Source organism: Stenotrophomonas sp. STEN020, assembly GCF_056760195.1.
In genome coordinates this window covers 1-57671 of record NZ_JBRREI010000023.1, presented here as the reverse complement: position 1 = coordinate 57671, position 57671 = coordinate 1, and the positions used below count along the sequence as shown (strand labels likewise).

Here is a 57671-nt window from a genome sequence, read left to right as displayed (position 1 = left end):
TCGACCTTCCAGAACGGTCCGATCCGCGGCAAGGACGTGTTCATCCCGATGAGCCAGCTGATCGGCGGCGCCGAGAAGCGCGGACTGGGCTGGAACATGCTCAACGAGTGCCTGGCCGTTGGTCGCTCCATCACCCTGCCCTCCACCGCTTCGGGCGGCGTCAAGGCTGGCGCAGTGGTTACCGGTGCCTATGCGCGCATCCGCAAGCAGTTCGGCCTGTCGGTCGGCCGCTTCGAAGGCGTGGAAGAAGCACTGGCCCGCATCGGTGGCAAGGCTTACAAGATCAGCGCGCTATCGCAGGCAACCGCAGCTGCGGTTGACCGTGGCGATGTACCGTCGGTGCCGTCGGCGATCGCCAAGTACCACTGCACCAACATGAGCCGCGAAGTCATTTCCGATGTGATGGACGTGATCGGCGGCAAGGGCATCATCCTCGGGCCGCGCAACTTTGCCGGCCGCAGCTGGCAGGCCGCGCCGATCGCCATCACGGTGGAAGGTGCCAACATCATGACCCGCTCGCTGCTGATCTTCGGCCAGGGCGCCATCCTCTGCCACCCGTGGGTGCTGAAGGAAATGAAGGCCGCGCAGGACGAGGACCGCAAGGCTGGCCTGCGTGAGTTCGACCAGGCGCTGTTCGGCCATGTGCGGTTCGGCATCTCCAACGCCGTTCGCTCGCTGTGGTTCGGCCTGACCGGTGCGCGCTTCGGCGCCGCCCCGGGCGATGCCTACACCCGCCGTTACTTCCGCAAGCTGGACCGTTACTCGGCCAACCTGGCGCTGATGGCCGACATCTCGATGATGACGCTCGGCGGCAAGCTCAAGTTCAAGGAATCGCTGTCCGGTCGCCTCGGTGATGTGCTCAGCCACATCTACATGACCAGCGCCATGCTCAAGCGTTACCACGACGAAGGCGCACCGAGCGCCGACCAGCCGCTGCTGGCCTGGGCCTTCCACGACAGCGTGCACAAGATCGAGGAATCGCTGTCGGCTGCACTGCGCAACTTCCCGATCCGTCCGATCGGCTGGCTGATGTGGGCACTGATCTTCCCGTTCGGCCGTCGTGCCGAGGCCCCGGGCGATCGCCTGAGCCGCCGCGTTGCCGCTACGCTGATGGCACCGGGCGAAGCGCGTGACCGTCTGGCCCAGGGCGTGTTCCTGACCCCCTGCGAGAACAACCCGGGCGGCCGTATCAACAGCTACCTGTCCAAGGCGATCATGGCCGAGCCGGTCGAGCGCAAGTTCATCAAGGCACTGAAGACCAAGGGCATCGAAGCGCTGACCTTCGCCAGCCAGCTGGACGAAGCCGTGGCCGAAGGCGTGATCACCCAGGACGAGCGCAAGCTGCTGGAAGAGCTGCGCGAGCTGACCATGGACACCATCACCGTGGACGACTTCGAACCGCACGAACTGCGTTCGGCCGGCTACTACGACCTGCCGGGCAAGCAGCGCCCGCAGCCGCAGCAGGCGGCGTAAGCCAGCCCACAAGTAATACCGACGGCGGGCCTTGTGCCCGCCGTTTTTCTTTCAGGAAGCCACGTCATGACTGCTCCGCTGCTTTCGCTGTATCACCGCTTCACCCGCTGGCCGGCAGGAAACTGGTTGTTCTCGCGTGCGGTGTGCTTCAAGGCACCCTACTTCGCCAGCATCTCGCCGCTGATCACTGCATTGGAACCGGGTCGCTGCGAAGGCGTGATCCGCCAGCGCCGCCGCATCAGCAACCATATCGGCACCGTACACGCGATAGCGATGTGCAATCTGGCCGAGCTGGTCGGAGGTGTGATGGTGGATGCCAGCCTGCCGGGCGACATGCGCTGGATTCCGAAGGGCATGGAAGTAAAGTACCAGGCCAAGGCGCTGGGCGTGCTGACTGCGGTAGCGACGCCGGAATCATCCATCGTCAGCGCGAGCGAGGGCTATGACCTGCCGGTGCTCGTACGGGTAACCGATACCAAGGGCATCGAAGTATTCCAAGCCCGCATAGCGATGTGGGTATCGCCAAAGAAAACCTGACCGGTAGTGCCGAGCCATGCTCGGCAGGCCTTACAAACAAACCAACCTGTAGTGCCGAGCCATGCTCGGCAGAGGCCTTGCCTGTACAGCCCCTGCCGAGCATGGCTCGGCACTACATGTGGATCTATCGGTAACGCCCCTTGCCGAGCATGGCTCGGCACTACAGCGCGCGTAGCAGCAACGCGACGATTGCCGGCACGGCCTGAACGTAGAAGATGCGCGGGCTGACGCTATATGCACCGTACGCACCGGCCACCACCACGCAGACCAGCGAGAACGTCACCAGCACCGGCTGTGCCAGCGCCAGCCCGGCGACGATGCCTGCCGCAAGGAAGCCGTTGTACAACCCCTGGTTTGCCGCCAGCACCCGCGTCGCCTGCGCCTTCTCCGGCGTATTGCGGAAGGTCTTCAAACCCTGTGGTTTGGTCCACAGGAACATTTCCAGCACCAGGAAGTACACATGCAACACCGCTACCAGCAGTGTCACCGCCATCGCACTCACGCCCAATACGCTCATCGCCATCTCATCCTCGCAGCACAGCGGCAACCCGCCGCAGGGTAATCACTCAGCGATCCTGCGGCAGCTTTTTCTCTTCGCGCAAGACGCCCAGCGCCGACAGCGTCATGAACACGGCCACAGCGGCACCCCCAACGAATACCGCCTGCGAACCAAACAGAGACAAGCCCTTGTGTACCCAGGCGAAGGTCAGGTCGGCACCACGGTAAACAACTGTATCGATGGCCGCACCGGCCTTGTAGCGCCATTGCCGGTCCACCCGCGTATAGATCGTCTCGCGTGCGGGTTTGCCCAATGAGAATTCGCTTGCGCGGGTCAGCACCTGGATCACCGCCACCATCACCGGCAACGGTGAGGCTGCGGCGATCGAGAAGCCGACGATGATCGCGAAACCCGGAATCAACAGCGCCGGCGCCACGCCATAACGTGACAGCAACCAACGGGTCAGGCCCAGCTGGATGATCAGGGTCAAGGCATTCACCGCCAGGTCGATGCGCGAATAGAACGCGGTGCTGGCCGCCGGATCGATGATCATGCGCCGTACGATCGAAGCCTGCTCGTTGTACAACATGGTGCCCACGCCGACCCCGAACACCACCATCAACGCCAGCCAGCGCAGCAACGGCTCGCGTGCGATCAGTTTGAGCCCGTCAAACACGCTGCCACCCATCGGTTGTTCACCGTCGGCCAGCTGCTGCTCGCGTTCACGCTGCACCGCCCAGGGTCGCAACTTCCAGATGCAGAACAGGCAGATCGACAGGAAACCGGCCGAGACCAGCATCAGGTTGGCGATGCCAACGCGCTGCACCAGCGAGCTGGTGATGATTGGCCCCAGGAATGCCCCCACCGTGCCGGCCGCGCCGATGTAACCGTAAAACGCACGCGCCTGCACGTTGGAGAACACGTCGGCCATGAAGCTCCAGAACACCGCCACCGCAAACAGGTTGAAGACGGTGATCCAGAAGAAGAACGCCATGCCCCGCCCCGGGATGTTGGCGCTGAACATCGCGTAGAAAACGAACAGAGTGAAGATGAAGAAACCATACACCAGCGGCAGGAACACCCGGCGCGGATAGCGGCTGACCAGCCAACCGTACAGTGGCTGCAGCACCAGCATGATCAGGAACACGCAGGAGAACAGGAACTGCAGGGTGAAATCCTTCAGCGGCATGCCATGGCCAGCAAACCACGCGATCAACCCTGTCGGGAACAAGGCTTCCATGTCCGCCGAGGCCGCCATTGCCTCACGCACCGGGCGCAGCACGTAGTAGCCGCTGAGTAGGCAGAAGAAGTACAGGAACGACCACCACAGCGGCGGTGAGCCGCGCAGCGCCTGCAGCAGGCGCGACACCGCGCCGGTTCCGCGCGAAACGGTCATGCGGCACCCCGGCGCAGCGGGTGGCGAGAGGACGGCGGCATCGGGGAACTCCGGTGGGACTCGACAGAGCGCGTACGTTATCTAATGCACTGCAACATCGCCAGTGCGACAGGGCTTACTCCGGCACAACGCGCCGTTCTATCCTGAGTGACTGGGGACGGAGAAGGCTGTGAAGGAATTCGACTACATCATCGTAGGCGCCGGCTCGGCCGGCTGCGTATTGGCCAACCGGCTCAGCGCCGATCCGCAGCTGCGGGTGCTGCTGATCGAGGCCGGGCCACGCGATTGGCACCCCTTCATCCATATGCCGGCCGGCATCGCACGGCTGGTCAACAACCGCCAGGTCAACTGGAGCTACGACACCGAGCCGGAACCCGCGCTGGGCAACCGCCGCCTGTGGTGGCCGCGCGGCAAGGTGCTGGGCGGCTCCAGCTCGATCAATGCCATGTGCTATGTGCGCGGCGTACCGGGCGACTACGACCGCTGGGCAGCCGCCGGTGCCAGCGGTTGGAACTGGGACAGCGTGCTGCCGTGGTTCCGCCACAGTGAGGGCAATGCGCGTGGCGCCGATGCGCTGCATGGTGCCGATGGTCCGCTGCAGGTGGCCGACCTGCGCTACGTCAATCCGCTCAGCCAGGCCTTCATCGCCGCCGGGCAGCAGGCTGGCCATACACACAACAACGACTTCAACGGTCCTCGCCACGAAGGCGTCGGCCTCTATCAGGTAACGCAGAAGGATGGCGCTCGTTGCTCCTCAGCGGCCGCCTATCTCACCCCAGTGCGTTCGCGCAGCAATCTGCAGGTGATCACCGGCGCGTTGGTGGAACGGCTGCAGATCGACGCAGGTCGCGTTACCGGCGTGCACCTGCGTGTGGGCAGCCAGCGTCAGCAGTATCACGCGGCCGCGGAAGTGCTGCTCAGCGCCGGGGCGATCAACTCACCGCAGCTGCTGATGCTGTCCGGCATCGGCCCGGCCGATGCGCTGCATGCGCAGGGCATCGAAGTGCAGTTGGACCAACCCAGCGTTGGCGCCAACCTGCAGGACCATCTGGATATCTGCACGCTATACCGCAGCGTGCCCGGCGTCAGCTACGACCGCGCCAGCGAGATCATGATCGGGCTCAACTACTTCCTGCGCGGCCATCAGGGTGCGGGCACCAGCAATGTGGCCGAAGCCGGTGGCTTCGTTCGTTCGCGTTTCGCACCTGACGAACGTGCCGACATCCAGTTCCACTTCGTCCCGGCGATGCTGGACAACCACGGCCGCAATCGCCTGCCCGGCGACGGCTACACCCTGCACGCCTGCTACCTGCATCCGCGCAGCCGCGGTCGCATCGGTCTGGCCAGCGCCGACCCGGCTGCGCCAGCGCGCATCCAGGCCAACTACCTGAGCGATGCCGAAGGCTTCGACTTGAAGATGATGATCGAAGCTGCGCGCCTGAGCCGCGACATCCTGCAGCAGGCCGCGTTCGCGCCATGGCGGAGGTCACCACTGTTCCCCGCCGATGAGCATCTGGACGATGCTGGGCTGGAAGCTTTCATCCGCGCCAAGGCCGAGACCATCTACCACCCGATCGGCACCTGCCGCATGGGCAGCGATGACGCGGCCGTGGTCGACCCGCAGCTGCGAGTGCGCGGCATTGAGGGGCTGCGGGTGATCGACGCCTCGGTGATGCCGACGCTGGTCAGCGGCAACACCAATGCGCCGACCATCATGATTGCGGAGCGGGCGGCGAGTTTGATGCTGGGGTGAGGCCCAATCCTTTAAAGCTTGGAACTAAATCAATCATCCCAAGGAGCATTGGTGCCGGCTTGTCGGACAGAAGCAAGCAAAGGCCAAAGCACACCCCTCCCCAGCCCTCCCCTTCGCTATGCGAAAGGGAGGGAGACAAGCGGCTCACGCCAACTGCAGCATGGCTGGTAGGGGGCAATGCAAGGTGGCGCAGATGGTCCGCAGCAACTCGGCTTCGGCCACGTTGACGCGCTGGTTGTGGCTGACGGTCGCAGTCACCGCTTCCACCAGCAACTGCTTGGCCAGCGGGTCCATCGAATCCAGCGGAGCCCATACCGCATCCAGGGCCAGCACCCCGTTTGCCGGAGGTGCATACGGCAGATGATCCTGCGGCAGGATGCGCTGCAGGCCGGCCAGGTAGGCACGCCGCGCTGCGGCTTCGTCGCCGGGGTTGCCGGCGCGCGCCACCACCGACAACAAGATGGCGAACTCGCGCTGCACGCCGCTGGCCTTGCGGCGTCCGAAATGCAGGTGACGCGATGGGTCCAAGGCCGCCTGCACCTGTACCAACAACAAGCGCGACAGGCAGTATTCGAACAAGGAGATGCGCCCGTCCGCATGGGTCAGCGCATCGATGCAACGCATGAAGGCCGTCAACTGCGGGCGCGGCAGGCTGCGCAGGGTCGGGAACGCCAAGGCCGCCAACGGCAACCGTAGCGCCGCGTGCAGGTCGCGCAAAGGGCCTGCCGCAATGCTCAATACGCTATCGGCCATCGGCTCGCCCAGTTGCTCGCTCACTGCTTTGCGCTGGCGCGCGGCGACCGAGGCATCCACGTCCAGCAACATCGCCAGCAACAAAGGCTGCGCCGCGCCACGATCGCCAGCCAATGCCCGCAATGGCGGCGGCAGACTGCCCGCCAGCCGTACCGCCTGCTGGTAATCGTCATCGGCTGGCGTAGCCACCTGCGCAGCCACCAACACTGGATCAACGGACATCTGCTGCATGCCCGGCAACGGCGGCAGCAGCGCATCCACGCTGGGCGCATCGCGCCCCGCCAGACCCAAGGTGCGATCTTCGGCCAATCCATCGGGCGGCGCGCTGAACCAGCTGCCACGCAGCTCCTGCAGCTGCTCGGCCCGGAATGACGGCTCCAAGCGCTGGATGCGTTCAACCAGCGGCGGATGCGTGGCGAACCAGCTGGACAGACGCAAACCTTCGCCAAACAGCATATGGCTGACTTCCTCGGCACCGGCGCGGTCGGCAAGATGCGAGCCGTCGTCGAGCCCACCGATCTTTTTCAGTGCGCCCGCCAGGCCCTGGGTCTGGCGGGTGAACTGAACCGCCGAGGCATCGGCAAGTATCTCGCGCTGGCGCGATACCGCCGCCTTGATCAAGCGCCCGAACAATACGCCGATGCTGCCGATGGCTATGCCAGCCAAGCCAATCAGCATCAGCAGGAACACCGGTCCGACACTGCGGCCGAAGCGCACGCGGCTGCCGCCGCCCATATGCATCAGCACTCGCTTGCCGATCACACTGAGCATCAGGATGCCGAACAGCACGCCCATCAGGCGGATATTCAAGCGCATATCGCCGTTGAGGATGTGGCTGAACTCATGCGCGATCACGCCTTGCAGCTCATCGCGGTTGAGCCGCTGCAAAGTGCCGCGGGTAACGGCAATGGCCGCATCGGCGGGCGAATAGCCGGCAGCGAATGCATTGATGCCCGCCTCCTGCTCCAACACATACAGGCGCGGCACCGGCACGCCGGAGGCAATGGCGATCTCTTCCACCACATTGCGCAGCCGCCGCAATGCCGGATCGCGGGTATCGGCGGGCACTTCGCTGCCGCCCATCTGCACGGCCACCACCTCGCCGCCACCGCGTAGCGAGCTGATCCGGTACAGCGAGGCCAGGCCGATCACCGCGAGCGTCAGCACGCTGCTCCACAGCACGCCGCGCACGCTGCCGGTACCAGCCCACACCAGCACATCGACCATCAGCACGATGGCCAGCACAGCCAGCGCAAACAGCAGCACCAGCCGCCCGGAGTTACGCCGCGCCTGGGCCTGGTGTTCGAAGAAATTCATCCCGCGCCCCTGTTACGCCTGCGCCAGGCTCAGAACTGCACCTTGGGCGCCTCGCGCACCTGCTCGCGCTTCTCCAGCGGAATATCCAGCAGCGCGGCGGTGGCGAAATTGAACATGTCGGCAAATACATTGGCGGGGAACGTCTCGCGCCGATTGTTGTAGCCCATCACCGCATCGTTGTACGCCTGCCGCGCGAAGGCGACCTTGTTCTCGGTGCTGGAGAGCTCTTCGCTGAGCTGCATCATGTTCTGGTTGGCCTTCAGCTCCGGGTAGGCCTCGGCCACTGCCATCAACCTGCCCAGCACGCCATTCAATTGCCCCTGCGAGGCCGCCAGCTGCGCCATCGCCGCCGGATCGCCCGGATCGGCCTTGGCCGCAGCCAAACCTGACTGCGCCGCGCTGCGCGCTGCGATCACTGCTTCCAGGGTCTGCCGTTCGTGGCCCATATAGGCCTTGGCGGTCTCCACCAGGTTCGGAATCAGGTCAAACCGCCGCTGCAACTGCACGTCGATCTGCGCAAATGCATTCTTATAGGCGTTACGTGAACGCACCAGCCCGTTATAGATCCCAACACCTACTGCCACAACTGCGACAACCACCACAAGAAAGACCAGCAATATCAACGCGATGCCCATTCATTCTCTCCCCGTTTGTGCATTGGTGAAAAGCGGCGCTAGAATCGCCCACAGCAGTAGCTTACAGGCACCGATCACGATGAAAGACAAGAGCAAGCGCCGGCACATTCGTCCGGTGGCATCGGGATTGCTGGGGGTGTTGATGCCCTTTGCATTGTCGTCTACCGCGCAGACTCCCACTCCCACCGCCCTGCCCGCCGAAGCATTGGCTGCCACTGCGTTGCCGGTGAACCTGGAGAACGCGCCGAACCAATCACCGACGCAGCCGATGCCTTACCGCACCGCGCTGCGCCCGGACCAGGTGCAACCGCTGCCGGCCGACTTCAATGTCGCCGCCATCGAATCACTGGCCGAGCAGCTGACCTACGGCAACCGCGTTCCCGGCATGGCCATGGCCATCGTCCAGAACGGTCGCGTGCTGTCGGCACGCGGCTATGGTGTTACCGATATCAGCAACCCGCAGGAAGTGGACGCGCACACCGTGTTCCGCCTGGCATCGCTGTCCAAGGCCTTCGCCGGCACCATGGCCGGCCTGCTGGTCAACGACGGCACCCTGCGCTGGGACAGCAAGGTCACCGATTACGTGCCCGGCTTCCGCCTGGCTACGCCTGAAGCAACCGACAAGCTGACCGTGGCCGACGTGCTGAGCCAACGCGTCGGCTTGACCAGCAATGCCTATGACCGCGATGTCGAGGCCAATGCCGACTACTACTCGCTGACCCAGAAGCTGGCTACCGCGCCGCTCAAGTGCGCGCCGGGTGAATGCTATTCCTACCAGAACGTCGCCTTCAGCCTGGTCGGCGATGTGGTGTTTGCGGCCTCGGGCAGCTTCTACGAGCAGGCCGTTGAAAAGCGCATCCTCAAGCCGTTGGGCATGAACGATGCCAGCCTCGGACTGGCCGGTATCCAGGCCAGCTCACGCTGGGCGCGTCCGCACGTGCGCAGCCGCAACGGCTGGGTGTCGCTGACGCCCAAGCCCACCTACTATCGCGTGGCACCGGCTGCTGGCGTCAACGCCAGTGCCAGCGACATGGCGCAGTGGCTATTGGCTCATACCGGCCACCGTCCGGATGTATTGCCGGCTCCGTTGCTGGCAACACTGCATGCGCCGCTGGTGAACACACCGGGTGAAATGCGCTCCGGCTGGCGCCACCAGCGTCTGGACTCGGCGGGCTATGCACTGGGTTGGCGCGTATTCGATTACTCCGGTCACCAGGTGGTCTTCCACGCCGGCGCGGTGCAGGGCTATCGCGGCCTGGTCGCGCTGCTGCCGGAACGTGACCTTGGCATTGCCATCATGTGGAACGGCGAGAGCAGCCTGCCCAGCGGCATGATGCCGACCATCCTCGATCGCGCCATCGGCCTGCCGACGCAGCGCTGGCTGGACGTGGACACCGACTTCGGCAGCGACAACCTGATGGCCGAGGATGCGGCACCGGCACGCGGCGGCAAGAAGGGCGCGTCTTCCGATCGCGCGGTGGCTTCGCCGCGCTGAGTGGCTTGCTGGTTTCCCGTAGTACGAGAAAGGCGGCCGATGGCCGCCTTTCTTTTTGGACCGCTGACGCCACTCCTGTTTTGTAGGAGCGGCGTCAGCCGCGAAGCTGGTGGTGTTTGAACACCTCGGGGCAGTCGGCTTGCATGGAACCAAAATCGAAGGAACCAGATCTTCCAAGAGAACACAGAGCCCGCCTGGTCGGATATAGGATCGGCTTCGCGGCTAACGCCGCTTCTACACACCGGTGTGCGCTATCCCGCCTGCTTTTGTGGGAGCGGCGTCAGCCATGAAGCTGATGGTGCTCGAACAACCCGGGCAGTCAGGTTGCACGGAACCAAGATCGAAGAAACCAGATCTTCCAAGAGGGCGCGAAGCCCGCCCGATCGGATGCTTACCCGGCCTCGCGGCTTACGCCGCTCCCACAAACGGGGTGCGGGATTTCGCCTGGTCGAGCCCCTTGCCGAGCATGGCTCGGCACTACCGCAACGGCTGACCTGATCGGTAACCGCTGCTCCGGTCGGCCCATAAAAAAACTCCCTCCCCGCTGGGCAGTCGGGGAAGGAGTTTCAGGTCTTGCTAGTGAAGCTGGATCAGATCAGCGGCGCCGGGGTAGCCGGCAGCGCTACCGGAGCGGCCTTCTTCTTGCGAGCGGCCGGCTTCTTCTTCGCAGCAACCTTCTTGGCGGCCGGCTTCTTGGCGGCAACCTTCTTTGCAGTCTTCTTTACGACCTTCTTGGCAGCTGCCTTCTTGGCAACCTTCTTTGCGGCCTTCTTGACTACTTTCTTGGCAGCTGCCTTCTTGGCAACCTTCTTTACGGCCTTCTTGGCAACCTTCTTTACGGCTTTCTTGGCAGTTGCCTTCTTGGCAACCTTCTTTACGGCCTTCTTGACGGTCTTCTTGGCTGCTGCCTTTTTGACGGTCTTCTTGGCTGCTGCCTTCTTGACGGTCTTCTTGGCTGCTGCCTTCTTCACGGTCTTCTTGGCTGCTGCCTTCTTCACGGTCTTCTTGGCAACGGCCTTCTTGGCGACCTTCTTCACTGCCTTCTTGGCGGTTGCCTTCTTGGCAACCTTCTTCACGGCAGCCTTCTTGGCGACTTTCTTTACCGCCTTCTTGGCGGCCGGCTTTTTAGCTGCTTTCTTCGTAGCCATGGTTTGTTCCTCGTCAGTGATCTATGGAATTGAAATGCCCAGTTGAAGCAAATCCGCGGTGTTCGGCGGAGGACCGACGACGCGTCTAGCGCATCGTTACGGATACAGAAACACCCACAACGGGTCCCGCTGCAGGTGCCAGATAAAAATAAGGGGGGTGTTTCGCCGAAGGAAGCGAGTCCTGCTCCACCATCAAAAGGATCCTGGCGGACGTCCAAGTTGTGCTTCGCGTCTGAATGTTGATTCGGCTCACTCGCTTCCGCAGGAAAGGTCTGCTGGGCGAAACCTAATCACGGTTTTTTTTACTGTCAACTATCTTTGCAAATTATTTTTCGGAAGCCTTCAGTCTTCCGCGCCCGGTCGCGTGCCGCCACAGCCCGTCGTGCGCACCCACCGACACCGCACCTGCAAGCTTCAAAAAAAACACAAAGTAAAAAAACATCGGTAAAAGTGCACTATTCGTTTCAACGTTGGCGACGCGCAGCTACGTTGGCGCTACACCTACGGCATCTCAAGACATGCGACCAGCGGTCGCCACGGGCCAGTTCCGGCACCCAAAAAAAAGTTTGTCGAAGGCAAGGCTTTACCTGTGCGACGGATGATTTTGCGCAAACTTTTTGGACCACTTCGTAGTCTGCGACGACACCGATCGGAACCACTTCGCGTCCGTTGACCTACGCTTCGACGCGTCATCGCCAGCCACTCATCACCGGCGATCATCACGTGATGCTGACACCGGCATAAAAAAAAACGGCCGCTGATAGCGGCCGCTTTCCGGATCACGACAGGACTCAGTGGTCCTCGTTTTCCAACATCTCGGCATAGTCGTCCGGGCCGAGCAGGTCATTCAACTGATCCGGATCGGACAGCTCGACCACGTACAGCCAGCCGTCGCCGTAAGCGTCTTCGTTGATGGTTTCCGGCTTGTCGGTCACCGCTTCGTTGACTTCGACAACGGTGCCGGACACCGGGCTGTAGACGTCGGATGCAGCCTTCACCGACTCGACCACCGCTGCGCCAACGCCAGCCTGCACGCTGTCACCGACAGCCGGCAGTTCGACGTAGACCAGATCACCCAACAGGCCTTGGGCGTGATCGGAAATACCTACGGTGACGCGGCCATTGCCTTCGACACGGGCCCATTCGTGGGACTTGAGGAACTTGAGGTCGCCAGGGATCTCGCTCATGGAACTACTCCGGAAAAACGGTGGTCGGGATGAATCGCTAGTTTAACGAACCGGAAGCAAGGTCGCTTCCGGTTCGGTCCTACAGGTCAAAGATTGATGCCGGCCTGTGCCTGGCCGTCACGCACGAACGGGAACTTGACGATACGCACCGGCACTTCCTTGCCGCGGATGTCCACCCGCACATCACCCGGCGCGCCGGCCGGCACGCGTGCGAAGGCGATCGCCTTGCCCAGCGTGGGTGAGAAGGTGCCGGACAGGATCTCGCCTTCGCCATTGGCGGTGAGCACCTTCTGGCCGTGGCGCAGCACGCCCTTCTCGTCCATCACCAGCCCGATCATCTGCCGCGCATTGCCTGCGGCCTTCTGCGCTTCCAGCACCGCACGACCGGTGAAGGCGCGCGGCGTGCCATCAGCCAGATCATCCAGCGCCACGGTCCATGCCAGCGCCGCCTCGTACGGGGTGATGGTCTCATCCATGTCCTGGCCGTAGAGATTCATGCCGGCTTCCAGGCGCAGCGTGTCACGCGCACCCAGACCAGCCGGCTTCACGCCAGCAGCCAGCAATGCATTCCAGAACGCGACGACCGCGCTCTGCGGCAGCAGCACTTCGTAGCCGTCTTCGCCGGTGTAACCGGTACGTGCGACGAACAGTTCAACGCCATCGGTGGAAGTGACTTCCAGCGCGGCGAAGCGAGCCAGCTTGTCCAGCGCGGCACGATCAGACTCGGCCACCAGGCCGGCGACCAGCGCACGCGCCTGCGGACCCTGCACGGCGATGATGGCCAGGTCTTCGCGCTCGACCACCTCGACGCCGAACGCTTCGGCGTGCTGACGGATCCAGGCCAGGTCCTTCTCGCGGGTGGATGCGTTGACCACCATGCGGAACATGTCTTCGGCCAGGACGTAGACGATCAGGTCGTCGATCACCCCACCCTGCGCATTGAGCATGCACGAGTACAGGGCCTTGCCGCTGACCTTGACCTTGTCGATGGAGTTGGCCAGCAACTGGCGCAGGAACTCACGGGTGCGTGCACCCTTCAGGTCGACCACAGTCATGTGGCTGACGTCGAACATGCCGGCGGCGGTGCGGACCAGGTTGTGCTCGTCGATCTGCGAGCCGTAGTGGATCGGCATGTCCCAACCACCGAAGTCGACCATCTTGGCGCCGAGTGAGCGGTGGGTTTCGTTGAGCAAAGTCTTCTGGGTCATGGCCGTTCCACACTAAGGGGACCGCCATTATCCCAGATGGTTACTTTTAAAACCTGCGGCACTGCCACAACGGCAGCACCGCGTCAGTATTCAGACCGCCTGCACCTTCAGCGTCATGCCATCCACGGCTACCACCCGCACCGTACTGCCCTGCGGCAGATCGGGGCCGGCGACCACCCAGAACGCATCGTCCACCTTGGCCCGGCCGACGCCGGCGCTGATGGCTTGATCCAGCGTCACCACCCGCCCGATCAGTTGTTCGGCGCGGCGATTGAGCAAGGGCTGGTCGCTGGGCCGGGCCCGCTGCCGGAACCAGGTGCGGTAAACCTGGATCGAGACAAAGCTCAGCACCACGAACAGGATCACCTGCAGCAGCACACTCATGCCGTCGATCGCCCAGACGGTGAGGAACACCGCCGCTGCGGCGATGCCCATCCACAGCATGAAAGCGCCTGGCGCCAACGCCTCGGCGGCGAACAGGGTCACCGCCAGCGCCGCCCAGATCACCACTTCCCAGCGCATGACTCAGCGCCCCAACGGCGGCGGGTTGCCGCGTGCGGGCTGTTTGGTTTCGCCCTGCTTGGCGAAAGCCTCCTTGGCCAGTTCCGAGATACCGGCAATGGAGCTGATCACACCGGTCGCCTCCATCGGCATCAGCACCAGCTTCTGGTTGGGTGAGTTGGCCAGTTCACTGAAGGCTTCCACATACTTCTGTGCGATGAAGTAGTTGATTGCCTGCACGCTGCCGTTGGCGATCGCATCGGACACCATCGTGGTGGCCTTGGCTTCGGCCTCGGCCAGACGCTCGCGTGCCTCGGCGTCGCGGAATGCGGCCTCCCTGCGCCCTTCTGCTTCCAGCACGGCGGATTGCTTCTGGCCTTCGGCGCGCAGGATCTCCGATTGGCGGATACCTTCGGATTCCAGAATGGCAGCGCGCTTGTTCTGCTCGGCCATCTTCTGCTGCTGCATCGACTGCACCAGGTTGGCCGGTGGCTGGATGTCCTTGATCTCGATGCGGGTGACTTTGACACCCCACGGATTGGTGGCGTGGTCGACCACGTTGAGCAGCTTGGCGTTGATGGTTTCGCGCTGGCTCAGCGATTCGTCCAGGTCCATCGAACCGATCACGGTACGGATATTGGTCTGTACCAAGGCGATCATTGCCACTTCCAGGTTGGCCACTTCATAGGCTGCCTTGGCCGCGTCCAGCACCTGGAAGAACACCACGCCATCCACCCGCACCACCGCATTGTCCCGGGTGATCACGTCCTGGCTGGGTACTTCCAGCACCTGCTCCATCATGTTCACCTTGCGACCTACGCCGTAAACAATTGGAATCAGGAAGTGCAGACCGGGGGTCATCGTGTGCGTGTACTTGCCGAAGCGCTCCACCGTCCACTCGTAGCCCTGCGGCACCATCCGCACCGTCTTGAACAGCACGATGATGCCGGCCACCACGACCACCAACGCCAACAACCCTGCTCCGCTGCCCATGAGATCGCTCCTTGTGCTGATTGATGGGCCGAGTATAGCGACAGCCCCGGAAACAACTGGGTATGCGCTTACAGGCGCACCCGCCCGCGCAGGATGTCGACGAACATCACCCAGTCACCGGCAAATGAATAGAAGGGATGGCGAAAGGTCGCCGGCCGGTTCTTCTCGAAGAAGAAGTGCCCCACCCAGGCAAACCCATAGCCGCATAGCAGTGCAAACCACAGCCAACGCAGCTGGCCGCTCCACAGCAGCATCGCCACACACAGCAGCACACCGCAGCTGCCGATGAAGTGCAGGCGACGGCTGATGACGTTGCTGTGCTCACCCAGGTAGAACGGATAGAACTCGCGGAAGCTGCTGAAACGCGACATGGCCGGCATCCAGGTAGGGATGCGGCCAGCATAGGCGCTTCAGTTGCTGCGCGGGGCAAACATGATCACCGCCATACCGAGCAGGCAGAGCCCGCCGCCGAGCAGGTCCCAGCGGGTGGGTTTGACTGAATCCACCAGCCATAGCCACAGCAGCGCCATGCAGACATAGACGCCGCCGTAAGCGGCATAGACGCGCCCGCTGGCGGCTGGATGCAGGGTCAGCAGCCAAGCAAACAGGGCCAGGCTGGCGGCGGCCGGCAGCAGCAACCACGGGCTGCCTTGCTGCCGCAGCCATAGCCACGGCAGATAGCAGCCGACGATCTCAGCCAATGCGGTGAGCAGGAACAACGCCAGGGTTTTCACTTCGCCGCGTCCTTTTCCTGCAGTTTCACCTGCTGCCAGAGTGCCTCCTGCTGCTGCAGATCAAGCTGAGACATTGCTTTTCCCTGCTCAGCCGCAAGTGCTTCCATCGCGCGGAAACGGCGCTCGAACTTGTGGTTGGCATGACGCAGGGCGGTGCCGCTATCGACCTTGGCGTGGCGGGCAAGATTGGCGCAGACAAACAACACGTCGCCCAGTTCTTCCTGCAGGCGGGCCTTGTTGTCCACGCCGGTTGCGGCAAGCTCGAACTCGGCCTGCACTTCGTCGATTTCCTCGCGCAACTTGTCCAGCACCGGCACTGCATCCGGCCAGTCGAAGCCGGTGCGGGCGGCACGCGACTGCAGCTTGGTGGCGCGCAGCCACTCCGGCAGTCCACGCGAAATACCGGCCAATGCAGACCCATCCTGCTCGCCTTTGGCGGCGCGCTCGCTACGCTTGATCTCATCCCAATTGGCGAGCACTTCATCGGCGTCACTGACCTCGGTGTTGCCGAAGATATGCGGGTGACGGCGGATCATCTTGTTGCTGATCGAGGCCACCACATCGCCGAAATTGAACGCGCCCTGCTCGCTGGCCATCTGTGCGTGGAATACCACCTGCAGCAGCAGATCGCCGAGCTCGTCCTTCAGATCCGGCAGGTCGTTGCGGTCGATGGCGTCGGCCACTTCGTAGGCCTCCTCCACCGTATACGGCGCGATGCTGGCGAAGTCCTGTTCCAGGTCCCACGGGCATCCGCCCTGGGGATCGCGCAGACGCGCCATGATCTGCAGCAGGGTCTGGATATCGGTCAATTCGGACATGGTTGCATCACCTTTCATTACGAGTACGCCGGCAATTGCCGGCGTTTGAAGTTCACTGCAGGCAGCCAGTAGCTGGGCATCAAAGCCCGGCCACCCACTCCTGCCATGGCAGCGAGGCATCACCCATGGCAACGAAGTCACCGTTGAGCAGACGCGGGCGTTGGTTGTAGGCGAACGGCACGCCGTCATCGGCGGCCAATACCACTCCACCTGCCGCTTCCAGCACACACTGGCCGGCGGCGGTATCCCACTCACTGGTTGGCCCCAGCCGCGGGTACACGTCCAGTGTGCCCTCGGCGATGCGGCAGAACTTCAGCGAGGAACCCTGCGCGATCAGCTCGATCTCCCCCATCCGCGCCAACAAAGTCGCGGTGCGCGCACTGGCATGTGAGCGGCTGGCGGCGACCCGCAACGGCGACGCCGGTGGCACACGGGTGTTGATCGCGTCCTGCTGTTCACCGCTGCGGCGCCAGGCCTGGCCTCCGCGCTGCGCGTGCCAGATGACCCCGGTCACCGGTGCCTGCACGACGCCAAACACCGATACGCCCTGATCGATCAGCGCGATGTTGACGCTGAACTCGCCATTGCGCTTGATGAACTCGCGGGTGCCGTCCAGCGGATCCACCAGCCAATAACGCTGCCACTGCCGGCGCGTCTCCCATGGCAGCTGCGCCGACTCTTCGGACAGCACCGGGATATCCGGGGTCAGCTGCGACAGGCCCGCAACGATCAACCGGTGCGCGGCCAGATCAGCAGTAGTGACCGGACTGTCGTCGGCTTTCTGCTCGATATCAAAACCACTGGCATAGACCTGCATGATCGCCGCACCTGCGCGCTGGGCGATATCCAGCACGCCTTCGCGCAGGGCTTCATCTACTACTGCGCTCATGCGCCACCTCGCAGCCACTCACGGGCAATGAACAGGGCCGCCAGCGAGCGTCCCTCGGAGAAATCTTCGCGCAGCATGAGCTGGTCCAGCTCGGCCAGCTTCCATGGCACCACTTCCAGCTCTTCCGGCTCGTCACCGGGCAGGCGCTGCGGATACAGGTCGCGCGCCACCACCAGCGTGGATTGATGACTCATATAAGTAGGTGCCAAGGTCAGGCTGCGCAGCGCATCCAGCTTGCGCGCGCCATAACCGGCCTCTTCCTTGAGTTCGCGATCGGCCGCTTCGATCGGCGTTTCGCCTTCATCGATGCGGCCTTTGACCAGGCCCAGTTCGTAGCGGTGCAGGCCGGCTGCGTATTCACGCACCAGCAGCACGGTCTCCTCATCGAGCATCGGCACCACCACAACAGCACCGTGACCGCCGCTGACCAGGCGCTGGAAATGGCGCCGTTCGCCGTTGGAGAACTCCAGATCCAGCTGCTGCTGACGGAATGGACCGATGTGTTCTTCGACCACGTTGTGGATCTGTGGCAGGCGGCGACTCATGCGCCACTCCGGGCAAAACGACGGTAGACCGATAGAATGCGCATTGGCAGATACGTTTTCATGACGTTGAAATGCTAGCAGACCCAGCCGCTCCGCACGCGGCACCGCCTTTGCGAGAACTCCCATGCGCCTTACCCGTAGCCCGATTGAACTGCCGCTTGCCACCGGCCAGACCCTGTCACTGCCAGAGGATGTGGCCAACCATCTGGTCCGGGTGATGCGCCTGCGCGAGGGCGAAGGCTGCATCCTGTTCAATGGCGATGGCTACGACTATGCGGCCACGATCAGCGCGATCAGCAAGCGCGAGGTACAGGTGCACATCGACCGTGCCCAGGCCATCGACAACGAGTCGCCACTGGCCATCACCTTGCTGCAGGGCATCGCGCGTGGCGAGAAGATGGACCTGATCCTGCAGAAGGCCACCGAACTTGGGGTCAGCCGCATCATTCCGGTCAACGCCGAACGGACCGAGGTAAAGCTGGACGCGGCCCGTGCGGAGAAGCGTATCGCGCATTGGCGCAACGTGGTGGGCTCAGCCTGCGGTCAGTCCGGGCGTGCGCGGATTCCTTCCATCGGCAGCCCACTGGCGCTGGCGGCAGCCACGGCAGCGCTACCCGAACAGACCCTGCGACTGACCCTGGACCCGCTTGGGGAGCATCGCCTGGCCTCGCTACCCGCAGCACCCGCCAACGGCGTGGTGATCGCGATCGGGCCGGAAGGCGGCTGGTCACCGCGTGACCGTCAGCAGCTGAGCGAGGCCGGCTTCCAGGGCCTGCAGCTGGGCCCGCGCATCCTGCGCACCGAGACCGCAGGCCTTGCCGCGATCGCGGCGCTGCAGGCGCGCTTGGGCGATCTGTAGAGCCGAGCCATGCTCGGCTGGGGCATTACAGACAAACCCGATGTCGGTTTGTAGGAGCGGCGTAAGCCGCGAAGCCGACACTGCTGGAATCACCAACCGGTCTGCAATCCGATGGAGTGCGGACCTCGCGGCGGACGCCGCGCACACAAAGATGAGGATTGCCGGGAAGGCTTCTGCCTAGCATGGCTCGGCACTACGGTGATCCATGCAGTTACCTGCCCTGTCTGTAGAGCCGAGCCATGCTCGGCTGGGGCATTACCGACAAACCCGGCATCGATTTGTGGGAGCGGCATCAGCCGCGAAGCCGACGCCGCTGGAATCACCAACCGGTCGACAATCTGATGGAGTGCGGGCTTCGCGGCTGACGCTGCTCCCACAATACTGAGGATTGCCGGGAAGGCTTCTGCCGAGCATGGCTCGGCACCATGCGGTTGCCTGCCCTGCCTGTAGAGCCGAGCCATGCTCGGCTGGGGCATTGCCGACAAACCCGGCATCGGCTTGTAGAAGCGGTGTCAGCCGCGAAGCTGGCGCCGCTGAAATCACCAAGCGGACGGCAATCTGATGGAGTGCGAGCTTCGCGGCTGACGCCGTTCCCACAATGCCGAGGATCGCCGGGAAAGCCTCTGCCGAGCATGGCTCGGCACTACCGCCGGTCAGGCTACGGCTTCTGCCAGGGCGAGGATGACGGCGCTTTCAACCGCGTCCAGATCCGGCAGCAGCGCGCTTTGCTCGCCCAGCAGCACGCGCATGTGCACGCCGACCGGCAGGCTCTCTTCCGATGCGTCGGCCAGCAGGCCGTCGCGCGGCACTGCGATCAGTTGCGGGAAGGACTGGGTCAGCAGGGCGAAATATGGCAGGTCCGGGTTGCCACCCAAGGCCTTCAACACCACCACCTTGTTGTTGCTGGTCACCATTTCATTGCCATGGCCACTGAGCCCGGCATAGGACAGCAACGGCACACTCCAGCCATGCCATGCGATCTGCCCGACCAACCACCCGGGGGTGTTGGCAATCGGCTCGACCGCCACGCGGGACATCATTTCCGCCACCGTCGCATTGGGCAGCAATACGCGCTCGGTACCGGCCTGTATCAGTACCCCACGGACTTCATCGTTGTTTGCGTAGCTCATCGTCAGTTCCTGGGTCGCGCTGCGGTCACGCCGCGCAATGCACAGCCAATTCGGCGGCGAGATATTCCGGATCACCGGCATTCATGCCAGCGACAGCCAGCTGACTGGCAGCGGCCGGGTCATAGCACCCTTCGCCGATCTGCCCCGCCACCCAGCCACCCTTGCCGGCAAATTCCAGCACCGGCTCGACCATTGCGACATCGGCACCGCTGAGCAACAGCACCGCACTGCGGTCCGGTTGCAGGGCTCCGAGCAGATCATTGGCTTGTGCACAGAAGCGCAGGCCTTCAGTCGTCGCCTCGACGCCGATGACATCGGGAAGAATGTAGACATCGCCGGCGACCAGGCTCTGACCTGGGTCGGCCAAGGTGACTGGCAGCGGCGTCGCCCGCGCCATCTGCTTGACCAGATTGGCATAGCGACCGCCATCCAGACGCAGCTGCACCAGCACCGGGCGGGCGAAGTCTTCAGGTAGGCCGGCCAGTACGCGACGCACCGCATCCGGACCGCCGATACCGGCAACCAACAGCACCGCGCCATTGCCTTCGGCTGCACCTTCATCTATTTCGACCAACGACAGCTCGCTGTTGAGCAGGCTGGCCAGGGCTGGCGGCGGCACTGGCGAGCTGCTGGTGACGGCAGGCGTCGTCTCGTAACCGTCGTCTTCCAGCAATGACCAACTGCTGAAGTCGCCAACCGGCGTCTTTTTGCTTTCAGCTTCAACCGGCGCGACAACCAGCTCCGGTGGCAGTGGCGGTGGCGTGCTCGGTGACTGCGGCTGCGACGGCTGCGCCGCCCCTGCGATCAGTTCCTCGAACGACAGCACTTCCGGTCGCGGTTCCAACGCGCTCGCCGGTGCCACATAGATTTCATCGGCGGGCAGGTCGTAGGCCTGCACCTGCGCCTCATCCAGATGGAACTGCAGCGGTGCATCCAGGTGCCCGTCAGCCGGACGCGGTGGAAGACCCGGCTCCAAGGTGATTGCCGGCTCCGCCTCTTCATGTTCCAGGCCCGGCGGCAGCACGTTGTCGTGGCCCTGCAGCTTGGCCGCCAGATGGCGGATCCAACGCTGTGCTTCCCAGCCTTCGCGGCGTGCGGCCAGCTCGGCTTCCTCGAACAACAGAGAGAGCTCTGGTGTCTCCAGCACCGACTCCAACCGTTCCAGCGCGTCCTCGACTGCCGGCTCCAAGGCCACCAGTACTACCTGCGGCGCGGCCGAGGTGAGCGCCGCCGGCTCCAGTTGGTTGGGGTCTTCTTCCAGCACGATGCGACCACCGGCGGCCACCAGCGCTTCGCGCAGGCGATCGCGGGCGGCACCGGCACGGGCCAACAGTGCAACCGGCTTGGCAGTGTCGTCAGTCGCGTGCACGGGCGATCCCCAGCAGGTCATAGACATTGCGCATCAAATCCAGCTCCTGGTACGGCTTGCCGAGATAGCGTTGCACGCCGATCTCGAATGCGCGCTGGCGATGTTTGTCGCCACTGCGCGAGGTGATCATCACGATCGGAATGTTCTTGTAGCGCGGATCGGCACGCATCGCGGTGGCCAGCTCGTAGCCGTCCATACGCGGCATTTCGATATCCAGAAGCATCAAGTCCGGAATGCGCTCCTCCAACTGCTCCAGCGCTTCCACGCCGTCGCGGGCGACCGCCACTTCCAGATTGTGACGCTCCAGCACGCGGCCGGTGACCTTGCGCATGGTCAGCGAATCGTCGACCACCATCACCAGCGGCACATGGCGCTGGCTGTTGGTTTCGACCAGTTCCACCAACTGCTGCGGCTGGGTGAGATGACGACGCACCAGCGGTGCCACGTCCAGGATCACCACCACATTGCCTTCGCCGGTGATCGTGGCGCCGTAGATACCCGGCACCGAGGCGATCTGCAGGCCCACCGGCTTGACCACGACTTCGCGGTTGCCCAGCACCTGGTCGATCGCCACCGCTGCGCGCAGGTCGCCGGAGCGCACCAGCAGCAGCGGGATCTCGGTCTGGCCTTCGGCCTTGGCCGCAACCTGGCCCACCAGGGTACCGAGGTTGTACAGGCTGAAGTCTTCGCCGTTGTAGTGGTAACCGCCCTGCCCGGACTCAAAACGTTCGCGGGAAATGCGGCCGATACCACTGACCGATGCCACCGGCACCGCATAGGTGGTTTCGCCGATGCGGACAAATACCGCCTGGGTGACCGCCAGCGTCTGCGGCAGGCGCAGGGTGAAGGTCGCGCCCTGGCCACGCACCGAGTGGATGTCCACCGAGCCGCCGAGCTGGCGCACTTCGTTGCGCACCACGTCCATGCCCACACCGCGTCCAGCCAGCTGGCTGACCTGCTCGCTGGTGCTGAAGCCGGAGGCAAAGATCATCTGGTCCAGCTGGGTATCGTCGATCTGCTCGTCGCTGCCCAGCAGACCACGCTGCTCGGCGCGGCGACGGATCGCCTCGCGGTCCAGGCCGGCACCGTCATCGCCCACTTCCAGCACGATTTCCGAACCTTCGCGGCGCAGACGCAGGGCGATTTCGCCTTCTTCCGGCTTGCCTGCGGCGGCACGCGCGGCCGGCTGTTCCAGACCATGGGCAACCGAGTTGCGCAGCATGTGCTCCAACGGCGCGACCATGCGATCCAGCACGTTGCGATCGAGTTCGCCGTGGGTGCCTTCCAGCTTCAGATGTACCTGCTTGTCGGTTTCCTGCGCGGCCTGACGCACCACGCGGCGCAAACGCGGTACCAGGCCGTCGAACGGCACCATGCGCGCGCGCATCAGGCCATCCTGCAGTTCCGAGCTGACACGCGACTGCTGCTGCAGCAAGGTGTCGTAGTTGCGCGACAGGTCGTCCAGCACACCTTGCAGACCGCCCAAGTCGGCCGCCGACTCGTTCAGTGCACGGCTGAGCTGCTGCAGGGTGGAGAAACGGTCCAGTTCCAGCGGATCGAAGGTCTGGTCGGCCTGCTCATGCTCGCGACGGTAACGCGCCACGATCTGTGCTTCGGTCTCCAGATCCAGACGACGCAACTGGTCGCGCAGACGTGCGTTGGTGCGATCCAACTCGGCCATGGCGCCACGGAACGCGCCCAACTGCTGCTCCAGACGCGAGCGGTAGATCGCCACTTCACCGGCGTGGTTGACCAGGCTATCGAGCAGGTCGGCGCGTACACGCACCTGCTCCTGTCCGCGCGGGGTGCCTTCTTCTTCGTTGCCGGCCTGCTCTTCGCGCAGCGGTGCAGACAGCGGTTCGATCGCGGCCAACGGCTGCGGCTGCACGTCGACGGCGGCAACACTTTCCGGCGCCGATTCGAGCGCGGTGACAGCTGCTTCAACCGGTGCCTGCGCGGCTTCGGCGCGACCATCGGTACGCGCTTCGAAGGCCTCGATCAGATCGGTCGGCATCACTACCGCGCGATGCTCACCGGTGCGGATCAACAACTGGTGCAGACGGTCGAAACCGCGCTCCAGCAGCTGTACGTCAGCGCGGGTGATTTCGGTGCGATTGGCTGCAACAGCCTCGAGCAGCGATTCGATGCCATGACCAAGGTCGCCGATGGCATTGATGCCAGCCATGCGTGCGCCACCCTTGAGGGTGTGCAGGTCACGCTGCAGGCCGGCCAGCGCTTCGCGGTCTTCCGGCGCAGCACGCATGTCGTTGACCAGACCATCGCAATGGTCGAGCAGGTCCTTGCCTTCCTCGACAAAGATATCGACCAGCTCGCGATCCAGGTCGGCGAAGTTCAGCGGCCCGGCGTCCAGCTCGTGCGCCACAGGCGCAGCGACCGGCGCGTCAATCTGTTCCGGCAACGCGGCGGTCAGCGGTGCCAGTACCGCCTTTGCGACGACGAGGGTTTCAACGGCGGCTGGCTCAACAACGTCGCTCGCAGCCACATCATCAAGCTGTGCGGCTTGTTCAAGCTGCTCGGCTTCTTCAGTCGCCAGCGCGTCCTCGACCGAAGCATCTTCTTCGTTCGAAGCGGCGTCTTCGACCGCGACGATCTCTTCGACAGCGACTTCTGCTTCCGCCCCTGCTTCGACTTCAGCTTCGTCAGCAGATCCCAGCTCCAACACTGCGTCCACAACCGACGCATCGCCAATCGCAGCTACATCATCGGCCTGGGCCACGTCGATCGATGTCTGTACGGCAGTGTCATCGATGACTTCGTCGTGCTCCGCAGCAACGTCAGCCTGTTCTTCGGCCACGGCCTGTCCAACGGCTTCCGTTACCGGCAGCTCGCCTTCTTCAGCCAGCTCAGCCGGGCTTGATGCCTCGGTTTCGGCATCAGTCGAGCCCAGCTGCGCTGCGCCGACGGCAACTGCAGCCGCGCCGGTAGCGATGGCCAGGGCGCGTGCGATCACACTGTCACGATCATCCAGATCACTGGACGCTTCCGCAGCGGCCGACTGGTTCGGCTGACTGTCCTGGACCTGCGCGTGGACTGCTTCAGTTGCAAATGCGGCATCCGCATCAATGCCGACAGCCGGCTCGGATTCGATCTCGTCAGCTTCGACAGCCAACTGCGAATCGGTCGCTTCTGCGGCCTGCTCCGGCGCCTCTGCCTCGTCTGCAACACCCCAGGTCGATGCCCGCACGGCGTCATAGTGGTCCTCGGCTTCGACAGCCTGCTGCGAAACAGCTGGTTCGATGGCCTCAGCCGATTCGGCGATGTCGATCTGCCCGGTCACCTCGTCAACCGCAACCACAGTTGCCGACTCGCTTTCGGCAGCGGCTTCGACCGGCTCCGACAGCGATTCAGCAGCAACGAAATCAGCAGTCTCGGCTACTCCAAGCGCGCCGTGCTCGTTGACGTCAGCAACAGACGGCAGGAATTCGGGTTCTGCTGCAGTCAGCGGTTCGGTGGTTTCCCCCGATGCCACGCTGCCAGGCGTTTCATCCAGCAAGCCGGAGTCGAAGTACGCGGACAGGTCTTCCGTGCCAACCGACTCGGAGCTGATGCTGCTGTCCAGCGAACCTGCCGACTGCTCAGCCACTACATCGTCAGCAACAAGGTCATCTTCGGCCTGCATCGGCGGCCACTTGCCGTCCGGCAAGGCATCAACCAACGCCTGCAGGCGCTCGGCCACACCCGGGAACGCCGGGATGCGCGGCGAAGGCGCCCGCAAAGCAGTAATCGTGGTGTGCACCGCCGCCGCCATCTGCGCCAGCGCATCCACGCCTGCGGCAGTCGGCGTAACCGCCGCCGCCAGCGAACGCTTGACGAAGGTTTCCGCCGGGCTGGTGATCTGGGTGATCACCGGCACGTCGGTCATGGCAAATGCACCGCTCATGGTGTGTACGGCGCGCAACAGGTCTTCGGAGACCGGCTGCGGCTGCGCAACCGAGCCAGCCAGCCAGGTATTGACCGTGACCAGATGAGCGCCGATCTCGGCTTCGAGAATCTCGCGCAGCACCTCGTCCACCGATGCTGGAGTGCCCTCTGCATCGTCGATTTCAATGGCTGCTGCAACCTCGATTTCCGCTGCAGCCGCAACGATCCCGGCTTCCGGCACCACTTCGTCAACCGGCGCGGCGGCTGCAACGGCGCTGACACCAGTCACGTAGAACGCTTCTTCGCCTGCGGCAACGCGGTCTGCCACATCCTGCATGCCCAATAGATCGGACTGGATGCTGCCAACACCGCGCAGCGCGGCGTTCAATTCCGGCAATACGTCGTAGGCCTGCGTCACCGCGGCCATGACCGCGGGGCTGGCAGGACGGCTGCCGTCGAGCACGCGGTTGAGCATGCTCTCAATCTTCCAGCTGAACTCACCCAAGGTGCGTGCACCCACCAAGCGGCCACTGCCCTTCAGCGTATGGAACACACGGCGCACTGGTCGCAGTCGTTCCATATTTGCAGGCGCAGCGCGCCATGCGGGCAGCAGATTGCCCAGATTCTCGAGTTCTTCGTCGAATTCCTCGATGAAGACTTCGCGGATGTCCTGATCGATTACATCGCCGCCATCAATGAAGCCGCCATCAAGCTGCTGTGCCGGCGCCAACGTGCGCGTCGGCGCGGCTGCGCTGGCAGCAGTTGCCGCGATCTCGGCAGTAGCCGGCTCCGGTTGCAGCGATTCAGGCATTGCGAACGGATCGAAGGACTCGGCAGCCGCATCCAGCTGTGCCATGAACGCAGCGGTTTCCATATCCAGCTTGGACACCGCTTCGGTCGGCATGGATACCGGTTCAATCGATGCGGATACCTGCTCGATCGGCGCCGTCGCAAGCTCCCAATCGTTGCCGACAGCGGCCGGCGCTTGGCTTGCGTCATCGATGGTCGGGTTGACGGTTTCCAGCTCCGGGCTGAAGAACACATCAGCGTCGGCGAACTCGATGTTGACCAGCTCGGCATCCGCCAAACCGTTGCTGGCAGGCTCGGCCGCGTGCGCGGCTTCTGTATCGGTATCGTCCAGTGTCAGCAGCGATGCATCGAAACGATAGCTGTCGTTCGCGCCGGCGACCGTCAGGTCCTCGGCGGCGACCGGATCAAAGCTGGCGGCGAACGACGCCGGCGCTTCAACTTCATTCGAATCCGCCAACTCATGGCCTTCCAGCACCATCGGCGCCAAGCTAAAGCTGCTCTCGGCGGCTTCCGATGTCTCGGCGGCAACTGGATCAAACGCGGATATCTCCGCTGCGACTTCTGTTACCTGCGCTGCAAACGCTGCAGGCGCGTCCACGCTCTGGACCGGAGTTGCCACGGCATTGATCGCCGCGCCAAACACCAGCGGGTAATCAGCGGCAGCGGCCTGCGGCTTTGCTTCCACTTCCAGTGGCGGCAACGGCGGCGGCAACGGCGGCGGCAATACCGGTGCGGCGATGACCGGCGCTTGCTCAACAACCGGCGATTCTTCGGCCGCTGCTTCAACAATTTCAGTCCGTACTTCGACCGCATCGGCCGCTACCATTTCGACTGCAGCGACGCTTGCGCCATCAGCAACAGGCGCCGCGGCAACCTCAGCTGCAACCGCCCCGACTGCAATACCATCGGCCACGGCCTGCAGCGGAGGAATCGGCCAGTAGCGCAGGGTTTCCAGACTGGTACGGGTGATGTCGAGGATTTCCTCGCGGCCCGGGCGACGATCGCGCAGGGCTTCCAGGAAGTATTCCAGGCTGGCCATGGCGTCGGCCAGGGTGTCGAGCTGACGCCCGCTGGGAATACGCTGACGTGCGATCAGCTCCACGTCGATGTACTGACGCACGGCCTGCAGGTAGTCAGCCGGCACCGGCATTTCCAGCATGCGCAACGCGCCGGAGACCTCACCGAGCAGACGCGGCACTTCGGCGAGGCGTGCGTGGTCCCAATTGGTCTCGATGAAGGCGACAAACGATTCGCGCGCAGCGGTGAAGTTGGCGATGGCTTCATGTGCCAGCACTTCAACGGTACGGCGGGTTTCCACCGAACCGGCATCATCGTCACCGCCGACATTGGCGCCCAGGTGGGCGACCTGGTCGTCCAGCGACGCATCTACGTAAAGCAGCGCTCCGGCAATATCCAGCAGCAGGTTGTCGTCGATCTGACGCGTGCCGCTGACGACTTCGCGCAGCGAATCGCGCTGCTGGGCGACGATGCCACGGGCAACGCCCAAGCCCATCACGCCCAGAGTATCGGAGACGGCACCCAACTCATTGACCTGCACCTGCAGATCGGCCGGATTGCCATCCATACGCATATGCAGATCGAGCGCATCCTTGATGCGCATCAGTTCTTCCTTGACCGCACTACCGACGGTGTCGAGCAGTTCGCGGTTGCGTCCGCTCAAGCTGCCGCGGGCGTGCTCCAGCTCATCCGGGCTGGCATCGCTGGCATCTGGATTGAACGCGAACAACACGCTCTCGTTGATGCCTTCAGCGCCGCGTGCGGCACGGATGTCATTGAGCAGAGGCAGCAACACGATCGGAATATCACGGTGGCCGTTCTGCAGGCGCTCCAGATAATCGGGCAGCAGCACGGTGCCGCGCATCAGCGTGGCACAGGCTTCATCGCGATCAGGAATGCCGCCATCACGCACCGCGTTGGCCAGCAGCTCCAGTTCCTCGGCAACCATCGCCGGGGCATACAGCTCGACCATCCGCAACGTGCCCTGCACCTGGTGCAGGTAGCCTGCGCAGAAGCGCATGCGGCTGGTATCGCTGGGATCTTCCACGAACGCTTCGACCTCGTTGCGCACCTGGCGCAGGGTCTCGTCCAGCTCGGGTTTTACCCAACCCAGAGCTGCGTGGCTCATCGCATCGCGCAAGGTACTCATCGCACTCCCCCGTGCAGCATCAATTGCATGCCGTCCGGGCGGCCCTGCGTTGCGTTGTGACGAAACTTCATCTGCTGATTCCTCTGCATCCCCGCCCGATCAGTCCGTTCAGGCCGGCAACTTGAAGTCGGCCACCGAACGGCGCAGCTCTGCCGCTAACTGGTTCAACTGACCCAGCGAGTCGGCGGTCTGCCCGGCGCCCTGCGAGGTCTGGCCGGTAATCTGCCGGATCACGCCCATCGTCTGGGTGATGTCGGTAGCTGCCGAGGCCTGCTGGTTGGCGGCGATGGAGATGCTTTTAATCAAATTGTTCAGTGCGTTGGAGACGCGCTCGATTTCGGTCAGTGCGGTACCGGCGTCTTCGGCCAGGCGCGCACCGGATACCACTTCGGCGGTGGTCTGTTCCATCGAGGTAACCGCTTCGTTGGTATCGGCCTGAATCGCCTGCACCAGACCTTCGATTCGGCGGGTTGCGCCGGAGGTACGTTCTGCCAGGCGCTGCACTTCGTCGGCCACCACAGCGAAACCGCGACCGGCTTCACCGGCCGAGGCTGCCTGCACGGCGGCGTTCAATGCCAGGATGTTGGTCTGCTCGGAAATGTCGTTGATCAGTTCCACGATCGAGCCGATTTCCTGCGAGGACTCACCCAGGCGCTTGATTCGCTTGGAGGTTTCCTGGATCTGGTCACGGATCTGGTCCATGCCCTGAATGGTCTGGCGCACAACGCCAGCACCTTCGGTGGCGATCACCACCGAGCGCTGTGCCACTTCGGCCGACTCGGTGGAGTTGCGCGACACCTGCTCAATGGAGGTTGCGATTTCGCCGATGCGGTCCGAGGCGCTGGTGATCTCGTCGGCCTGGTGACCTGCGGCCTCTGCCAGCTGCATTGCGGTTGCCTGGGTTTCCTGTGCCGACACCGCCACCTTCGAGGAGATGTCGTTGATGGTGGTCACCAGGTGGCGCAGTTCGTCCACGGCGTAGTTGATAGCGTCGGCGATGGCGCCGGTCATGTCCTCGGTCACCGAGGCCTTTACCGTCAGGTCACCTTCACCGAGCGAGCTGATTTCATCCAGCAGACGCATAATCGCCTGCTGGTTGCGGCTGTTGAACTCCACCTGGGTCTGGTAACGCACGTCCTGCTCGCGCGAACGGGTACGCACCGTGCTCCACACGAAGCCGATGATCGACAGCACCGACAGGCCGCCGAAGATCACGCTCCACCAGAAGTTCGGGAAGATGCGGGTATCGCGGGCCGAACCGAAGGCCGAGAACGCATCGAACAGCTTGCGGCTGCTCTGCAGCATCTTGTCCGAGCCGCTCGCCAGGGCGGCTGCCGAGGACTGTGCAGCGAACAGGTTGCGCGAGCTGGCCAGAATGGCGTCGGCGTCCTTCTTCATCTTTGCCCACTGGTTGGCCGATTGTTCCAGCGCAACCTGTGCATTGGCATTGCGCACAGCGGCAATGCCCATTTCCTCATTGCCGTTGCGCAGGCCTTCCAGCACCTGGGTGAACACCACCATGTCGCGTGCCAGCGCGTCGCCTGCGCCGCTCGCACCGGCACCGCCAGCGCGGATTTCGGTAACGCGGCGGGCCATGGTGCCAACCACCACCACCTGCTGCAGGCCGTTGTAGACCTGCGAAGACTGGGCACCACCGGCGGTCATTGCCCGCACCACTTCGTTCAACTGTGCCTGCAGCTGCGGCACCGCGCCGACGAAGGCATCGGCATTGCCGGCCAAGGCCAGCACGGCTGGCTCGGAGGCGACGATCTGTTCGGCGTTCTTGGACAGCGGCTTCCAGGTATCGACCAGCGCGTTCAACGGACCGGACACGCCGGTCTCGTTACCGTAACGGCCCTGCAACTCACTGACCGTACTTTCCACCTTGCTGCGCGTGTCCTTGAACGCTGCGTAGCTTTCGCGGCTACCGGCCACGGCTTCACGGCCCTGGTTTGCCAGCTGCTGTGACAGCACCTGCAGATCGGCGGCGCCGGTACTGGCACCTGCCAGTCGACTGCCCTGCCAGGTGGCCACGCCGGTGTTGGCACCGAACACGACCATCGAGAGCACCAACAAGCCCAACCAGAAGTTGGTGCTTACGTTGCCAAGCTTGCCAGCCTTGGCGGCTTCAGGAGCAGTACTCATCGTTCGACCTCGGTCTCAATACGAAGAGGCAAGCGCGCCGATCAGGCGGCCGCTTGCCGGAATTCAGGAGTGCGGGAAAGCAGCGACAGCGAAAACACACCCCAGTCACGGCCTTCATCATGGAAAGCACGCTCGACGAAGTGCGCATAGCGGCCCTGGGCGATGTCACCGGCCGGCACCTGCATCGGTGCCTCGAAGCTGCGCTGGCCATACAGCTCGTCGATCACCAGGGCAACGTCGCCGCCGCTCTGGCGCATGATCAACACGCGCTGGCCTTCCTGTGGCGCCGTACGCTCACCTTCCAGGAAGTTCTTCAGATCCACCACCGGGAACAGGTTGCCGCGCAGGTTGCCCACGCCCAGCAACCACGGCTGCGCGCCGGGAACCGGTGTGACCGGCGGCATCGGTACGATTTCCACCACTTCGCGGAAATCGGAGACCAGATGCCGGCTGCCAACGCGGTAACCCACGCCTCGCCAGACATCCTGCGAAAAGCTGCGCTCAGGCAGCTGTACCGCGTGCGCCAGACTGCGACGTTCGTAGGCTTCAAGGATGTCGAATGGAGAACGCATCAACCCACCAGTTTGTTGATCCGCGCGATCAGATCATCCTCGCGCGGCGGCTTGACGATGTAATCGCTGGCGCCCTGACGCATGCCCCAGGCCTTGTCGGTTTCCATGCCCTTGGTGCTGACGATCAGCACCGGGATGGCACGGGTGGACTCGTCACGTGACAGCGCGCGGGTTGCCTGGAAACCACTCATGCCAGGCAGCACCACGTCCATCAGTACCAGCTGCGGAGCCTGCTCACGGGCCATCTGCAGGCCGTCCTCGGCGTTGTCAGCCGACAGCACCTCGTGCCCAGCCTTGAGCAACCACTGCGTAAACACCGCCCTGTCGGTCGGTGAGTCCTCGATCAAAAGAATTCGAGCCATTTTGTGCCTTTCCCCCTGGTCAGGCGTTGACGTATGTGCGGATGGCACCTAGTAGTTCGTCGCGGGTAAATGGCTTGGTGAGGTATTGCTCGGAACCGACGATGCGGCCACGGGCCTTATCGAACAGGCCATCCTTGGACGACAGCATGATCACCGGCGTCGACTTGAACAGCTGGTTGCCCTTGATCAGCGCACAAGTCTGATAGCCATCCAACCGCGGCATCATGATGTCGACGAAGATGATCTGCGGTTGCTGGTCGGCGATCTTGGCCAATGCCTCGAAACCGTCAGTGGCAGTCACCACTTCACAACCTTCACGCTTGAGCAGTGTTTCAGCCGTACGTCGGATGGTCTTCGAATCATCGATGACCATCACCTTCAGCCCTGCGAGTTCCCCACCCGCAGCCATGTTTTCAACCATTAGTTCTTCCCCGAACGCGCGACCGATACCAAGTGCGATATTGCCGCGAAAGCGCATCTATATCCCAGCCCAGCCACGAACTGTCAAGCGATGTCCGCAGGACTTGGCCGATCCCCAATGTAATGTGACCTGCATCTCAATAAAAGCGCAGCACCATTCAGCCTCAGCGTTCCGCTTTCCGCGCTGTGCGACCCTGCCCTGAACAGCTAACATCGTCGACCAGATCTGCTGGATTCAAGTCATGCCTTTAGACGTCATCGTGGTGATGGACCCCATTGCCGACATCAAGATCGCCAAGGACACCACCTTTGCCATGCTGCTGGAAGCCCAGCGCCGCGGGCATCGGCTGCACTACGTGCGCCCCGGCGGACTGTCCCTGTACGGTGGCCAGGCCCTGGCCGAGGCTGCCCCGCTGCAGGTGCGCGACGACAAGGCCAGCTGGTTCAGCCTGGGCCAGTTCGCCCCGCTGGCATTCGGCCCGGGCCAGATCGTACTGATGCGCAAGGACCCGCCGTTCGATGGCGAGTACCTGTACGACACCCACATCCTCAGCGTCGCCCAGCAGGCCGGCGCCACCGTGGTCAACGACCCGCAGGGGCTGCGTGACTTCAACGAGAAGCTGGCCGCATTGCTGTTCCCGCAATGCTGCCCGCCGACCCTGGTCAGCCGCAACGCCCGCGAACTCAAAGCCTTTGTGCTTGAACACGGCCAGGCCGTGCTGAAGCCGCTGGACGGCATGGGCGGGCGCTCGATCTTCCGCAGCGGCACCGGCGACCCCAATCTCAACGTGATCCTGGAAACGCTGACCGACGGCGGCCAGCACCTGGCCTTGGCGCAGCGCTTCATCCCCGACATCAGCGCGGGCGACAAGCGCATCCTGTTGATCGATGGTGTACCGGTGGACTATTGCCTGGCGCGCATCCCGCAAGGCGACGAATTCCGCGGCAACCTGGCCGCTGGCGGCCGTGGCGAAGGCCGTCCGTTGAGCGAGCGCGACCGCTGGATCGCCGCCCAGGTAGGACCGGAGATGAAACGTCGCGGCATGCGCTTCGTCGGTCTGGACGTGATTGGCGACTACCTGACCGAGGTCAACGTCACCAGTCCCACCTGCGTGCGCGAGCTGGATGCGCAGTTCGGCCTGAACATCGCTGGCCAGTTGTTTGATGCCATCGAGGCTGGCCTGGCCTGATGTATTCCCAGCCTGACGTATTGCCTGCGGCACCGCGGGTCAGCGAACAGCAACGACTGACCGCCACCCTGGTGCTGTCGACGTTGGTGCACGGCCTGCTGATCCTCGGGGTTGGCTTTGCGGTCAGCGACAACGCCCCGCTGGTGCCCACCCTGGATGTGATCTTCAGCCAGACCAGCACACCACTGACGCCCAAGCAGGCCGATTTCCTTGCCCAGGCCAACCAGCAGGGCGGCGGCGACCACGACAAGGCACAACGCCCACGCGATTCCCAGGCCGGCATCGTGCCGCAGCTGCAGAACGGGCTGGCACCGGTGCCGCTGCAGGCGCAGAGTGCCGCAGCGCCACCGCCGCCGCAGGCGCGCATCATCACCAGCACCCAGGGCAAGGATCCGGTTGCGACCGCACAGACCCAACCGCTGCCGGATCGCCCCGATGCCAACGCGCCGATGAGCGCGCGCGAACAACGCGATGCAGCGATGGCGCGGCTGGCGGCCGAGGTGCATCTGCGCTCGGAGCAGTATGCCAAGCGCCCAAACCGCAAGTTCGTCTCGGCCAGCACCCGTGAGTACGCCTATGCGAACTACCTGCGCGCCTGGGTCGACCGCGCCGAGCGCGTCGGCAACCTGAACTATCCCGACGAAGCGCGCCAGCGCCGGCTTGCCGGCCAGGTGGTGATCACCGTCGGCGTGCGCCGCGACGGCAGCGTTGAGAGCAGCCGCGTCCTGCGCAGCAGCGGCGTGCCCTTGCTGGATGCCACCGCCCTGCGCGTGATCGAGCAGGCGCAGCCGTTCCCGGCATTGCCCGAGACCAAAGACGACATCGACATCCTGCAGGTCACCCGCACCTGGATGTTCCTGCCCGGCGGGCAGTTGCACGACGATCGTTGAACGAGCTTTTTTGTAGGAGCGGCGTAAGCCGCGAAGCTCGTACATTCTCAGGTCGCAATCAGGCCGGTAGTTCAGACAACACCGGCTTCGCGGCTTACGCCGCTCCTACAAAACCCAGCAGATCTCAGCGCTTGGAATCACGCAGCGCTTGCTGTTCGATCAGGGTCAGCGCGACGTTGTCGCGCAGATAGGCGGGCTGCACCAGCTCCGGAGCGATGGCTTCGCCGCGCAGCATTGCCGGTACGGCGATCTTCAGCACATCGGCAGCACTTGGCAGGGCCTGCGCATCCACGCTGCTCAGTCGCGACTGCAGGCGCGCGCTCAACACGCCCTCGCCTGCTGCAAAGCCAGTGCCAACGCCGGCCCAGAGGCTGTCATCGGCTGGCAGCTGCACGGCGTCCGGCGCAACCAGCAGCTCACGCTCCTGCAACTGTAGTTCGCCATCGGCATCACGCAGATAGCGCGCCACATACAACTCACCCATGCGCGCATCGATGCACGCAAGTACGCCTGGCGCATCAGCCGGCGCACGCAGCGCCAAGGTCTGCAGGGTCGATACCGGCAGCAAGGGTCGGTCCAGCGCCAAGGCAATGCCTTGGGCAATGGCAATAGCCAAACGCACGCCAGTGAACGCACCCGGCCCACGGCTCAACGCGATGGCGTCCAGCTGGTTGCGGGCAATACCGGCCTCAGCCAGCAACTGCTCGGCCCACGGCAGGCTCAATTCGGCATGCCGGCGCGGCGCTACTTCAAACCGCTCCAATACCTGCCCATCCACATACAGGGCGACGGAACAGGCTTCGGTGGCGGTTTCAAAGGCAAGCAGCTTCATGGCATCACATCAGGAAAGGGAGAACGGCGGCGCTTCGGAGCCAGCGTCGGCCGAGGGCGTCGCGCTGGCGGAATCCGCCTCCGGCGCCCATTGTCGCGCAAAGAAGGCCTGCACATCGGCCAGCGCGCGGGTACGGCGGAATGGCGGCAGCGAATCCAGGAAGATCCTGCCGTAGCCGCGCGAGAGCAGGCGCGGGTCGCACAGCACCAGCACGCCGCGATCGGTCTCGCTGCGGATCAGCCGGCCCACGCCTTGCTTGAGCGCGATCACCGCCTGCGGCAGCTGCTCATCGCGGAACGGATTGCCGCCCTGACGGCGGATCGCGTCCAGCCGCGCTTCGAACACCGGATCATCAGGGGCAGCGAACGGCAGTTTGTCGATCACCACCACGCTGAGTGCATCGCCGACCACATCCACGCCTTCTCGGAAGCTGGCCGCGCCCAGCAGCACGCCATTGCCCGATTCGCGAAAGCGCTGCAGCAGGCTGGCGCGTGGCGCCTCGCCCTGCACGAACAGCGGCCACGGGCCATCACGCAGCGCATCGGCGGCCTCACGCAGCGCACGGTGCGAGGCAAACAACAGGAACGCCCTGCCCTGCGAGGCTTCGAGCACCGGCCGCAGGGTTGCAATCAAGGCAGCACCATAACCACGCGCCGCCGGATCGGGCAGTTGCTGTGGCAGATAGCACAGCGCCTGTTGCTGCCAGTCGAAGGGACTGGGCTGGACCAGCGTATCGGGATCATCCAGACCCAGGCGCTTGGACAGGTGCTCGAAGCCGCCATCGACGGTCAGCGTGGCCGAGGTGAATACCCAGGCCGCCATCGAGCGCTGGCGGTGCTCACGCAGCGGCCCGGATACGTCCATCGGCGTGCGCTGGCAGCGGAAACCACGCGGCGTCAGCTCGTACCACAGCACATCGTTGCCATCATCGACGGGGAACAGCGAATCGCTGGCCGCCGGCGCGGCCCCCTCTCCCGCCGCAACCGCAACCTCATCGATATCCCACTCGTCGACCGCTGCACTGTCACCGTCATCCAACCAGCGCGACAGCCGCGACACGCCTTCCAGCGCGCGTGCATGGCAGGCATCCAGTCCGGGCGAGGCTTCACGCACAAAGCCCAATGCATCGCGCAGCTGCGCCATCGCCGCAGCGACCGCATCAAAGCCTTCGGCCACCGCCGGCACCGCCAGGGCGCGCCAGCGGGTGCCACGTTGCGGCAGTTTTTCCATCGCCTCGCGCAGTTCTCGCAAGGCCAGTTCAAGCGTCGCCACCGGATGCTGCAGGGTGGCCTGCGCGCCAGCGACGCTGCGGCACTCGGCAAGGCAATCGCGCGCCAGCTCCTGCCACGGACGCATACCAAAGCCTTCACCAAAGAAGTTGGCGGCAAGCTCGGGCAGCTGGTGCGCCTCATCGATGACGAAGGCCTGCGCGCCGGGCAGGATTTCGCCAAAGCCTTCCTGCTTCAGCGCTAGGTCGGCCAGTAGCAGGTGGTGATTGACCACCACCAGATCCGCTTCCTGCGCCCGCTGCCGCGCCTGCACCACGAAACAATCGCCCCAGAACGGGCAATCGGTGCCCAGGCAGTTGTCCACGGTCGAGGTGACCATCGGCAACAGCGGCGAATCATCGGCCAACCCGTCCAATTCGGCCATATCGCCGTATTGGGTGCGGCCGGACCAGGTGAGGATACGTTGGAACTGCGCCACCTGTTCGGTCGACGTAAAGCGCGGTTCGCCGCGTGCCTGATCCAAGCGATAGCGACACAGATAATTTGCGCGCCCTTTCAACAAGGCAGCGCGATGACCAACACCCAATGCCGCACGCACCCGCGGCAGATCGCGGTGATAGAGCTGATCCTGCAGCGCGCGGGTACCGGTGGAGACAATGGTCTTCAAACCGGACAGCAGGGCCGGCACCAGATAGGCGTAGGTCTTGCCGGTGCCGGTACCGGCTTCTGCCAGCAGCACATCACGCTGCTGGAAGGTCTCGGCGATGGCCCCGGTCAAACGCAGCTGCGCGGGGCGCGGCACGAAGGCATCGAGCTGACGCGCAAGCGCGCCACCTTCACTGAGTGCTTCGCAGCTGGCGGTGACTAGGGAGGACATGGCTCAAGCGTTGGGAATGGTGAATCGCGAATGGGGAATGGAGGTAGAGCGCAATCGGAACGTTGATCGCCCCATGGCAATGACGAAGTGCAACTTCGCCCAGCGATCAGGATCGTCCATTCCCTATTCCCAACTCCCAACACAAATCAAAAACGCTTGATCCCCGGCACCGTGCAACCTTCAATCTGCGCATGCGCGGAGACGGCATTCTCTTTCTCGGCACGGGCCAGTCGCGATTGTTCGATGGTGGCCCAGTGGCGACGGCACAGCGGACCGGTGCGCGAGCCCAGATCCACGGCCTTCTTGGCCAAGGTCTCGGCACGCTGCCAATCAGCCTGCAGCAGAGCGATTTCGGCGCGTTCCTGCAGGATGCCCGGGTCATCGGTCACCTGCAGCAGTGCTTCGTTCAAGGCTTCGGCTGCGCCGGCCAAGTCACCGGCCTTGCGCTTGGCGATGGCGGTCTGGCGCAGATCCTCAACCTGCGCATCACGCAGTGGCTGTACTGACAGCTCGGTGTCATCGACACCGGCGATGGCATCCACCGCAGCCAAACGCTGTGCCGGCGTGGTGTTGTCCACCACCGCCGGCTTTGCTGCCGGTGGTGCGCTTACGCAGCCTGCAAGAGACAGGGAAGCTGCGGCAGCAAGCAGCGTGTAGCGGATCAAAGACTTGGTATTCATGGGCGGGATTATCGCGCAGGCGTCTGCGCAGCGGGGGCCGCAGCTGGTTCAGGTTCCTTGCGGTCCAGACCCAGCCAACCACGCCAGCCGCCGCCGGATTGCTCCTGCGCACCCTCGGCACCCTCTTCCAACGGCACTTCGGCGGGCACCGCACAGGGCACGTATTGCGGTGCATAGCCGACCACGAACGGGAAGCGACGTGCGCCCGGGCAGGATTCGTCGGTGGCATTGCTGCCTGCTGCTTCCACGTACTGCCAGTCCAGACCCTTGTTGTTCACATGCAAGGCCTTGCTCGGCAGGTTGCGGAAGATGCCCGACCACACCCGCATCGCACCGGAAGCACCAAACAAACCGGTCTGCTCGTTCTGGTCGTTGCCCATCCAGATCACCGCCAGATGATCGCCGGTATAACCGGCGTACCAGCTGTCACGGCCGTCGTTGGAGGTACCGGTCTTGCCAGCGGCCTGCAGCCGCGACAGTCCATCGGCGTTCAAACCAGAGGCAGTACCGCTGGAGACCACTTGTTGCAGGCCGACGCTGATCAGGTTGGCGGCGATCGAGTCGCCCTCCTGTGCCGGTGCCGGACTTTTGTCATAGCGTTTGAGCAGCTTGCCCTGCGCATCGACCACGCCACGCACCGCATGCAGCGGCTGGATCTCACCGCCGGAGGCGAGGAATTGGTACAGCTGGGTCATGCCGTACGGACTCTGGTCGGTGGAACCGAGAATCACCGCCGGATTGGACTCGGCCTTGAGCCCGGCCAACACATTCATCAGCTGGGTCAGCCGTTCCGGACCGACCTGCATGCCAACGCGGACCGTGGCCTGGTTATAGGAACGGGCCAGGGCATCGATCAAGCGCACCGTGCCGTGACTGCGGTTGTCGGCATTGCCCGGCGTCCAGTTGCGACCGCGACTGAGCTTGACGGTCACCGGTGAATCATCGACCCAGCTGGCCAGCGAGTAACGATCCGGCTGCGCCAATGCCAGCAGGTAAACAAAAGGCTTGAGCAGCGAACCAACCTGCCGCTGCGCGTCGATGGCGCGGTTGAAACCGGGTTCGGACACATCACGGCTGCCGACCACGGCCAGCACATCACCGTTGTGCACGTCAGTCACCACCAGACCAGTCTGCAGCTCCGGGCGACGCTTGTTCTCCAGCGCCTTGATGGTGTGCGCCACCGCGCCCTCGGCATAGGCCTGGGCCGACGGCGACATACCGGTGAAGACATTCAAACCGGCGCCTTGCAGCACGTTTTCCGGGTAGTCGTTACCCAGCTGGCGACGCACCAGATCCACATAGGCAGGGAAGCGGTTGGCCGCAGCGATACCTGCGGTCTTGGACACGCCCAACGGCGCCTTGAGGGCACGCTGATACTCGGCGTCGTCAATCAATTTGTTCTCGTGCAGCTTTCCCAGCACGAAATTGCGGCGATCCAGCGCATTCTCGGGATTGCGCCGCGGGTCGTAGAACGACGGACCCTTGACCAGGCCGATCAGCAACGCAATCTGCTCGCTGCTCAGCGAATTGAGGTCACGGCCAAACCAGAACTCGGCACCGGAGGAGACCCCATGGATGGCCTGCTTGCCGCGCTGGCCCAGGTAGACCTGGTTGAGGTAGGCCTCAAGGATGGTGGACTTGTCGTAGCGCGCTTCCATGATCAGCGCGTACAACACCTCGTTGAACTTGCGGGTGATCGTCTGTTCCTTGCCGATGCCGAGCAGGCCGCTGCGGGCCAGCTGCTGGGTCAAGGTGCTGGCGCCCTGCTTGGTCTCGCCGCCGGTACGGATGGTCACCCACACCGCGCGCGCGATACCGCTCAGATCGATGCCGTGATGACGGGCAAAGTCCTTGTCTTCCACTGCCTGCAGGCCGGTGACCAGCAGCTCGGGAACTTCACCAACCCGTACCAGCCGACGTTCTTCCTGCTTCTGCCCGTACAAGGTGGCGATACGTGCCGGGTCCAGCCGCGCTGCCTTCAGCGCCTTGCGGCTGCCGGCATCGCGCACTGAGGCCACCTGCCCGCCGGAGACGACCACATCCACCTTTTTGGCCGCGACATTACCGTCCACATCGACGTAGCCACGGCTGGAAATGGTGAAGCTGCCGCCCTGCGCCTTATAGGTGCCGGGACTGTTGCCGGTGCCATCATCGCGGTAGCCAGAGGCCGCCAACTCTGTTTTCAGCGTATTGGCGTTCATCGCCGTACCCGGGCTGAGCACCAACGGCCGCGCATAGACGCGGGTCGGGATCTGCCAACGCAGCTCACCAAAACGCTGGCTGACCTGACTGTTCAGGTACAACGTATAGGGGATCATGAAGCCCAGCCCCAATGCGGCTGCGGCCAATCCCCAGGTGATCAAGCGGCTCCGCCACACAGGGCTGTTGCCGTCGGTATCGTCGTCGAACTGGTCGGAATCGTGGCGTCGTGGCACAGGGATGCGAGAATGTGGTTTGTAATGAGTCTAACGCAGCCGCATCCCCGGGGGCGTTGACTGTCAGTCCCCTGCTTAAGCTGGAGTTCCAAAGGAATGTCGATTTCGCTGGCCGATGCGCGCTACGCCGTCAATCGCATCATCGGCCTGGTCCGCCGGGGCCTGGCCAGCCTTCGCACCCGCGGCTGGCGAGCAACCCTGCACCGGGTTGGCGTGCATACCCGCCGCCAGCCGCCCGCTCAGCGCGAGCCGCTGTACTTCCCTGCCAGCGCCCCGTTTGCACCGTTCAGCGTGCCCAGCAGCGAGCGCCCAACGGCCAGCATCGTCATTCCGGTCTACAACCATTGCGCACATACGCTGGCCTGCCTGCGCGCCCTGGCCGCGCATCCGCCCGCCGCCAGCTGCGAGATCCTGGTAATCGATGACGGCAGCAGCGACAGCACCCGCGCCTGGATGCAGCAGATCGATGGGCTGCGCTACCACCTGCGGGCGCACAACGGTGGCTTCATTGCCGCCTGCAACGATGGCCTGCGACTCAGTCGCGGCGACTATGTGGTGCTGCTCAACAACGACACCATTCCCCAGCCCGGCTGGCTGGATGCGCTGCTGGAGACCTTCGCCCGCGTGCCCAACGCGGGTCTGGTCGGGGCCCAGCTGCTGTATCCGGATGGCCGCCTGCAGGAATCCGGCGGCGTGGTCTTCGCCGATGGCAGTTGCTGGAGCTACGGCCGCTTTGAATCGGCCGAGGATCCCCGCTACAGCGCACTACGTGATGCCGACTATTGTTCCGGCGCAGTGCTAGCCATACCAAGACTATTGTTTGAAGAACTGGGCGGGCTGGACAGCCTGTATGCACCGGCCTACTACGAAGACACCGATCTGGCCTTCAAGGTGCGCGCCGCTGGACGCCGCGTGCTGGTACAACCCGCCAGCCGTGTCGTGCACGACGAGGGCACCAGCAATGGCACCGACACCAGCACGGGAGTCAAGGCCTACCAGGTCCGCAATCAAGCGGTGTTCGCCAAGGTCTGGCAGGACGCACTTGCCGCGCAGCCGGCAGCAGGCAGCGTACCGTCACCTGCCCTGCTGCATCGCCGCCAGCGACAGATCCTGATCATCGATGAGTGCCTGCCACAGCCCGACCGCGACTCGGCCTCACTGCGCCAGTTCAACCTGATCCGCATGCTGCTGGCAGAAGGCGCGCATGTGGTGTTCCTGCCCACCCGCGGCGAACCCGCCAGCGCGGCCAGCGAAGCCCTGCAGGCCATGGGCGTGGAAGTCTGGCATGCACCCTTCCTCGACCGCGTCGGCAGCTGGCTGCGCGACAACGGCAAGCGCTTCGCCGTGGTCATGCTGGTCCGCTACCACGTTGCCAACGAATGCCTGCCCTTGCTGAAGCAGTTTGCTCCGCAGGCGCGGACCGTATTCGACACCGTCGACCTGCACTACCTGCGTGAACGCCGTGGTGCCGAACTGGCCCGCGACCAGCGCCTGCTGCGCAGCGCAGAACGCACCCGCGCCAGTGAACTGGCGGTGATGGCGGCCACCGATGTGACCTTGCTTGTCAGCGCTGCCGAAAAAGAACAGCTGGCGACCGACGCACCGCAGGTACGTGTGGAGCTGATCTCCAACCTGCACGAAGTTGCGGGCGCTGGCGAAGGTTGGGCACAGCGGCATGACCTGGTCTTCGTCGGCGGTTTCCGCCATCCGCCAAACCTGGATGCGATGACCTGGTTCATCGGCGAAGTATTCCCGCTGATCCACGCGCAGCGTCCGGAGATCTGCTTCCATTGCATCGGCGCCGATGTGCCCGACAGCATCCATGCGCTGGCTGCCGGCAGCCCCGGCGTAAAGGTGCATGGTTATGTACCGGATGTGGTGCCGTTCATGACCGGCATGCGCGTTGCGGTTGCGCCGCTGCGCTTCGGTGCCGGGGTCAAGGGCAAGGTCAACCTGAGCATGGCCCACGGCCAGCCAGTTGTGGCCACCACCTGTGGCGTGGAAGGCATGCACCTGCATGACGGCCAGGACGTACTGGTCGCGGACGGCACCCAGGCCTTCGCCGCAGCGGTACTGCGTCTGTATGACGATGCAGCGCTATGGCAGCGTCTGTCGGAAAACGGCTTGGCCAATATCGCCAGGCACTTCTCCATGGATGCTGCGCGTCTCGCCGTGCAGCGTGTGTTCCTCAATCCGTAGCGCGCGTTGCACAGTGATCTGCACCAGACGCCAGCGCACGCAAAAACTGCGCGCGCTGATCGTCCAGTTCAGCCGCTCAACACTCGTCGACGTGTGCAGCAACCGGCTTCAGCCATACACCGGATAGCGCCGACATAGCGCAGACACCTGCTCACGCACCTCTTCGGTGACCTTCTCAAGCCTGCCCGCTTCCAGGCCGTCGAGCACGTCGGCAAGCAGACCGGCCAACTGCTCGCATTCGACGATACCAAAGCCGCGCGTGGTTACTGCAGGTGTGCCGATGCGCACGCCTGATGTAACGAATGGCGAACGCGGGTCATTGGGCACCGAATTCTTGTTGGTGGTGATCCAGGCACGCGCCAGCGCGGCATCCGCTTCCTTGCCGGTAAACGGTTTGCTGGACAGGTCGATCAGCATCAGGTGGTTGTCGGTGCCGCCGGAGACGATGCGGTAACCACGCCGCTGCAGCACCGCCGCCATCGCCCGCGCATTGCTGATTACCTGCCGCTGGTAGGTCTTGAACTCCGGCTGCAGCGCCTCCTTGAAGGCGATCGCCTTGGCCGCGATCACATGCATCAGCGGCCCGCCCTGGATACCCGGGAATACAGCCGAGTCCAGCCGCTTGTTGAACTCCGCATCCTGCCCCTTGCTGAGGATGATGCCGCCACGCGGCCCGCGCAGGGTCTTGTGGGTGGTGCTGGTCACCACGTGTGCATGCGGCAACGGATCCGGATATTCGCCGGCCGCAACCAGTCCGGCTACGTGTGCCATATCCACCCAGAACAGTGCACCGACCTTGTCGGCGATCGCACGCATACGTGCCCAATCCTTGTGCCGTGAGTATGCTGAGAAGCCACCGATCAGCAACTTCGGCCTGCTCTGCATCGCGATGCGCTCCATCTCGTCGTAGTCGATCAGGCCGCTGCGCGGATCAAGCCCGTACGGCACGATCCGGTAGTGACGACCGGAAAAGTTGGATGGGTTGCCGTGGGTCAGATGTCCGCCCTGCGCAAGGTTCATGCCCATAACCGTGTCACCCGGATTGGCCAGGGCCAGGAACACCGCCGCATTGGCCTGTGCACCTGCATGCGGCTGCACATTGGCGTAGTCGCAGTCGAACAGCTGCTTGACCCGCTCCAGCGCCAGCAGCTCGGCCACGTCCACGTTCTCACAGCCGCTGTAGTAGCGCTTGCCGGGGTAGCCCTCGGCATACTTGTTGGTGAACACCGAATCCTGGATGGCCATCACCAGCGGACTGGCATAGTTCTCCGAGGCGATCAGTTCGACATGATCATGCTGGCGCTGCTGTTCGGCCTGCAGCGCCGACGCCAGCTCGGGATCGAAGTCGGCCAGATCGTTGGATGTGTCATACATGGCAGTTGCTCCTGTGCTTGAGTTGTTCGGTGGAGTGCTCGACTCCGCTATCGGCCGGCAGCGCATCCAGCCACGCGCCAAATACCGCCTGTGCTGCCCGTGGCAAGCTCGATGCTGCTGCCTGGGCCTGCCTGCGCAGTACACAAGGATCGATACCGGCCTGGGCAAGCTCACAGGCATGTCCAACCAGCCACTGTTCGATCTGCTGCGGCAATGCTTCCAGATGGCACTGCAGCGCAAGCACATGCTCACCCACGCTGAATGCCTGGTTCGCGCACAACATCGTCCCGGCCAGAAGCGTCGCTCCCTCGGGAATCTCGAAGCGATCGCCATGCCAATGCAGCACCGGCACCTGCGCCAACGCAGCCAGTGGTGATGTGCTGCCCTGCGCGGTCAGCGTCAACGGCGCGAAACCGATTTCTTTCAAACCCATGCTGGCAACCTCCGCACCCAGTGCGCGTGCGATCAGTTGTGCACCGAGGCATATGCCCAACAGCGGCAACCTGCGCTGCAGTTGCCGCTGGATCAATGCAAGTTCATCAAGCAGAAATGGATACTCGCGCTCGTCGAATGCAGCTATCGGCCCGCCTAGCACGACCAGCAGGTCGGGTTCCTCCTGGATGTGCAGATCATCGCTGGCTGCCTCCAGATAGCGCACGCTGTAGCCGCGCTCGTGCAACAGCGAGTGCAAGCTGCCGAGGTCCTCAAAATGCAGATGACGTATGGCAAGGGCCGCTTTCATTGCCCTGTCTCCGCAGCCACGCCGTCATTTGGCCAGTAGTAGCTGTCTGGAAGCGGCCGCGCACCGAATATCGCCTGACCGACGCGCACCACGGTGGCACCTTCTTCTATCGCGATCTCGAAATCGCCGGACATGCCCATCGACAATTCATTCAACGCATCACCAACAGTTGTGTCCTGCCGCAATCGATCGCGCAGTTCGCGCAGCTGCACGAAGCAGCGGCGCACACGCGCGGCCTCGGCCGAGAACACCGCCAGCGTCATCAGGCCACGCACGCGCAACGCCGGATAGGCACCCAGCGCCCGCAGATACGCGGCCACGGCATCCGGCGCCAGTCCGTACTTGCTGGCCTCGCCCGAGGTATTGACCTGCACGTAGACATCCAGCGAACGACCTTCAACCTGCAGCCGTCGTTCCAACGCTTCGGCCAGGCGCAGGCTGTCCAGCGCCTGGAACTCGCTGGCGAAGCGCGCCACGAGCTTTGCCTTGTTGGTCTGCAGATGACCGATGATCGACCATTGCAGGTCGTCCAAGTCCTGCATTGCCTGCCATTTTCCTGCAGCCTCCTGTACTTTGTTTTCGCCAAGCATGCGACAGCCTGCGGCATGGGCCAGGCGCAGGCTGGCTTCGGGTTTGGTTTTGCTGACCGGCAGCAGACGCACCTGCGCAGGATCGCGGCCAACGCGCAGGCAGGCGGCGTCCATCCGCGCCCGCACCGCGGCCAGGTTGTAGCGAAAATCATCCACCGTCGCTGCCTGTGGATAGCGCCCATGCTGAGCGTGTTGGGTCTGGGTTGATGACGAATCAGCCATTGGCCTGCTCCTGTTTGTTGCTGTTGGCGGGCGCTGGCTGGTTTCGCGGCGACCAGCTCCCATGCAGCAAGGCATGCGCCAGCAAACCGATAAGCAGCCCCCAGAACGCGCCACCGATGCCGAGCAAGCTGATGTTGGCGGCGGCCGCAAGGAAAGTGATCAGTGCCGCTTCGCGCGTGCGCGGCTCGGCCAGCGCCGTCGCCAGGCTGCCGCCTATCGTGCCCAGCAGTGCCAGCCCAGCCAGGGTGGCAATGAAGGGCGCCGGCAGTGCCATGAACACCGCGGCCAAGGTCACCCCGAACACCCCGACCAGGATGTAGCACAGGCCCGCGGCAACCCCGGCAATCCAGCGCCGCGAAGGGTCTGCATGCGCTTCGCGTCCGGTCGCGATTGCCGCCGTTATCGCAGCGATGTTGAAAGCATGCGAACCGAACGGTGCCATCAGCAGGGAGCCCAGTCCGGTGACCGCCACGATTGGATTGGCGCTGGTCTTGAAGCCGTCGTTGCGCAGCACCAGCATGCCGGGCATGTATTGGCCGGTCAGGGTGATCAGGAACAACGGCAGCGCCACGCTGAGCAGCGCATTGAACGAGAACACCGGCGTGGTCAGAACCGGTTTGGCCAGCTGCAGCGACAGCGCCGACAGATCCAGCCGACCTTGCACCCACAGGAACGCAAGCCCCAACAACAGGATGCCGACAATGGCATAGCGCGCACTGAAGCGCTTCAACAGCAGGTAGGCCACGATCAACAGGCCTACCAGTAGCGAATCAACCGCAAGCCCGGCAAACGCACGCGTGCCGAACTGCAACAGGATGCCGGCCAGCAGACCGGCGGCCACCCCGGCAGGAATCAGCCGGATCAGCCGATCGAACCAGCCCGACAGGCCAAGCACCACGAAGGCAGCGGCCGAAACCAGATAAGCACCGATCGCTTCGTTGTGCGGCGTTGTCGCCAGCGCAGTCACCAGAAAGGCTGCGGCAGGCGTGGACCACGCGGTGATGATCGGTTCGCGGCTCAACCAGCTCAGCAACAGGCCGCTGACGCCAACACCAATCGACAGCGACCATACCCAGGACGCGGTCAGCTCGGGGCTTAGCCCGGCTACCTTGGCTGCCTGGAACACCAGGATGAAGGTGCCGCCGTAGTTGACGATGACCGAGACCAGCCCGGCGACGATTGGATGGATCAGGTCGGCCGGGCGCATGGCCCGGGAGGAAGCAGCAGCGGACGGCATGGCGAAGTTCGGGCTCCTGGTGGCTGGCGCAGACCGGCGGGGCGGGTCCGTTTTTATAGGCCTAGAATGGCCTGATCGCTCCCACCACTTTCGGCATATAGGCCAGACCAATTGTTCAGGCACGCGCAACTTGAATCGGTGAAGGCCTGGGTCGTCGACCCGGCACAACGCAACCTGCCACTGCATGTCCGCATCCAGCGCGCGGTACGCCAGCTGATCCTCGACGGCGCCCTGGATGTGAGCAGACCGCTACCGGCCTCACGCACCCTGGCAGCGTCGTTGGCTGTGTCGCGCGATACAGTCGAAGCGGCCTACAGCCAATTGCATGCCGAAGGCTTCATCGAACGCAGGGTTGGCAGTGGCAGCTTCGTCGCCGAGGGCGCACGCCGCCTCGGCGGGCGCGGCACCGCATTGCGCACCAGCACTACGCAACAGCCGTTGCGGCTGAGTCAGCGCGGCGCTGCCATGTACCGCAATGGGGGAGTGCGCGAGTTCCTAGCGCCGCGCGCTTTCGTCCCCGGCGTGCCGGAGACCCGCAACTTTCCAATTGCCACCTGGGAGCGGCTGCAACGCCAGGTATTGAAGGAATGGGGCAGCGCAGCCCTGTTGCACAGTCCGCCACAGGGCATGGCACCACTGCGCAAGGCAATCGCCGACTACGTCAACCTGGAACGGGGCGCCCACGCCAGCCCGGAACGGGTGCTGGTGGTGACCAGCTCACAGCAGGCCTTGACCCTGTGCGCGACCGTGCTGCTCGATCCCGGCGAGCGCATCTTCATCGAGGATCCCGCCTATCACGGCGCGCGCAAGGCATTTGATGCCGCCGGCCTGGACTGTGCACCCATACCGGTGGATGCCGACGGCATACGCGTGGACGTGCTGCGCGACGCGCGGCAGCCCGCACGGGCAGCGTTCCTGACGCCCTCGCACCAGTTCCCCAGCGGCGCGACGCTGGCACTGGAACGACGGCTGCAGATCATTGAATGGGCCAGACAACAGCAGGCCTGGATCATCGAGGACGACTACGACAGCGAATTCCATTACGCAGGCAGGCCGATGGCCTGCGTGCAGGGACTGGATGCGCACCAGCGCACTATCTATATCGGCACCTTCACCAAGTCGCTGTTCCCCGGCCTACGCATCGGCTTCATGGTATTGCCGAGCCAGTTGGTTGCGCCGATGACCACCGCACGCACCTTGCTGGATGGGCATAGCGCGCCGATCCCGCAGCTGACACTGGCGCGCTTCATGGAAGGCGGGCATTTCGGTGCACATGTGCGGGCCATGCGCGCGATCTATTGCGAGCGTCGGGATGTGCTGGCGAAGCTGGTGCGCAGGCATCTGAAGGACTTCGTGGAGCCGCGTGTGCCCGATGGCGGCATGCAGATGCCCTGCGTTTTCATCCGCGATTTACCCGAGCAGAAGGCCATTGATGCAGCGCGCCGCGCCGGGATCGATCTGCTTGGGCTGAGCGGACTGCACGCCTGCAGCGAACAAGCGACCGCAGGCTTCCTGATGGGATTCGCCGCGCATACGCCCGATGAACTTGAAGTTGCGGTCAAGAAGCTTGCGCAGGTGTTGCGCGTGCTGGTGCGCTGAAGGCAGCCACCCGGACCATCAGTGGAACGCAGCCATGCTGCGTTGGAGCGTTACCGGGAAAGCCTCAGCCGAGCATGGCTCGGCTCTACCAGGCTCATATAGCGGCCCGGCACCTGCAAAAATCAACGCAGGGCGTTGCGGACACGTTCGTTGAAGCTTGCGATCTCCGGCGTCGCCGGATCGATTTCACGCGCCTGCAGCAGCGCCTGTTGAGCAAAGGCGGTGTCGCCGCCTCCCAAGCGTTCGCTGCCAACCGCAATCCAGCGCTGCGCCAAGCGACGTCGCGCCGGTGCCAATGCCGGATCGGTCGGGGCAAGTGCCTGCCAGGCATCCAGACAGGTACGCGCTGCGCGCAGCCGATTGCCGCGCAGGTTGTCGTCCAGACAGGTACGCGCGGCCGGAAGTATCCTTGCCGCCGCGCGTTTGACTCGTGGGTCCTGCGGTGCCAGCGCCTGCGCCGCCTTGAAGCGGTCGTAGGCACTGCTGCCCGGCGGCAGCAACCATTGCTGGCGGGCCTCGGCTTCGTCCAGCTGTTTGAGCAGCGCCTTCAAGCGGCGCTCGCGCTCGGCGGCGCTGACCGGCACCTCCATCGATTGCCGGGCCTGACGGGTGCGCTGCAATACCTGCTCAGCGGCGCTCAGTTCGGCGCTGTCGGGCGCCAACTCGCGCGCATGCTGCAGGGCGCGCTCGGCTGGCTCAAACTGGAAATCGGCCGCCAACCGCAGTGCTTCCTGCACCTGGGCATGGGCAATGCGCTGCAGACCTTGGCGTGCGGCCGGATCCTCACCCGCCGCCAGCACCTGTTGGAATGCATCGGCTGCACGCTGCAGGCGACCGCGCGCCAGATCACGCTCGCCCTGCTGGCGTCGTTGCTCCAACGCGGCATTCATCACTGCCTTGACCGCCGGCAGATTGGCGTGACCGGCGTCATAGCGCTCCACCCGCTGCAGCAAGGCCGCCGCTGCGGCCAGATCACCGCGGTCTGCGGCGCGGGTTGCCTGGGTCAGCAGGTCAGACAGCACTTCATCGCGCCCTTCCAGCGCCTGCATCTTGTCCGGTTGCAATGCCAACACGCGCTGGTACAGCGGCAGGGCGGCGTCCGGCGCATCATCCAGGCGGCCCTGCGCCTGCGCTGCCTCGGCCTGCTGCAACAGCTGCTCGATCCCGTCATGCCCGCGTACCGCATGCTGCAGTTTGGCCGCGAGCAGATCAATCTCAGCGGAAGGTGCCTGCAGCTGCCGCGCCAACGCCAGGCTGCTCGCGGCAGCTTCGCGATCCCCTGCCGCCAACTGCCTGCGCGCCTGTGCAAGCGCCGCCTGCGCGGTCTGCACCAGCGCGTTCTGTACATCACTGCGGTCCGGGTCCAGCGCGGCGGCGGCTTCGAACAACTCACGCGCACCGCGACCATCGGCGGCACTCAAGCGCCCCTCGCGCAGCGCCTGGCGGCCGTCATCGAGCAGTTGCTGGATCTTGGTTTCCGGCCACAACCAGTCAGCCAGCGGTTGCCGGAACAACGCCAATATCAGTGCCAAGGCGGCTACGCCGATGGCTATCGAACGCCAGGCGCGCGGGCTGTTCCAGCCACGCGCCACCCACCAGCGCCCGTACAGCCGCAGCTTGTCGCCGAATGTCTCCAATCCCTGTTGGCCGCGCTGATGCCAGTTCTCCATGCGCCAAGCTTACCTATCCCAGCCTTCGCGCATCGTCTACGCCGGGCAAGGCGTCGAGTTTTCCGAGCAGGGTGGACAGCTGGCCGTAGTCACTTACCTTCAAGCGCAGGCGCAACTGGATGCGTCCGCTCTCGCGCAGGTTGTCGCTGTTGATCTCCAGCACATAGGCGTCTTCCTGCGCGATCAGGTTGGTGATGTCCTTCAACAACCAGCGCCGGTCAACCGCGCGCACCATCACGTCCACCTCATAGCCGGTGCCGGTACGCCCCCATTCCACCGGCAATACCCGTTCCGGATGGGCGGCCGACAAGCGTGCCAGCGACGCGCAGTCCATGCGGTGCACGGTGACGCCACGGGTGCGGGTGAGATAGCCGGTGATCGGCTCGCCGGCCACCGGCTGGCAGCAACGTGCCAACTGCACCAGCAGATTGCCAACACCCTGCACGGTGAAGTCGGACTTGCCGATGCTGCCGCGGCGCGCGGTCGGCCGTGGCAGTGCCGGTACTGCCGGCTGTGAGGCGGCTTTTTCGGCTTCCAGCAGCGCGCGGCTGACCTGGTTGGGGCCGGTATCGCCGAGCGCAACCTGGATGTAAAGATCGTCGACGCTGTCGGCGTGGAATTTGCGCGCCGCCACCATCAGGTCCGAATGCTGCAGGCCCAATCGCTTCAGTTCACGGTCCAACAGCTCGCGGCCGGCCTGCACGTTGCGGGCACGGTCAAGCTTGTGGAACCAGTTGCGTACCTTCTCACGCGAACGCCCACTGGCCAGGAAGCCGTTGGACACCAGCAACCAGTCGCGCCTGGGGTCAGCCTCCTTGCCGGTGAGGATCTCGACGCGGTCGCCGCTGCGCAGACGGTAGGTCAGCGGCACGATGCGGCCGTTGATCTTGGCCCCGCGGCAGCGGTGCCCGACCATGGTGTGCACGTGGTAGGCGAAATCCAGCGGCGTGGCGCCCGCCGGCAGGTCCATCACCTCGCCCTTGGGGCTCAGCGCATAGACCCGGTCCTCGATCAGCTCGGCATCCAGCGCGCCGGCCAGATCATCCGCGCTGCCCGGCTCCTGCGCCTGCTCCAGCAGCTGGCGCATCCAGGTGATCTTGCGGTCGAAGGACTTCTCCGCGCCCTTGCCACCCTCCTTGTACTTCCAGTGCGCGGCCACGCCCAGCTCGGCCTGCGCATGCATTTCATGGGTGCGGATCTGGACTTCGATGGTGCGCCCTTCCGGGCCGATCACCGCTGTGTGCAACGAGCGGTAGTCATTGGCCTTGGGGCGCGCGATGTAATCGTCGAACTCGCTGGGAATCGGCGTCCACAGCGCATGCACCACGCCCAGCGTGGCGTAGCAGGCGCCAACGTCATCGACCATCACCCGCACCGCACGCAGGTCGTACAGCTGCTCGAAGGCCAGCTGCTTTTTCTGCATTTTTCGCCAGATGCTGTAGATGTGCTTGGGCCGGCCGCTGACTTCGCCACGGATGCCCTGCTCGGCCAAGGCCGCCGACAATTTCTTCTTCACCGCCTCCACATAGCGCTCACGGGCGATGCGGGTCTCGTCGACCTCCCGGGCAATATGGCGGTAGGTTTCCGGCTCGAGGAAGCGGAATGCCAAGTCCTCCAGCTCCCACTTCAACTGCCAGATACCCAGCCGGTTGGCCAGCGGTGCGTGGATGTCGCGGGTCAGCTGGGCCAGCGCGCGGCGCTCTTCGGCTGGCAGCTTGTCGGCCGCACGCATGCAGGCCAATTGCCGCGACAGCAGGATAGGCACCACCCGCAGGTCATGGATGATAGCCAGCAGCAGCCTGCGCAGGCCTTCGCTGTTGCGGCCGGCCTCGCGCCCGGCATGCAGCGCCCACACCTGATCGGCAGCCTCCTGCCCGTCCAGCAGCCCGTTCACCGCCGTGGCACTTGGCCCCAGCGGCAACTCGGCCACGCGCGCGCGCAATCCCGGCAGATCGAACAGCAGGGCGGCGGCGATCACACTTTCATCGGCGGACAGCAGCGCCAGCGAATCCAGGGTGTCGGCAAGTACCGGCCAGGACAGGCGCGGCGATACATCCGTGTCGGCCTGCTGCCAGCAGGCCAGCAAGGCCTGACGCAGCGGCTCGGACAGGGCACGGGTTGAGGCGCGCTGCAGCAGCGCTTCCAGACCGGGGGTGGGGGAACTGTTCACAGCATTCAATTACGGGCGGATGCCCCTACACTAGCGCCCACCCTCTCTGGGAACAATGTTCATGAAGCTGCCCCGCCTTGCTGTCCTGCTTGCCGCCACCGCTTTGTCGTCGTACCCATTCACCGATGCACACGCCCAGCGCGTGGTACAGGGGGATCTGCAGCAGCAGATGTCCGCCGCGGAATTCAATGCCGCCGGCTTGAACAAGCTCAGCCCCGAAGAGCTGGTCACACTCAACAACTGGCTGCAGGGCAAGGTGGCACAGGCTGCCAGCGTCGCCGTGGAACAGGCGCGCGAAGAAGGCCGCCAGGAAGTGATCGTCAAGAACCGCGGTTTTTTTGCCTTCGGCTCCCAAGATCCGATCGAAGCTGTGCTGGCAGGTGAATTCCGCGGTTTCGGCAAGGGCCGCCAGTACACACTGGACAACGGCCAGGTCTGGGAACAGACCGATGACACCAGCGCTGGCGGTATGCGCAAACAGGATCCAAAGGTACGCATCACTCCCGGCATGATGAACGTGTGGTACCTGCAGATCGACGGGCTCAATACCCGTGCCAAGGTCCGCCGTACCAAGTAACCGCACCTACCCTGCCCCGGCCGCATCAGCCTGGGCAGACGTTCCCCATGTTCTTCTTCAGCCTGTGAGCCTGCCTTCGCCATGCGCATATTCGTTCTGACCCTGCTGTTACTGATACTGCCCGTCAGCGCAGCCGCACAGGTATACAAATGCAAAGGCAAGTCCGGTGAAACCGTGTATTCCGAGCATCCCTGCGATGCCCGCGCCGAGCCGATGAAGCTGCGTGAATCAGCGGTTTCAGCTCCGGCGCCGCAGCAACCGGCAGTCTCCGAGGGCGAGCACGGAGGCGCAGGCGATGGTGAACCGGCAACAGCGCCAGCCAACAGCGAGGAGCTGGCACGAGCACGCGACGCTGAGCGCAGCTGCATCAGCACAGCCACTGCGTCCATCTATGGCTCTTCCAATGACCGTGTCGGCACCCTGCAGCAGCAGATGGGCATGCTCAACGAACAGCTCGCCGCAGCCCAGGATGCACAACGCAGCAAGGCCTTGCGGGAACGGATGGCAACCTTCCGCCAGGCCATCAGCCGCGAACACGCAAGCGCCCACGCGCAGATGAACACCGCCCGTCGCGCCTGCGTCCAGCAGCACCGCCCAGGTGCTGCCGCCGCGCGCTGAACGCAGCTGCGATCAGCTGCGTAGCGCAGCCACCCGCTGCGCCAGCTTCTTGGCCGAGATTCCGGAACGGAAGCCCAGCTCCTGGGCGAACAACGACACCCGCAACTCCTCGATATCCCAGCGCAAGGCCGCCCATTGTGGGCGCTGCGCCAGACCCTGCACACGCGCTTCCTGCAAGGCATCAACGAAGGGCTTGAGCTCCAGCATGCGCGCCTGATCACGTGGTGGATCACGCTTCGCGCGCTCGGCACGCAGGATCATCGCCTTCAGATAGCGCGGGAACTGCGCCAACGCATCGGCCGGGGTCTCGCGTAGAAAACCGGCATGCACCAGACCGGCCAACTGCGCCTGCATATCGTCAAGATTGCCGCGTGCCCAGCCCATCAGCGGCGACTCCAGCTGCGGCTTCAGCTCGCCGGTCAGACCGAGGATGCTTTCGGCCAGTTTGAGCCGCTCCATCGCCTCGCCGAACAGGCGCTTACCGGCGTCGGCAACGCGTTGCTGGAAGGCTTCTGGTGTGCGTATCGCTTCCAGCCCATCCGCCAATACCGCGTTCACCGCGGCATCGACCAGATCGCCACGCAGCCGTTCCTGCGATTCGATGGACGCATACAACAGGCCGGTCTTTGGCGACACCGGCAGCTGCTTGCGTGCCTGCTTGAGCTTGTCGGCCAAGGCGATCTCCAGCAGGCGGCGTACGCCCTGCGGATGCGCCAAGGCGGCTTCATTCCGGTCGGCAAAGATCCGCAGCGCAGCGGCCTCGCCGGTATCGACCAGCGCCGGATAGGCCGGCACCCCGGCTTCACCCGGAACCTGCTCGGGAATGGCAGTAGTCGGAAACTCGCGCAGCCCCTCGGCAGCCAGGGCCGCGCCTGCACGTGCTGCAAACGCGCTGCCGGCGCGCTCACCAAAACGGGCACGCAGTGCATCCAGGTCACGCGACATGGCGAGCAGCTTCATGCCGTCGTTCTCGCCGGAAGCAGACGACTTTCCACGTGTTGCGTTAGCAGATGTCACTTCAAACAGCCGCAGATTCATGCGCAGATGCGGGTCCAGCGACTCGACGTCGAAATCCGTGGCCGCGACCATCGCACCGGTAGCCTTGGACAGGAAGCGCGCCAGCTCGCCACGGATGTCATCAGCCGACGGCTGCGCCCAGGCTTCCGCAAATGCGCGACCAAAGTCCGGCGCCGGCACATAGTTGCGGCGCATCGCCTTGGGCAGACTGCGGATCAAGGCCGAGGCCTTGTCCGCGACAAAGCCGGGCGCAAGCCACGACAGCCGCGCCGGGTCCAGCGCATTGAGCAGATGCAGCGGTACATCGAGCGTGACGCCATCCTCCTCGCTGCCCGGCTCAAATCGGTAATGCATCGCCAGCCGCGCATCGCCCAACGGGAAATACTTCGGGTAACGATCCTGTTCACTGCCCTCGCCCGGCAACAGATCGGTCAGCGACCAATGCAGGCTGCGGCGTTGTTCCGGCGGCAAGGCCTTCCACCAGCCATCGAGCAGATTGGCCGAATGGATATGCGAAGGCACCCGATCCAGATACCAGCGCGCCTGCCAATCCTCATCGGCAACGATGCCGGCGCGGCGCAGCTTGGCTTCCTCTTCGCGCGCCTGCTCCAGCAGCTTCATGTTGTCGGCCACAAAACCAGCGCGGGTGTTGATTTCGCCGGTCACCAACGCCTGACGCACGAAGATGTCGTGGGCTTCGCCGGGGTTGATTCTGCCGTAATGCACTGGCTTTTTCGGTGCCAGCACCAGGCCGAACAGACTGATCTGCTCGGAGGCCAACACCTGGCCCTGGGCACGCGACCAATGTGGGTCGAAGTGCTTGCGCGCCAGCAGATGCGGCAGCTCGGCAATCACCCAGTCCGGCTCGATCGAGGCATTGGTCATGCCCCATACCCGCGCCGTATCCAGCAGCGTGGCACTGAGCACCCACGGCGGTGGTCGCTTGGCCAGGGCAGAACCCGGGAACAGATGGAAACGACGCTGACGCGGGGCCTGGAAGTCGCCCTTCTCGGTGCGATGGCCGATCTGGGTCGGCAGGCCAGCCAGCACCGCACGGTGCAGGGTCTGATAGGCCGCTATGCGTACTTTGTCGGGGATGGAGGAAAAACCGGGGTCAGAGTCGAGTTTCCTCGTATTTTTCCCAGACACGGAAGGAACAACGGGGGAACCCGACTCTGACCCCGGTTTTGCTCCCTCGCGCGCCAGCCGCGCAGCCTTGTGCTGCTCGCCACGCGTAGCCTTGCGCTTTGCCTCTACATCACCACCTGCCGGCAAGGCCGGTGGCGCCGACAACAACGCCTTGCTGAAGGTCTCGTCCTCGCCCATCGCCCAGCCCAACTCCTCGCACAACAGGCGTAGCTGGCGATGCAGTTCACGCCATTCGCGCATGCGCAGGAAACCGAGGAAATGGCGCCCGCACCAGTCGCGCAGCTTGGACTGGGTGAGGTCTTCGTGGGCATCACGGTAGGCATTCCACAACCGCAGAATGCCGATGAATTCGGAGCGCGCATCGGCAAACAAGGCATGCGCGTTGTCAGCCGCTTCGCGCGCTTCCGGCGGCCGCTCGCGCGGGTCCTGGATGCCGAGGAAGGACGCAATCACCAGCATCTCGCGCAGGCAACCGCCTTTGTGCGCGGCAACCAACATGCGCCCAAGTTTCACGTCCACCGGCAGACGAGCCATCTGCCGGCCGATGTCGGTGAGCTTGCGCTCCTCGTTGATGGCACCGAGCTCGGCCAGCTGTTGCCAGCCGTCGGCTACCGCACGTTCGTCTGGTGCTTCCAGGAACGGGAATTCGTCGATCTTGCCCAGGCCCAACTGCAGCATGCGCAGGATCACGCCGGACAACGAGGAACGGCGGATTTCCGGATCGGTGAACTCCGACCGGCTCAGGAAGTCCGCCTCCGAATACAGCCGGTAACACACACCCTCGGAGATACGACCGCAGCGGCCCTTGCGCTGGTTGGCGCTGGCTTGCGAAATCGGCTCGATATGCAGGCGATCGAGCTTCTGCCGCGGGCTGTAGCGTTTGACCCGCGCATAGCCAGGATCAACCACATAGCGGATGCGCGGTACGGTCAGCGAGGTTTCGGCGACGTTGGTGGTCAGCACCACGCGCCGCTTCGGGCCGGGATTGAATACCCGGTCCTGGTCCTTGGCCGACAAGCGCGCATACAGCGGCAGCACTTCTGTTTCGCGGTATTTGCGCCGTTCCAGGGCTTGGTGGGTATCGCGGATCTCGCGCTCACCCGGCAGGAAGATCAATACATCACCGCGCGCATCGCTGCGGGTGATTTCATCGACGGCAGCGACAATGGCCGAGACCGGATCCATCGCCGATTCGCTGTCCGCTTCCACACGCTTGCCTCGCGCTGGTGCGGCAGCGCTGTCGGCGCTCTTGCCCATTTCTTCCAGCGGCCGGTAGCGTACCTCCACCGGATAGGTTCGGCCTTCGACATTGACCACCGGCGCATTGTCGAAGTGGAGCGAGAAACGCTCGGTATCGATGGTGGCCGAGGTCACGATCAACTTCAGGTCCGGGCGCTTGCGCAGCAGCTGCTTCAGATAACCCAGCAGGAAGTCGATGTTGAGGCTGCGTTCGTGCGCCTCGTCGATAATCAAGGTGTCGTAACGCGACAGCCAGCGGTCCGAGGCAATCTCGGCCAGCAGGATGCCGTCGGTCATGAACTTGATGCGGCTGTCTTCACCGACCTTGTCGGTGAAACGCACCTGGTAGCCGACCACCGTGCCCAGCTCGGTCTGCAGTTCCTCGGCCACACGCGCAGCCACCGCACGGGCGGCGATACGGCGCGGCTGGGTGCAGCCGATCATGCCGGCCTCACCGCGACCAGCGGCCAGGCACAGCTTGGGCAGCTGGGTGGTCTTGCCGGAACCGGTTTCGCCAGCGATGACCACCACCTGGTGGGCCCGGATAAGGCCGCTGATCAGCTCGGCCTCACGCGCGATTGGCAGGGCTTCGTCCATAGTGATGGCGATCGGCCGCGCGGCGCGCTGCTGGCGCTGCGTGTACGAGCGCTGCAGCTGCTGCTGGAAGGCCTGCTCGGCCGCTGCGTCCGCGGGCTTGCCCTGCCAGCGTGACAGCAGCCCCAACAGGCGCCCACGGTCACGGCTCATCGCCCCGTCAATGGCGGGGCGGGCGGCGCGCAAGCGCGCGGACAGGTCTTTTTCGATAGCGCTCATCAATCGTTCAACGTCAAAACTTGAAATACAGGTATGGTGCCCAGAGCGCTATTGTGAAGCCATTCAACCCGCCAAGGAGAAAAGCGTCATGGCCAAGGCCAAGAACAGCAGCAAACCAGAAGCCGGCAAGAAGAAGCAGGCCGCAGCAGCAGCCGTCACCAAGACGGAAATCGGCAAGAAAAAACTGGCAGCCGCCGCACCCTCGGCACCTGCCGTAGATATCGGGATCAAGGACTCGGATCGCAAGAAGGTCGCCGACGGCCTTTCACACTTCCTTGCCGATTCCTACACGCTGTACCTGAAGACCCACAATTTCCATTGGAACGTCACCGGGTCGATGTTCAACTCGCTGCACAACATGTTCATGGACCAGTACACCGAGCAGTGGAACGCCCTGGACGAGATTGCCGAGCGCATCCGCGCATTGGGCTTCAATGCGCCGGGTTCCTACCGCGAATTCGCCGCACTGACATCGATTGCCGAGGAACCGGGCCTGAATGACAGCGCTGATTGGCGCGAGATGGTGCGCCAGCTGGTGATCGGCAACGAAGCGGTCTGCCGGACCGCACGCAAGGTGCTGGACCAGGCCGATGACGCCGACGACGCCCCCAGCGAGGACCTGCTGACCCAGCGCCTGCAGATCCATGAGAAGTATGCGTGGATGCTGCGCTCGCTGCTGCAGTAAAAGGTTCGGCCCAGTACCTGTAGTGGGGGGGGGGGGGGGG

44 protein-coding genes (1 of these 44 running past the window's edge) are annotated in these 57671 nt (G+C 64.0%); 12 read left to right on the top strand and 32 right to left on the bottom strand.

Translation table 11 applies throughout. From position 1 onward, the window contains the following. Together ACVOLZ_RS11610 and ACVOLZ_RS11605 are read left to right on the top strand one after the other, a co-directional pair. On the top strand, positions 1–1473 hold the 3' portion of the coding sequence (locus ACVOLZ_RS11610) for an acyl-CoA dehydrogenase (protein ID WP_481516273.1). It extends 1008 nt beyond the left edge of the window; the window shows 1473 of its 2481 coding nt (coding positions 1009–2481); the start codon falls outside the window, past its left edge; it ends in the stop codon at positions 1471–1473. 66 nt (positions 1474–1539) lie between these two features. Beyond that, entirely contained in the window at positions 1540–2010 is a 471-nt protein-coding gene (locus ACVOLZ_RS11605; RefSeq protein WP_481516272.1) for a hotdog fold domain-containing protein, read from the top strand. A gap of 160 nt (positions 2011–2170) precedes the next feature. On the opposite strand, the gene ACVOLZ_RS11600 is transcribed toward ACVOLZ_RS11605, so the two are convergent. Both ACVOLZ_RS11600 and ACVOLZ_RS11595 read right to left on the bottom strand, forming a co-directional pair. Beyond that, positions 2171–2527 (bottom strand): DUF1304 domain-containing protein, encoded by a 357-nt coding sequence (locus ACVOLZ_RS11600; protein ID WP_481516271.1) that lies wholly within the window; start codon positions 2525–2527, stop codon positions 2171–2173. Between the two features lie 49 nt (positions 2528–2576). After that, positions 2577–3905, bottom strand: a complete 1329-nt coding sequence (locus ACVOLZ_RS11595) for an NTP/NDP exchange transporter (protein WP_481516270.1) — start codon at positions 3903–3905, stop codon at positions 2577–2579. A 169-nt stretch (positions 3906–4074) separates the two neighbouring features. On the opposite strand from ACVOLZ_RS11595, the gene ACVOLZ_RS11590 reads away from it, so the two are divergent. Further along, the gene (locus ACVOLZ_RS11590) at positions 4075–5658 is read left to right on the top strand and encodes a GMC family oxidoreductase (protein ID WP_481516269.1); all 1584 of its coding nucleotides are present in this window, start codon (positions 4075–4077) and stop codon (positions 5656–5658) included. Positions 5659–5802: 144 nt separating this feature from the next. Here the strand turns inward: ACVOLZ_RS11590 and ACVOLZ_RS11585 are convergent, their stop codons facing one another. Together ACVOLZ_RS11585 and ACVOLZ_RS11580 are read right to left on the bottom strand one after the other, a co-directional pair. Next, positions 5803–7728 (bottom strand): M48 family metallopeptidase, encoded by a 1926-nt coding sequence (locus tag ACVOLZ_RS11585; RefSeq protein ID WP_481516268.1) that lies wholly within the window; start codon positions 7726–7728, stop codon positions 5803–5805. Positions 7729–7757: 29 nt separating this feature from the next. Continuing rightward, positions 7758–8363 carry a LemA family protein gene (locus ACVOLZ_RS11580; protein ID WP_481511021.1) on the bottom strand — a complete coding sequence of 202 codons (606 nt, stop codon included), beginning with the start codon at positions 8361–8363 and terminating at the stop codon, positions 7758–7760. A 79-nt stretch (positions 8364–8442) separates the two neighbouring features. Between ACVOLZ_RS11580 and ACVOLZ_RS11575 the strand changes: the two genes are divergently transcribed. Beyond that, positions 8443–9858, top strand: a complete 1416-nt coding sequence (locus ACVOLZ_RS11575) for a serine hydrolase domain-containing protein (protein ID WP_481516267.1) — start codon at positions 8443–8445, stop codon at positions 9856–9858. A 590-nt stretch (positions 9859–10448) separates the two neighbouring features. Here the strand turns inward: ACVOLZ_RS11575 and ACVOLZ_RS11570 are convergent. From ACVOLZ_RS11570 to nudE, 10 genes are all read right to left on the bottom strand, one after another. After that, a complete protein-coding gene (locus ACVOLZ_RS11570) occupies positions 10449–11006 on the bottom strand; it encodes a hypothetical protein (RefSeq protein ID WP_481516266.1) in 558 nt (185 codons plus the stop codon). Positions 11007–11797: 791 nt separating this feature from the next. Further along, a complete protein-coding gene (gcvH, locus tag ACVOLZ_RS11565; protein ID WP_481516265.1) occupies positions 11798–12193 on the bottom strand; it encodes a glycine cleavage system protein GcvH in 396 nt (131 codons plus the stop codon). A gap of 86 nt (positions 12194–12279) precedes the next feature. Further along, positions 12280–13401 (bottom strand): glycine cleavage system aminomethyltransferase GcvT, encoded by a 1122-nt coding sequence (gene gcvT, locus ACVOLZ_RS11560; RefSeq protein WP_481516264.1) that lies wholly within the window; start codon positions 13399–13401, stop codon positions 12280–12282. 90 nt (positions 13402–13491) lie between these two features. After that, positions 13492–13923, bottom strand: a complete 432-nt coding sequence (locus tag ACVOLZ_RS11555) for an NfeD family protein (protein WP_481516263.1) — start codon at positions 13921–13923, stop codon at positions 13492–13494. 3 nt (positions 13924–13926) lie between these two features. Beyond that, entirely contained in the window at positions 13927–14895 is a 969-nt protein-coding gene (locus ACVOLZ_RS11550; protein ID WP_481516262.1) for an SPFH domain-containing protein, read from the bottom strand. Positions 14896–14963: 68 nt separating this feature from the next. After that, positions 14964–15266, bottom strand: a complete 303-nt coding sequence (locus ACVOLZ_RS11545; RefSeq protein ID WP_481516261.1) for an Mpo1-like protein — start codon at positions 15264–15266, stop codon at positions 14964–14966. A 39-nt stretch (positions 15267–15305) separates the two neighbouring features. Continuing rightward, a complete protein-coding gene (locus ACVOLZ_RS11540; RefSeq protein WP_296252628.1) occupies positions 15306–15629 on the bottom strand; it encodes a YnfA family protein in 324 nt (107 codons plus the stop codon). Next, positions 15626–16447, bottom strand: a complete 822-nt coding sequence (gene mazG, locus ACVOLZ_RS11535; protein WP_481516260.1) for a nucleoside triphosphate pyrophosphohydrolase — start codon at positions 16445–16447, stop codon at positions 15626–15628. The genes ACVOLZ_RS11540 and mazG overlap by 4 nt, the downstream gene beginning before the upstream one ends. A gap of 79 nt (positions 16448–16526) precedes the next feature. Further along, positions 16527–17336 carry a 3'(2'),5'-bisphosphate nucleotidase CysQ gene (gene cysQ, locus ACVOLZ_RS11530; protein ID WP_481516259.1) on the bottom strand — a complete coding sequence of 270 codons (810 nt, stop codon included), beginning with the start codon at positions 17334–17336 and terminating at the stop codon, positions 16527–16529. Then, positions 17333–17881, bottom strand: coding sequence for an ADP compounds hydrolase NudE (gene nudE / locus ACVOLZ_RS11525; protein WP_481516258.1), 549 nt, complete (start codon positions 17879–17881; stop codon positions 17333–17335). The genes cysQ and nudE overlap by 4 nt, the downstream gene beginning before the upstream one ends. 124 nt (positions 17882–18005) lie before the next feature. Between nudE and ACVOLZ_RS11520 the strand changes: the two genes are divergently transcribed. Continuing rightward, on the top strand, positions 18006–18740 hold the full coding sequence (locus ACVOLZ_RS11520) for a 16S rRNA (uracil(1498)-N(3))-methyltransferase (RefSeq protein ID WP_481516257.1): 735 nt from the start codon (positions 18006–18008) through the stop codon (positions 18738–18740). Positions 18741–19393: 653 nt separating this feature from the next. Here ACVOLZ_RS11520 and ACVOLZ_RS11515 read toward each other — a convergent pair. The 7 genes from ACVOLZ_RS11515 to pilG form a co-directional block, all read right to left on the bottom strand. Next, a complete protein-coding gene (locus ACVOLZ_RS11515) occupies positions 19394–19870 on the bottom strand; it encodes a chemotaxis protein CheW (protein ID WP_282271128.1) in 477 nt (158 codons plus the stop codon). 25 nt (positions 19871–19895) lie between these two features. Continuing rightward, positions 19896–21239: a chemotaxis protein CheB gene (locus ACVOLZ_RS11510; RefSeq protein ID WP_481516256.1), complete on the bottom strand. Its 1344-nt coding sequence runs from the start codon at positions 21237–21239 to the stop codon at positions 19896–19898. Continuing rightward, entirely contained in the window at positions 21226–28098 is a 6873-nt protein-coding gene (locus tag ACVOLZ_RS11505) for a hybrid sensor histidine kinase/response regulator (protein ID WP_481516255.1), read from the bottom strand. The genes ACVOLZ_RS11510 and ACVOLZ_RS11505 overlap by 14 nt, the downstream gene beginning before the upstream one ends. Before the next feature lie 108 nt (positions 28099–28206). Beyond that, positions 28207–30243 (bottom strand): methyl-accepting chemotaxis protein, encoded by a 2037-nt coding sequence (locus ACVOLZ_RS11500; RefSeq protein WP_481516254.1) that lies wholly within the window; start codon positions 30241–30243, stop codon positions 28207–28209. Positions 30244–30284: 41 nt separating this feature from the next. Next, positions 30285–30815 (bottom strand): chemotaxis protein CheW, encoded by a 531-nt coding sequence (locus ACVOLZ_RS11495; protein ID WP_062166655.1) that lies wholly within the window; start codon positions 30813–30815, stop codon positions 30285–30287. Continuing rightward, on the bottom strand, positions 30815–31177 hold the full coding sequence (locus ACVOLZ_RS11490) for a response regulator (protein ID WP_481516253.1): 363 nt from the start codon (positions 31175–31177) through the stop codon (positions 30815–30817). The genes ACVOLZ_RS11495 and ACVOLZ_RS11490 overlap by 1 nt, the downstream gene beginning before the upstream one ends. A gap of 19 nt (positions 31178–31196) precedes the next feature. Further along, entirely contained in the window at positions 31197–31598 is a 402-nt protein-coding gene (gene pilG, locus ACVOLZ_RS11485) for a twitching motility response regulator PilG (protein WP_057628851.1), read from the bottom strand. 241 nt (positions 31599–31839) lie between these two features. Here pilG and gshB point away from each other — a divergent pair, with 241 nt between their 5' ends. Together gshB and ACVOLZ_RS11475 are read left to right on the top strand one after the other, a co-directional pair. Then, positions 31840–32787 (top strand): glutathione synthase, encoded by a 948-nt coding sequence (gshB, locus tag ACVOLZ_RS11480; RefSeq protein ID WP_481516252.1) that lies wholly within the window; start codon positions 31840–31842, stop codon positions 32785–32787. Beyond that, positions 32787–33677 (top strand): energy transducer TonB, encoded by an 891-nt coding sequence (locus ACVOLZ_RS11475; RefSeq protein ID WP_481516251.1) that lies wholly within the window; start codon positions 32787–32789, stop codon positions 33675–33677. Before gshB ends, ACVOLZ_RS11475 begins: the two co-directional genes overlap by 1 nt. Before the next feature lie 124 nt (positions 33678–33801). Here the strand turns inward: ACVOLZ_RS11475 and tsaB are convergent, their stop codons facing one another. From tsaB to mrcB, 4 genes are all read right to left on the bottom strand, one after another. Then, complete coding sequence (gene tsaB, locus ACVOLZ_RS11470; RefSeq protein WP_481516250.1) at positions 33802–34509, bottom strand: tRNA (adenosine(37)-N6)-threonylcarbamoyltransferase complex dimerization subunit type 1 TsaB; 708 nt, start codon at positions 34507–34509, stop codon at positions 33802–33804. Positions 34510–34518: 9 nt separating this feature from the next. Next, complete coding sequence (yoaA, locus tag ACVOLZ_RS11465; protein WP_481516249.1) at positions 34519–36615, bottom strand: DNA repair helicase YoaA; 2097 nt, start codon at positions 36613–36615, stop codon at positions 34519–34521. Positions 36616–36761: 146 nt separating this feature from the next. Further along, complete coding sequence (locus tag ACVOLZ_RS11460) at positions 36762–37295, bottom strand: tetratricopeptide repeat protein (protein ID WP_481516248.1); 534 nt, start codon at positions 37293–37295, stop codon at positions 36762–36764. Between the two features lie 8 nt (positions 37296–37303). After that, positions 37304–39730 carry a penicillin-binding protein 1B gene (mrcB, locus tag ACVOLZ_RS11455; protein ID WP_481516247.1) on the bottom strand — a complete coding sequence of 809 codons (2427 nt, stop codon included), beginning with the start codon at positions 39728–39730 and terminating at the stop codon, positions 37304–37306. A 96-nt stretch (positions 39731–39826) separates the two neighbouring features. On the opposite strand from mrcB, the gene ACVOLZ_RS11450 reads away from it, so the two are divergent. Further along, positions 39827–41929 (top strand): glycosyltransferase, encoded by a 2103-nt coding sequence (locus ACVOLZ_RS11450; RefSeq protein WP_481516246.1) that lies wholly within the window; start codon positions 39827–39829, stop codon positions 41927–41929. Between the two features lie 108 nt (positions 41930–42037). On the opposite strand, the gene glyA is transcribed toward ACVOLZ_RS11450, so the two are convergent. The 4 genes from glyA to ACVOLZ_RS11430 are packed head-to-tail and all read right to left on the bottom strand — an operon-like array spanning position 42038 to position 46094. Then, the gene (gene glyA / locus ACVOLZ_RS11445) at positions 42038–43303 is read right to left on the bottom strand and encodes a serine hydroxymethyltransferase (protein WP_481516245.1); all 1266 of its coding nucleotides are present in this window, start codon (positions 43301–43303) and stop codon (positions 42038–42040) included. Beyond that, a complete protein-coding gene (locus tag ACVOLZ_RS11440) occupies positions 43296–44045 on the bottom strand; it encodes a glutamine amidotransferase (protein WP_481516244.1) in 750 nt (249 codons plus the stop codon). Before ACVOLZ_RS11440 ends, glyA begins: the two co-directional genes overlap by 8 nt. Next, the gene (locus ACVOLZ_RS11435) at positions 44042–44857 is read right to left on the bottom strand and encodes a YggS family pyridoxal phosphate-dependent enzyme (RefSeq protein ID WP_481516243.1); all 816 of its coding nucleotides are present in this window, start codon (positions 44855–44857) and stop codon (positions 44042–44044) included. Before ACVOLZ_RS11435 ends, ACVOLZ_RS11440 begins: the two co-directional genes overlap by 4 nt. Continuing rightward, positions 44850–46094, bottom strand: coding sequence for a benzoate/H(+) symporter BenE family transporter (locus tag ACVOLZ_RS11430; protein ID WP_481516242.1), 1245 nt, complete (start codon positions 46092–46094; stop codon positions 44850–44852). The genes ACVOLZ_RS11435 and ACVOLZ_RS11430 overlap by 8 nt, the downstream gene beginning before the upstream one ends. A gap of 138 nt (positions 46095–46232) precedes the next feature. Between ACVOLZ_RS11430 and pdxR the strand changes: the two genes are divergently transcribed. Further along, entirely contained in the window at positions 46233–47693 is a 1461-nt protein-coding gene (gene pdxR / locus ACVOLZ_RS11425) for a MocR-like pyridoxine biosynthesis transcription factor PdxR (protein WP_481516241.1), read from the top strand. Positions 47694–47815: 122 nt separating this feature from the next. Here pdxR and ACVOLZ_RS11420 read toward each other — a convergent pair whose 3' ends face one another. Both ACVOLZ_RS11420 and ACVOLZ_RS11415 read right to left on the bottom strand, forming a co-directional pair. After that, the gene (locus tag ACVOLZ_RS11420; RefSeq protein WP_481516240.1) at positions 47816–49363 is read right to left on the bottom strand and encodes a hypothetical protein; all 1548 of its coding nucleotides are present in this window, start codon (positions 49361–49363) and stop codon (positions 47816–47818) included. A gap of 13 nt (positions 49364–49376) precedes the next feature. Further along, entirely contained in the window at positions 49377–51533 is a 2157-nt protein-coding gene (locus ACVOLZ_RS11415; RefSeq protein ID WP_481516239.1) for a RelA/SpoT family protein, read from the bottom strand. A gap of 61 nt (positions 51534–51594) precedes the next feature. On the opposite strand from ACVOLZ_RS11415, the gene ACVOLZ_RS11410 reads away from it, so the two are divergent. Further along, complete coding sequence (locus ACVOLZ_RS11410; RefSeq protein WP_481516238.1) at positions 51595–52110, top strand: hypothetical protein; 516 nt, start codon at positions 51595–51597, stop codon at positions 52108–52110. Between the two features lie 81 nt (positions 52111–52191). Next, on the top strand, positions 52192–52728 hold the full coding sequence (locus ACVOLZ_RS11405; RefSeq protein WP_481516237.1) for a DUF4124 domain-containing protein: 537 nt from the start codon (positions 52192–52194) through the stop codon (positions 52726–52728). Between the two features lie 12 nt (positions 52729–52740). Here ACVOLZ_RS11405 and hrpA read toward each other — a convergent pair whose 3' ends face one another. Then, a complete protein-coding gene (hrpA, locus tag ACVOLZ_RS11400; RefSeq protein WP_481516236.1) occupies positions 52741–56946 on the bottom strand; it encodes an ATP-dependent RNA helicase HrpA in 4206 nt (1401 codons plus the stop codon). 88 nt (positions 56947–57034) lie between these two features. Between hrpA and ACVOLZ_RS11395 the strand changes: the two genes are divergently transcribed. Beyond that, a complete protein-coding gene (locus ACVOLZ_RS11395; RefSeq protein ID WP_481516235.1) occupies positions 57035–57631 on the top strand; it encodes a Dps family protein in 597 nt (198 codons plus the stop codon). Positions 57632–57671: the final 40 nt, after the last annotated feature.

Excerpts from the sequence above, each read along its gene's own strand:
- ACVOLZ_RS11605 (WP_481516272.1), top strand. The coding sequence starts at position 1,540 with ATGACTGCTCCGCTGCTTTCGCTGTATCACCGCTTCACCCGCTGGCCG.
- ACVOLZ_RS11600 (WP_481516271.1), bottom strand. The coding sequence starts at position 2,527 with ATGAGCGTATTGGGCGTGAGTGCGATGGCGGTGACACTGCTGGTAGCG.
- ACVOLZ_RS11595 (WP_481516270.1), bottom strand. The coding sequence starts at position 3,905 with ATGACCGTTTCGCGCGGAACCGGCGCGGTGTCGCGCCTGCTGCAGGCG.
- ACVOLZ_RS11585 (WP_481516268.1), bottom strand. The coding sequence starts at position 7,728 with ATGAATTTCTTCGAACACCAGGCCCAGGCGCGGCGTAACTCCGGGCGG.
- ACVOLZ_RS11580 (WP_481511021.1), bottom strand. The coding sequence starts at position 8,363 with ATGGGCATCGCGTTGATATTGCTGGTCTTTCTTGTGGTGGTTGTCGCA.
- ACVOLZ_RS11575 (WP_481516267.1), top strand. The coding sequence starts at position 8,443 with ATGAAAGACAAGAGCAAGCGCCGGCACATTCGTCCGGTGGCATCGGGA.
- ACVOLZ_RS11570 (WP_481516266.1), bottom strand. The coding sequence starts at position 11,006 with ATGGCTACGAAGAAAGCAGCTAAAAAGCCGGCCGCCAAGAAGGCGGTA.
- gcvH (WP_481516265.1), bottom strand. The coding sequence starts at position 12,193 with ATGAGCGAGATCCCTGGCGACCTCAAGTTCCTCAAGTCCCACGAATGG.
- gcvT (WP_481516264.1), bottom strand. The coding sequence starts at position 13,401 with ATGACCCAGAAGACTTTGCTCAACGAAACCCACCGCTCACTCGGCGCC.
- ACVOLZ_RS11555 (WP_481516263.1), bottom strand. The coding sequence starts at position 13,923 with ATGCGCTGGGAAGTGGTGATCTGGGCGGCGCTGGCGGTGACCCTGTTC.
- ACVOLZ_RS11550 (WP_481516262.1), bottom strand. The coding sequence starts at position 14,895 with ATGGGCAGCGGAGCAGGGTTGTTGGCGTTGGTGGTCGTGGTGGCCGGC.
- ACVOLZ_RS11545 (WP_481516261.1), bottom strand. The coding sequence starts at position 15,266 with ATGTCGCGTTTCAGCAGCTTCCGCGAGTTCTATCCGTTCTACCTGGGT.
- mazG (WP_481516260.1), bottom strand. The coding sequence starts at position 16,447 with ATGTCCGAATTGACCGATATCCAGACCCTGCTGCAGATCATGGCGCGT.
- cysQ (WP_481516259.1), bottom strand. The coding sequence starts at position 17,336 with ATGAGCGCAGTAGTAGATGAAGCCCTGCGCGAAGGCGTGCTGGATATC.
- nudE (WP_481516258.1), bottom strand. The coding sequence starts at position 17,881 with ATGAGTCGCCGCCTGCCACAGATCCACAACGTGGTCGAAGAACACATC.
- ACVOLZ_RS11520 (WP_481516257.1), top strand. The coding sequence starts at position 18,006 with ATGCGCCTTACCCGTAGCCCGATTGAACTGCCGCTTGCCACCGGCCAG.
- ACVOLZ_RS11515 (WP_282271128.1), bottom strand. The coding sequence starts at position 19,870 with ATGAGCTACGCAAACAACGATGAAGTCCGTGGGGTACTGATACAGGCC.
- ACVOLZ_RS11505 (WP_481516255.1), bottom strand. The coding sequence starts at position 28,098 with ATGAGTACCTTGCGCGATGCGATGAGCCACGCAGCTCTGGGTTGGGTA.
- ACVOLZ_RS11500 (WP_481516254.1), bottom strand. The coding sequence starts at position 30,243 with ATGAGTACTGCTCCTGAAGCCGCCAAGGCTGGCAAGCTTGGCAACGTA.
- ACVOLZ_RS11495 (WP_062166655.1), bottom strand. The coding sequence starts at position 30,815 with ATGCGTTCTCCATTCGACATCCTTGAAGCCTACGAACGTCGCAGTCTG.
- ACVOLZ_RS11490 (WP_481516253.1), bottom strand. The coding sequence starts at position 31,177 with ATGGCTCGAATTCTTTTGATCGAGGACTCACCGACCGACAGGGCGGTG.
- pilG (WP_057628851.1), bottom strand. The coding sequence starts at position 31,598 with ATGGTTGAAAACATGGCTGCGGGTGGGGAACTCGCAGGGCTGAAGGTG.
- gshB (WP_481516252.1), top strand. The coding sequence starts at position 31,840 with ATGCCTTTAGACGTCATCGTGGTGATGGACCCCATTGCCGACATCAAG.
- ACVOLZ_RS11475 (WP_481516251.1), top strand. The coding sequence starts at position 32,787 with ATGTATTCCCAGCCTGACGTATTGCCTGCGGCACCGCGGGTCAGCGAA.
- tsaB (WP_481516250.1), bottom strand. The coding sequence starts at position 34,509 with ATGAAGCTGCTTGCCTTTGAAACCGCCACCGAAGCCTGTTCCGTCGCC.
- yoaA (WP_481516249.1), bottom strand. The coding sequence starts at position 36,615 with ATGTCCTCCCTAGTCACCGCCAGCTGCGAAGCACTCAGTGAAGGTGGC.
- ACVOLZ_RS11460 (WP_481516248.1), bottom strand. The coding sequence starts at position 37,295 with ATGAATACCAAGTCTTTGATCCGCTACACGCTGCTTGCTGCCGCAGCT.
- ACVOLZ_RS11450 (WP_481516246.1), top strand. The coding sequence starts at position 39,827 with ATGTCGATTTCGCTGGCCGATGCGCGCTACGCCGTCAATCGCATCATC.
- glyA (WP_481516245.1), bottom strand. The coding sequence starts at position 43,303 with ATGTATGACACATCCAACGATCTGGCCGACTTCGATCCCGAGCTGGCG.
- ACVOLZ_RS11440 (WP_481516244.1), bottom strand. The coding sequence starts at position 44,045 with ATGAAAGCGGCCCTTGCCATACGTCATCTGCATTTTGAGGACCTCGGC.
- ACVOLZ_RS11435 (WP_481516243.1), bottom strand. The coding sequence starts at position 44,857 with ATGGCTGATTCGTCATCAACCCAGACCCAACACGCTCAGCATGGGCGC.
- ACVOLZ_RS11430 (WP_481516242.1), bottom strand. The coding sequence starts at position 46,094 with ATGCCGTCCGCTGCTGCTTCCTCCCGGGCCATGCGCCCGGCCGACCTG.
- ACVOLZ_RS11420 (WP_481516240.1), bottom strand. The coding sequence starts at position 49,363 with ATGGAGAACTGGCATCAGCGCGGCCAACAGGGATTGGAGACATTCGGC.
- ACVOLZ_RS11410 (WP_481516238.1), top strand. The coding sequence starts at position 51,595 with ATGAAGCTGCCCCGCCTTGCTGTCCTGCTTGCCGCCACCGCTTTGTCG.
- ACVOLZ_RS11405 (WP_481516237.1), top strand. The coding sequence starts at position 52,192 with ATGCGCATATTCGTTCTGACCCTGCTGTTACTGATACTGCCCGTCAGC.
- hrpA (WP_481516236.1), bottom strand. The coding sequence starts at position 56,946 with ATGAGCGCTATCGAAAAAGACCTGTCCGCGCGCTTGCGCGCCGCCCGC.
- ACVOLZ_RS11395 (WP_481516235.1), top strand. The coding sequence starts at position 57,035 with ATGGCCAAGGCCAAGAACAGCAGCAAACCAGAAGCCGGCAAGAAGAAG.